Here is a 57,671-nt window from a genome sequence, read left to right on the forward strand (position 1 = left end):
GCAGAGTTACACCGTCAGCGCCCTGCTGTCCGCCGTCTCGGGCACCGAGCGTGCGGTGCTGCAGGCCGCGCTCGGCGACCCGTCCTGCCCGCCCGAAACCATCGCCGCCATCCGGGAGATCGGTGAGAACCGTGGTGTGGCGGCCGGCATGCGGGCGGACATGCGCCGCTACGCGGAGCAGGCTTCCACGGTGGCCGCCGGCTGGCGCTCGCGGTGGCGCGCGGAGGCGGTCACCTTTTTCGAGCACGTGCCGCTGTGGAGCGTCGAGCGAGCCGCCTGATCAGCTCTCAGGTCGAGCCGGTGCGGGAACTTCCGGCACTTGACCTCAAGTCGACTTGAACTTCTACCTTGAGGCCATGAACTTCACCGACGCCGAACTGGCCTATTTCCAGACGCAGCGCCTGGGCCGCCTCGCGACCCTCGCGGGCGACGGAACCTTGCAGAACAACGCGGTTTGCTACCGTGCGAACACCGACCTCGGAACGATCGACATCGACGGCTGGAACCTGGGTGCCAGCCGCAAGTTCCGCAACGTCGCCAAGACCGGCGAGGTCGCCTTCATCATCGACGACATCGCCTCGGTCGACCCCTGGCAGGTGCGCGGCGTCGAGATCCGCGGCCGGGCCGAGGCCCTGACCGGCCAGGAGCGCGGCAGCGAACACGTCAGCGCCGAACTGATCCGCATCCGTCCCCGCACGATCTTCAGCTGGGGCATCGACCCCGACGCCGCCGGATTGACGCGTCGATCCGCCTGATGCGGGGCCGAGGGCCGGAACTGCGTGCTGTGAGCCGCAGAGTCGTAGTCACCCAGACAGGAGAGTGATCAGAATGCGGACGGTGCAGGCGGTGCGTTTCGGGGGCCCGGAGGTGCTGGTTCCGGGCGAGGGAGCAGAGCCGGTCGTCGGACCGGGACAGGTGATGGTCGAGGTGTCCGTCGTGGGCATCACGTTCGTCGAGACGCAGATTCGCCGTGGCGTCGACCAGTGGCACGTCAAACCCGACCTGCCGTACGTGCCGGGCGGCATGGTGGCCGGCCGGGTGAGCGGGACCGGGGAAGGGATCGATCCGAGCTGGACCGGCCGGCTCGTGCTGGCCGACGCCGGGGCGACAGGTGCCTTCGCCGAGCGGGTGGCGGCCGAGGCGGAGAGCCTGATCCCGATACCCGAGGGGCTGGGCCTGCGCGAGGCCGCGGCCTTGCACACGGACGGCAGCACCGCGACAGGCCTGGTCGAGGGAGCCCGGATCGTTCCAGGGGAGTGGGTGCTGGTCGAGGCGGCGGCCGGCGGTGTCGGCAGCCTGCTGGTCCAGTTGGCGCGGGCAGCCGGGGCCCGGGTCATCGGGATCGCCCGCGGGGAGCGCAAGCTCGACCTGATCCGCAGCCTGGGGGCCGAGGCCGCGGTTGACTACTCCGCGCCGGACTGGACCGAGCAGGTCCTCCAGGCGACCGGCGGCGCGGGAGTCGATGTCGTGTTCGACGGTGTGGGCGGCGAGATCGGCCGGGCCGCGTTCGGGGTGACGGCCCGTCACAGCCGGTTCTCCGTGCACGGCGCGTCCAGCGGTCAGCTGACAGCGATCGACTCCGTGGAGGCGCAACGGCGCGGAGTCGAGGTGATCGGCATCGAGCAGCTGTACGGGTTTCGGCCGCGGATGCACCAGTGGGCCGCACAGGTGATGGCAGAGGCGGTCGCGGGCCGAGTCCGGCCGATCATCGGTCAGACCTTCCCACTGGAGCACGCGGCGGACGCGCATGCTGCGATCGAAAGCCGAAGCGCGCTGGGCAAGACCCTGCTCCTGGTCTGACCACCCCCGCAGCCGGCGCGAGCCTGCCGGCTGCGGCGATGCCGCCGAAGGTGCGTGGAGGCCTCGGCGCCGCGGGTCAGCGCATGCCGCCGGAGGCGAGGATGACATCCCCGGTGATCCAGCGCGCGTCGTCGGAGGCCAGGAAGGCCACCAGCGGGCCGTAGTCGTCCGGGGTGCCCGTGCGGCCCAGCGGGGTGCCGGCGATCGCCTGTGCCTCCTGAGCCGAGCCGGGGAATCCCATGGCCCTGGTGCCCTCGGTGTCCGACGGCCCGGGCATGATCGCGTTGACCCGGATGCCGCGCGGGCCCAGTTCCTTGGCCGTCACGATGGTGAACGCGTTGACGGCGCTCTTGGACGCGACATAGAGCGAGGCGTACGGCGGGTGGGTGAGCGTGCCGGCCGTCGAGACGTTGATGATCGACGCGGCGCCGATGTCCTCCTGCGCGGCCAGGGCCTGCGTGGTGAGGATCGTCCCCAGCAGGTTCGTGGTCATCTCGCGCTGGAACTCCTCTTCGGTGATGCCCGACAGCGGCGCGAAGGCGACGACGGCCGCGTTGTTCACGAGCACGTCGACCGGTCCGTACTCCTCGCGTGCGCGATCGAACAGCCGGCGCACATCCTCGCCGCGGGCCACGTCCGCCCGGACCGCGATCGCCCGGCCGCCGGCGGCGGTGATGTCCGCGACGACCCGCTCGGCGCCCTTCGCGTCCTCCCGGTAGTTCACCACGACGGCCGCGCCGGTCCCGGCCAGCGCCTTGGCGATCCCCGCACCGAGGCCCTTCGACGCGCCCGTGACGATCGCCGTACGGGCGTTGTTGCTACTGCTCTTGCTGATGCTGCTCACGGTGACTCCTCGAACGTTGGTGCTTACGGAAGTCACCGTAGGAGAGCCCATTACTAGTGGGAAGTACCTACTTTTTTGTAAGCTCATGACGTGATGGAAACTCGGCACGTCGCGACGGCCGCCCGGCTCCTGGCCCATGACACCTTCGACAACAAGTGCGCGCTCAGGCCGATCATGGATCAGACGACGAGCCGCTGGGCGACGCTGATCATCTCGGCCCTCATCGCCGGCCCGCACCGCTTCGCGCAGCTGCACCAACGAGTCGGTGGCATCAGCCAGAAGATGCTGTCGCAGAATCTCAAGGCACTGGCCCGGGCCGGGCTCGTCGACCGCCATGTCGCGCCGACCAACCCGCCCCAGGTCACCTACAGCCTGACGGAACTCGGTGTCAGCCTGGCCGGACCGCTGACCGAACTCATCCAGTGGTTCGGCCGGCACGGAGACGAACTCCTCGCCGCCCAGGAGCACTACGACAGCCAGGAGGCGTCACCGCGCGCGTGACGGGCCGGCGGCGGACAAATCCCGCTCGCCATGCGTATTGTTGTCATCACTCTCCGACATCGCGCGGCTCACGTCCTGGAGTGTGATGAACGTTCTGGAACGCGGCACGCTGGCGGTGCCGGGCGCCACGCTGTACTTCGAGGTCCGCGGGTCGGGCCGGCCCTTGCTCCTGATCCCGGGCAGCGCCTCCGACGCGGTCGTCTTCGAGTCCCTGGCCGCGGTCCTCGCCGCGGATCACCGCGTCATCTGCTACGACCCGCGCGGCATTTCACGCAGCCCGCTGGACGGACCGCCGACGGACCAGCAGGTCGAGGTGCACACCGACGACGCCTACCGCCTGCTGGAGCGACTCACCGAGCCGGACGAGCCGGTGACGGTGTTCGGCAGCTGCGGAGGCGGGCTGACCGCGCTGGAGTTGGCACTGCGTCACCCGGAGCTGATCCGTACGGTGGTGGCGCACGAGCCGCCGGCCATGGAGGTGCTGCCGGATGCCGAGCGGCACCGGGCACTCATGGAGCACGTCCACGAGGTGTTCCGGCGCGAGGGTGTCGCGCCGGCGCTGCAGGCGCTGCAACCGCTCTTCGGTGGCCAACCCGCGCCGCCAGTACCCGAGTTCCAGGACAACTACGCGTTCTTCCTGGCCCACGTGCTGCTCCCGTTCACCCGCTTCGTCCCCGACCGTGCTGCACTCGTCACCATGGCGGACCGCATCGTGATGGCGGGCGGGCGCGATTCGCGCGGGTATCCGGTACGGCAGCCGGCGGCGGTCCTCGCGCAGTGGTTCGGCCGCCGGCCGGTGGAGTTCCCCGGCGGCCACATCGGCTACGCGAAGGACCCGACCGCCTTCGCGGAGCGCCTGGTCGAGGTGCTCGCCGCCGTTCCCGAGCCGACGACGCTGCGGAGTTGACGCCGTGCGCATCCTGATGGGCGCTCAGAACTGCGGCTTCGGCCCGGCCGCCGAGCTGGTGGCGGTCTCCCGGCTGCTCCCGGGGCACCAAAGGGTCTTCGTCGGCGACGGGGTGGCCGCGATCTTCGCGCGCCGCCACCCGGACGCCTTCGACGAGATCCACGAGAAACCCGGGGAACGCAAGGGACTCGGGGAACCCGAGGCGATCGACCGTCTGCTGGCGGAGTGCGACCACGTGGTCTCGGTGATGGACGCCGAGCTGGTGCTGCGGGCCGCGGTGGCGGGACGACCGGTGACCATGGTGGACAGCCTGTTCGGCTTCTGGCAGCTCGCCCGCCCGTTGGCCCGGATCCGCGACTTGTGCGCCACCCTGCCCCGCACCTCCCTCGCCGCCGCCACCAAGCACCTGAGCGGGCTCACGCCGCACGAGCACGTCCTTGCGGCCCATCTGCTCGCCACACACAGCCTGGTGCAGAACTTTCCCGGCGTGACCGAGCGGATGGCCGAGTTCGCCGCGCTCGGCGACGCCGGCCCGCAGCTGCACCTCACCGGCTCGCTCGTCGACCTCGAAGGCCTGCGGGACGCGCCGCGCGACGCCGAGCCGGACTACGAACTGCTGATCAACGTCGGCGGGTTCCAGAACTTCCTGCTCGGTTTCGAGACCAACAACGCCTACCTGCACCTGCTCCGCCGCTGGCTGCCCGATCTGCTGCGCGACTGGCCGCGCTTCCCACGCGTCCTGCTCTGTGGCGGCCCCTTCGCCGGGCACCGCGAGCACACCGTCACCGCCGCCGGACGGCAGGCCGTCTGCCGCTTCCTGCCCCAGCGCGAACTGCTGCGACGGGTGGCGACCACCCCGCACTACCTGCTCACCCCAGGGCTGACCGCGCTCCACGAGTCGCTGGCCCTCGGACGGCTGCCACTCGCCCTGCACGAGCAGCACTACGCCCACCTGTTCACCGTTCGCCGGCTGGGCGGCACGCTCTTCGGCCGCACCGCCGGCCGCTTCGCCGACGTCCTGCCGGACCACACGGTGCCCGAGGACGACTTCGCCGGAACCGCGGCCCTGGTGGAGATCGCCGGGCGGATCCGCGAGGACGACGCGCTGTACGCGAGGTTCCGCCGGACCGTCAACGAGCGGATCGAGCAGTACGTCTCACTCACTCCGATGCAACACCGCTGCGGTGTCGATGAGTTGCGGACCGTGCTGGACGGCGAGCCGCTCCCCGAGGTGCTGGCCAGAACCATCCCGCACCTCCCTGGGGGACGCCTTCCGTGAGTACTCCCTACTTCACTCCCTACTTCGCGCTCCGCGAGCGGCTGCTCGGGCCGTTGCGTGACCGACTGCTCACCGCCGACGAGCTGTGCGAGGCCGGCCGGGTCATCTGCGGCCGCCCCGAGAGCCTCTCGCTCTACGGCATCCCCGCCACCGAGCTGACCGCCCGGGGGCTACGGGTGCTGGGACGGACCGCGCTGGAGTGCACCAAGGACCCCCACCCCGCCGCCATCGCCGAGCTGCTCGCCGAGCTCCAACGCCCCTTGGACCAGCGCCCCTTGGGTCAACACCCCTTGGACCAACACCCCATGGTGGTAGACCTGTTCTGCGGCTCGGGGAACATCGGCCACCACCTCGGCCAGCACCTCGGCCACCCCGTGCACGCCGCCGAGCTCGACCCGCTGGTGTACGCCACCACCCGCCACAACCTCGACCACCTCGAGTCCTCCGTCACCCTCCACCAGGCCGACTACCGCCGGCTGCTCGCCGGGCTCCCCGCCCGCAGCGAGTGCGACACCTACGTCATCGACCCGCCGTGGGGCGCGGTGGCCTTGACCCCGAACGGCCTGGACCTGACCCGAACCACGCCACCGCTCCCGGAGATCCTCGACGACGTCCGCCGATCCCGCGACGGCCTGCCCTGCCTGGTCGTGATCAAGACCAATGACCGGATCGTCAACGGTTCTCTGGACAACTCGTTGGCGGGCGCCGTCCATCTGCGTTCCTTCACCCCGGAGCCACTGCTGCCGCCAGGCCTCAACGTGGAGTTCCACATCCACCGCCTCGGTGAGCGGCCGCCGAGTCCGCCCGGCCCGGCGGCGGCTCAGTCGATCGTGACGACGCGCGCCCAGGACGGCGGGGCGTCCGGGCGGTAGGCGGGGTCGTCCTCGTTCACGGCGCGGGCGGGGCGGGGGAAGAGGCCGACGACGGTGCGGCAGGGTGGTGCGGCGGAGGGCCACGGGGTCTGACCGTCGGTCAGGGCGACGATGACGTCGGGGCGGGGCCGGGAACGCAGGGCCCGGGCGAAGCCGGAGCGCAGGTCCGTTCCGCCGCCGCCGACGAGTTCGATGCTCTCGGCGCGGCAGATCGGGACGGCGATCCCGGCCGCCGCGTCGCAGGAGATCACCGACACCAGGTCGCGCCGCCCGCCGACGGCCCGGGAGATCGCCGCCACCTCCAGCAGCGCGCTGCCGAGCTCCGCATCGCTCACCGAGCCGGAGGTGTCGATCACGACGCAGACCCGGGGCGGCATGCGGCGCAGGCTCGGCAGCAGTACCCCGGGGACGCCGGCCGAGCGCCGGGACGGCCGCCGGTAGCTGTGGTCCTCGCCGAGCCCCGGTGCGCCCGCCGCCGAGCGGACCGCGGCGCCCAGCAACTGCCGCCACGGCTGCGGCGGATGGAACGCCTCGTCGGCCCACCGGCGCCATCCTTGCGGCGCGTCGCCCGGTCGGCCCTTGATCCCCTCGGCGACTCGGAAGCGGACTGCGTCCCGTTGCTGCCTGGTCAGCCCTCCTGCTCCGCCGGGCCCCAGCTCCCACGGCCGTTCCTGCCCGTCGGCACCGCTGCCGCAGTCCAGCCAGGCCAGGTCCGCGGTGAGCCCGGACATCGGCGCCCGGCGCAGGTACTCCTCCATCAGCAGGTCGTCGGGCAGCGCCAGCAGTGACGGCAGGACCGCCCCGGCCGGCACGGGCAGACTGTCGCCGTAGATGTCGTCGTTGATCTCGAAGTCGGCGGCGATGTTCCGCCGCAGCCTCTCGCCCGGTCCTTCTTCTTCGTGCTCCCGCGCATACCGCTCGCCCCGCCCGTGGTGGTCCCGCAGCAGGTGGGAGACCTCGTGCACCCAGACGCCGGCCAGGTCCTCCAGCGAGGTGCGCGCCACGAAGGCGGGGGAGACGTAGCAGCGCCAGTGGGTGTCCACCGCCATCGTCGGCACCGAGCGGTCCTCGACCACGTGCAGCGCGAAGAGTGCGGCGGCCAGGTAGGGGCGGACCTTCACCGCGTGGAGCCGGGCGGCGAACAGCTTCTCCGTGTCCAGCGGGGTGCCGGGGCGGGCGGCCGGCGTGCCGGAGCCGACCGGCCGCCCGGGCACCGCCGCCCGCACCGGACGCGGCGGCGCAGGCCGGGACATCGGGCGCGGCAGCGGCAGCGGCAGCGGTTCGCGGCGCGGTTCGCGAGGCTCGGGGCCTCGCGCGGGGTGCCGCTCGGGGTGCTTCGAGGTCCCCGTCATCGCGGGGTCCCCGTCGCGGTCGCGGCGCCGCCCGCCGCCGCGACCCGCGCCACCGACCGGTCCGCCCGCCGGGCGAGACCGACCACCCCGACCAGCCGCTCCACTGCGCCGGGCACCTCCCAGTCGTCGCGCCGCAACGCGGCCAACGCCGTTGCCGGGGCGACCAGCAGGTCGGGCGCGCCGGTCTCCAGCGCCCGTACCAGTACCGCCCAGCCCGCCTCCCACCGCGCTCGCTCCGGCCGTGCCCCGACCGCGGCGACCACCGCCTCCAACGTCGCCTGGCGCAGATCACCCCGTTCCGGCAACTCGGCGCCGGCCGGGTCGGCCAGCAGCGTCTCCGGGTCGGGCAGGTCCATCCGGTCCAGATGGGCGAGGAGTTCGAACCCAGGACCGTCCCCGACCGCGCCGCGCACCAGCAGTGCCAGCACCTCGCGGGAGACGCAGGCCGCCGTGCCGAAGGCGAGCAGGGTGAGCGCGGCCTCCCAACTCCGGGGCGAGGGCCAGGCGCCGCCGCGCCGGGTCTCCGTGGTCGGCAGCCGGTGGATCAGGGTCGGCCGGGCCTTCAGGAACCCGCAGACCACGCGCCGGGCGAAGGCCACCGCCTCCGGCAACCGGCCGGGCACCAGCCGGGGCAGCTCGGCCCGGGGCCAGACTCCGCCGAGGCCGCGCACCACCACCTCACGGTCGTGCACCCAGTACAGGTGCACGAAGCGGTTGGCCAGTGGCGGGCTCAGCTCCCAGCCGTCCGCTGCCGAGGCGCGGGGGTTGGCGGCGGCCACGATCCGTACCCCGGGCGGCAGTTGCAGTGCGCCGACCCGCCGCTCCAGGACGACCCGGAGCAGCGCGGCCTGGACGGCCGGGGTGGCGGTGGAGAGTTCGTCCAGGAAGAGCAGTCCCCGTCCGGCCCGGACGAGCTCCACGGCCCACTGTGGTGGTGCCATCGGCACCCCCTGCACGGCCGGGTCGTCGCCCACGATGGGCAGCCCGGAGAAGTCGGACGGCTCGTGGACGCTGGCGATCACGGTCGTCAGCGGCAGATCGAGGGAGGCGGCGAGCTGGGTCAGCGCCGCGGTCTTGCCGATGCCCGGCTCGCCCCAGATCAGGACCGGCAGGTCGGCGGCGACGGCCAGGGTGAGTGCCTCGAGCTGCTCATCGGGGCGCGGTTCGGTCGTGGTCGTCCGCAGCAGGGTCAAGAGGTCGTCGGCGACGGCGAGTTGGGCGTCGGTGGCCTCGGACGGGATGGCCAACGGAAGGAGGGTGGTGGAGGTCATGGGTATCACCTGGGGTGGGATAGGGGAACGGGCCGGCAGCCCGTCCCGGAGGTCGTGGGTGCGGCGGGTGGTGGGTGCGGCGCTGGAAGGTCGTCGGTAGGGGGCCGGTCAGGAGGCCAGGCCGGTGCGGGGCCGGGGACGGCTGCTCCGCTTGCGGTGCAGGACGAGCGGCGTGCGACGGTCGAGACGGGGGCGATGGCCGCGCTCGGCGTGCCGCTCGTCCGGGTCGTTCCCGCTACCGGTCGCGCCGGCGGCGGCGGGGTGCACGGCGATCAGCCCCGCGCGGAAGACCCCGTGGTCGATGCGGCCGGCCGCGGCCGAGGCCAGTTCGTCCCGGAGCGGTCCGTCACGCAGGACCGCCTTGGGGCCGAGCAGCCCCTCGACCACGGTGAGCGCTCCGGCGAAGTCCCCGTGGGTGAGCCGCTCCCGCACCGCGGGCAGTGCCTCCGGGCTGCGGTGCACCGCGTCGATCGCCCGCAGGCAGGGCAGGGCCGGGCCGCCGAGTGCCACCAGCAGCTCCTCCCGGCGCAGTTGGGCCAGGTCGTGATCGATCGCCGTCAGCACGCCGTCGCGCAGCGCGATCCGGTGGACCTCGCCACGGCACTCCACCCGGTGCGGATCACCGAGCCGGTGCGGGCGTGCGGCCGGCGCGGTCGAGCCGGCGCCACCCAGTGCCGCGGCGACGAGCGGGTGCAACCGCTCGACCGTGACCAGGCCGGCCCGCAGCAGCTCCAGATCCGGCGGGATCCGGATCGCCGCCTCCGGGAGCGCGGGAAGCGCCGCGACGTCCTGCGGCCCCAGCGTCTCTCGCAGCGGTCGGACCGTCGGGACATGGCTGTCATCGGGGGCGACGAGCTCGAACACGGCGTGGTCGCGCCTGCCGAGCCGCACTGTGAACCCGCCGCGCGAGCGTCCCTCCGCCCGCAACAGCACCTCCGCCTCGGCGGCCCACCGCGCGCTCCACCAGGACTCGTGGGCGGCGCGCGGGTGGCCGGGCGGCGCCGCGACCGGTGGCCCGTCCGCCGGCCCGTCGGCCGGCCCGTCCGCACCGCAGCGGTCGGCCAGTTCACCGCTCCGGCCGGCATCCCAGAGGTGCCGGTGCAGGTCGAGCCGGAACCGCCGGTCGGGATGCGGATGCGGGTGGTGCCCGGGAACGTCGCTCCCCGGCCCCTCCCACAGGGCGAGCGAGACGCGCTGTCCGGCATCCGCCCAGGCCGGCGGCGTCCGCACCACGAGGTGCAACGGCACTGCGCTGCCGCCGGACCCGTAGCGGGCCAGCGAGACGGTGAGGCCGGGCCGGAGCCGGCCGTCAGGGGCGATCCGGGGCAGGTGCCAGCGGAGCAGGTCCGGTGCGAGCAGGCGCAGGTCCGCCCGGAGGCGGGCGGCGAGATCGCTGCCGTGGCGGTGCCGCACGGCGCGCAGATCGAGATCCACGTCGACCCGGGCGGCGGCGCACGCCCCCGCCCAGTCGCCCCGGGCACGCCGTGCCGTCGCGGTCTCGATCATGGACGGTGGCACGGCGTACTCGCGCACGCGCTGCCACATCAACAGGTGGGCCGGAAACTCGTTCACGAGGTGAGGTGCCATCAGCACTCACCTTGCGTGGACGATTCCCCCATTCGATACGAGGAGAAGTTCTTCATCGCCCGCATCGTAGCCACAGCGCGGACGATCTGTCAGCCCGCTTTCGCCGCCGGCCCGATCCGCCGCCCGGCCGCTGCATGGCCGGAGTCCGATCATCGCTCGCTAGCGGATCACGCCCTGGGCGACCTGCCAGGTGTCCTCGAACATGTAGTAACGGCTGATGCGGCCTTCGGGGTTGACGACGATGTCGATGGCGAAGGGCGTGTCGATCACCTTGCCCGTCGATCGGACGACGATCCGCGCCCGTCCGATGAGGACCGCGTTCGGGCCGTCGACGACAACGCGCTCGACGTCGAACAGTTCGCGGTCGGTGTGCGCAGTGATCGTCTCGAAGAACTCCGGGATGTTCTCGACCGTGCGGCGCCCCACCCAGGGGACGATGGCCGGGTCACCGGGGATCTCCCAGACGGCGTCGCGCGCGAACAGCTCCACGACCCCATCGATGTCGCCCGCCCCGATGCGCTTGAGGAGCTCGTCCACCACGCTGCGCGTGTTCGCGCTCATGCTCTGCCCAACTTTCTTCGCCGAACGGTCTTTTCAGGATGAGGTAACCGCAATTGTTACAGCCAGCGCCGGCGGAAGGCCGAAGGCGCCGCCCAGGGCGAGCGGGGCGATGCTGACCGGGGTGGACGGGACGCGGTGGCTGGGCCGCGGCTACGGGGACGATTCGGTACTGCCGGTGGCTCTGCGGAGCCGTGCCAGGTAGCGGTTCGGGTCACTGCCGCAGGCCTGGTCCTGGGCTCCGGAGCGGATGTGGGCCAGGTCTCCGTGGGGGGTGATGCGCAGCATGGTGGTGGCGGCGTGCGGGGTGTCGGTGTGGCGCAGGGTGTCGGCGTCGGTGACCGGGATGTCGGGGCCGAACATGGCGGTTGCCTGGGGGGCGGTGGCGGCCGGTGGCTCTCCGGTGCGGTTGGCGCTGCTGACGTACAGGCGGGGGAAGCGGTTGAGCAGTGGGGTGAGGGGTTGCCAGCGGGCGCCGAAGAGCAGGAGCTGGCCGTCGCGCAGTGCGGGGGTGGTCCAGGCCGGTGGCGGGGTGTCGGTGCGCGCGGGCACGAGGAGGGTGACCATGTGCTCGCGCAGCAAGGTGTGCGCGGTGCGCAGGGCCGCCGGTGACAGGTTCAGGTGGGTGGTGAGGCCGCTCCAGGTGGTGTCCTCGTGGACCCACAGGGCGACTTCCTGGTCGGTGGGGCGGCCTTTGGCCTTGTTGACGGCCTGGGGTGTGGTGGCGCTGACGACGTAGGTCAGGGGGCTGGGGTTGGGCAGGACGGCGGCCCGTCCGGCGGTCAGTGCGTGGGCGGCGGCGCTGGTGTCGAGCGAGGCGGTGGCCGGCATGGGGGCGGGTCCGTTCAGCATCGGGGCGTGGTGGCGGTCAGGCCGTCGAGGTAGGCGGCGAAGTCGGCGTCGGCGATGACGGCCTGGTTCAGGCGGTAGGCGCGGTCCTTGACCCAGGCCAGGGCGGTGCGGGTCTGGGCCGGGACCAGTCGGTGGCCGAGTCGCTCGGCGACCGCGCACAGCACGCGCATGCTGGCGAGGTGGGTGAGGACCACGGTCGGTGCCAGCCCGAGGTGCTGGTGGGGGTCGTAGGGCTGGAAGGTCCGGGGGTGGGTGAAGGGGGTTCCGGTGGAGATGGTGGCGACGCCGGTGCCGACGATCGGGGTGGTGACGGTGAGCGGTACCCCGGTCTCGGCGGACACCATCCGCGCGATGGCCGGAAGCCGGGTCAGGTCCGGTGCGGTCCACCACGGTTCGCAGCCGGGGCCGAGGATCTGCTCGGCCTTGGCCCGGTCGTGCGCGAGCAGGAAGAGCAACTGCTCGGTGGCGGCCATGCCGCTGCGCTCGGCCATGCCCAGCCACGAGCATGCCGCCACCCGCACTCCGCTCTCCAGGGCGGCCAGGGTGTTGGCCAGGCCCAGGCCCAGGTCGTTGTGCAGGTGCGAGACCAGGACGGTCTCGGGCCCCGCGTCGGCCGTGACCCGCTGGAACAGGTCCCGGGTCCGGCCGGGCAGCAGGTCGCCGACCGTGTCGGCCAGCACGATCGTCCCCGCGCCCTGGGCCGTCATCGCTGCGGCGTGCTCGGCCACCAGGGCGTGGTCCGCGCGGGGAGCGTCGACCAGGCACACGTCCACCGCGATCCCGTCCGCCAGACCGACTGCTTCCTTCACCACGTCCAGACCCTGGCGCAGGGCCTCGCGCGCGCCGCTGTGCACCAGGGCACGGGCGGTGGCCTCGGAGGCGGCCACGATCACCATGACCCGCGCGTGCGCCGCACCCCGCACCGCGCCGAGCGCCAGCCGCACGTCGGCCACCGTGCCCCGGCAGATCGCGGACGGACTGACCGACTCCTGGGCCTCCAGCGCGACTTGGCGTGTCGCCTCGAACTCCTGCCCGCACACGGAGGGGAAGCCGGCTGCGAACACCACGTGGCGAGGACCGTCCGCCCCGAACACCGCTCCCTGCTCCTGCGCCAGCCGGACCCGGAAGTCCGCGCTCATCAGGGTCTTGGCCTGAGCCCCGTCCCGTGCCGACTCCTCGAAGAACACGACTCGCCCGGCCCCGGCCGACTCCCGTACCACGTCCACTGGCGGCAACTCCCAACCCCTGTCCTGGCACGGCACTCGCGCACCGCGATACGTGGAGATCCACTCGGGTGGATCGTCGAGCACACACAGCGCGCGGCTCCCGCCGCTGCGGTTCACCGGCAGGCAGGGGCCGGTGTCAGCGCGTGTCCGGCGCCGGTCGCTCCAGGGCGGACAGGCTGCCGTGGCGGTCCGCGACGTGGACGTCAAGGTCCTGGTGGCGGGTAAGCAGTTCGTCCAGGTCGGTGTGGAACTTCGGCGAGCGGGTCATGTGCTCGGGCACGACCAGGTATCCGCCCTGCTCGGGCGGGATGATCCCGGCGACCAGGGCGCGGCGTACGACGCGGTCGTGGCGGGTGGCGGCGCCGGTGCCGTAAAGGGGGTCGTGGGCGAGGGCGACGACGCCGCCGCGGGCGGAGAGCTGGTCGAGGTCCGGGACCAGGCGCCAGATCTGCTGGGCCTGGTGGCTCTGGACGGAGCCGGCGAGGTTGGCCTCCAGGCCTCGGGCGTGGCACAGGTCGACGAAGAAGCGGATCTCCGCCAGGGACAGGATGCCGGTGCGGGGCAGGCCGTGGGCGTCGGTGTCGTGGGCGTCCAGATCGACGAGTTCGTCGCTGCCCGCGGTGGAGATCAGGCCGATGCGGGCGACCTTCAGCAGGATGCTGGTGTCGATCATGATGGCGTCCGCCCCGGCGGCGGCGCTGGCCTCGACCATGGCGCGGATCGCCTCGGTGTCGGTGCGGCGGCGGCTGGTCAGGCCGTAATCGGCGTGCGGGAAGGGCTCGTTGACGGTGACGTGGGTGCCGCGGGCCGCGGGCGGCAGGGCGCCGCAGGCCTTCAGCTCGGCCTCGTCGGGACGCCGGTCGGGGAAGAGCTGGCGTCCGTCGTCGCCGAGCAGGGCGTCCGCGTGCTCCGCCAGGTCGAAGGCACCCGGTGCGTCGCGCGCGGCCGGGTCGTACTCGCGCAGGCCGACCAGGGCGCGGCGCACCTGGGGCAGGGTCTTGCGGGCGTCCCACAGGTCCAGGTCCTGGGCGAACAGCACGGACATGACGCGGGTGCGCCCGAGCCCGTTGGCGCGCCGCAGCGTGGCGGTGATCTCGCCCAGCACGTCGGTGAGTCGGCCGACATCCATGCCGTCGAGGCCGACCTTCACGATCGGGCACGGGTGGACGGCGGTGCCCATCGACACCGCCACGCCCAGCGCCGCCTGGGCGGCCTTGCCGACCATCTCGTACGGGGACTTGCCGATCGCCAGCCCGCCCGCGGCGCGCCGGTAGAGGAGCTGGTCCTCGCCGATGTTGGTGCTCAACTGCACGGGCAGGTCCCGGCGGGTGGCCAGGACGGCGTCGGCGATGTCCATGATGCGCCGGGGCTTGATCGTGCCGAGCGCACTGCGCGGGTCCTCGCTGTCGATGATCCGCGCCCCGCCGAGTACCGCTTCACGGGCCTCCTGCGGCCCGAACACGCTGACCAGCAGCCGCCGGTCCGCATCGATTCTGCTGCGCACGCGCCTTCCCCACCCTCCGGTACAAGATTCTGACGACGGAGCAGACGGTAGCCACTGGGCCATGCTCACGTCACCACTTTCGCGGGTGAGGCCTTTTCGAACACCGGATGTGATGAACTGAAGGGTTGTGGTCGCTGACCGGCTGCTGCTGGTGCGGGTCCGGGTTCTACTGGTTGGTGTCCCAGTGGTCGAGGGCGCGCCGGCGGATGTGGGGCGCCGGAAGCCGACGGCACGGCGCGGTACCGACGCAGAAGACCCGACTCCCGAGGCCGCCGCGATGCGCTCGACCTCGGTTAGGCTCCCTTGGCGTCAAGTCCCGCAAGCCTGTTGTCGGCTGCGATCGTTGATGGGAGTCCCTGGCGTGGCACCCGGTTCAACCAATCCCGATACCGTCTCAGCACGCACCGAACTCGACCGTCTGCTGGCGGCGGGGCCCTTTCCCGCCGCGCTCCGGGTCGCGATCCAGGCCAGTGGTCTGGGCCTGGAGCGGATCTGCTACAGGCTTCGCTCGCGCGGCACCCCGGTGAGTCTGGGCAGCTTGAGCAGTTGGCAGTCGGGGCGCCACCAGCCCGAGAGCGCCGCCTCCCTGGAGGCGATAGCCGTCCTGGAGGAGATCCTCGGGGTGGAGAGCGGAGCGCTGGCCGCGTTGCTGGGGCCACCGAGGCGGCGTGGTCGCCGGGCCGTGGTGGGCCCGTTGCTGGAGCGTGCCGCGTTCCTCGGGGATGCCACGTCAGTTCTCGAAGCGTTGCGCACGTTCGACATGCACAGCGATGAACTGCTGCTGCGACTGTCGATGCACAACCGGCTGCGCATCGGCCGTAACCGTCGAATCCGCAGTCTGTGGAGCCGCACCGTGCTGCGTGCCAATGCGGACGGACCCCGCGGACTTGTTGTGGTCTACACCGCCGAGCCCGCCGGTGCCATCGCCGTTCGCCCGCTGCGCGGCTGCACGATCGGCCGCACGGTCGTCGACCGCCGTGCCGGGTTCATCGTCGCGGAACTCCTCTTCGGGCATGCTCTGCGGCTCGGCGACACCGTGGTGCTCGAGCATGCGGTCGACTTCCCGGCCCCCTTCCCGCAGGAGCAGCACTGGGAGGTGTGGCTGCGGAACCCGGTCCGGGAGTACGTGCTCGAAGTCGACTTCACCCGCCCGGTTCTGCCCGCGCGCTGTGTGCAGTTCACCTCGCCCGGCACGGACCCGGCCGTGGAGCGAGTGGTCGCCCTGGACGAGTACAGCCGCGCCTGTGGTGTCTGGCAGGATCTCGACCCCAGCCGCCTCGGCATCCGTTGGGAGTGGCGGGGGAGTCCTCCGGTCCCTGGGCGGTGATCGGCCAGCTGCTGGAAGGCGACGCGCGTGCGCCCCGGCCCCTGGGATTCGCCAGTGCGGGGTCGGGGTGCACGCCGATCACGGTGGTGCGATGCGTCGGGGCCGGTGGGTCAGCCGACGGTCGGGTGGGTCAGCGCGCAGGCGTTGGTGTCGTTGGACCAACTGCCCTGCTCGGTGTAGGTGCCGTTGCCCATCTTCACGTTGCCGGCGCCACCGGTCACGCCCTTGAGCCAGGCGCACTCGTCGGCGTTCTCCGAGCCGGTGGTGTGGTTGGTCCAACCGCCCGCCGGGTTCTGGTCGGTGATGGTCTCGGAGTACTCGTGGCCGAGGGTCATCGTCCAGCCGTCGAGGGTGCCCGCGCTGCCGGAGTTGAGGAAGTTGACGCCGCAGCCGGCCCCGGAGTCCATGTTGTACGGCTGGTTGCTGAAGGCGACGTCGCCGTAGGGGGAGGTGACGGCGCCACCGGTCAGGGTGGAGTCGCCGTTGTAGTCGTGCCAGGCGCAGTACGCACCCTGGTAGTTGTCCGGGTTCGTGCCGTGGGGGGAGACGATCACGTAGTACGCGTACCGGTTGGCGGCCGCAGTGGTGTTGCCGAAGTGCGCGGCGGCGTTGACGGCCTCGACGCCGAGCTGGTGGCCGGTGGCGGCCGCCGGCGAGGCTGCGGCGTTGTCGTACCAGACGCCGGCCAGCACCCCGCCGGTCGGGTAGGGCACGTGGGCGGCCACCGACGGGCAGGCGGTGGCATTGGTGGCAACCAGCGGGCCGTCGCAGTACTGGGTCATGGTGCCCGACCACTGCTCGCTGCCGGTGCCGATGCCCTTGAACATGTTCTGGGCGACCGGCGCGCCGTTGGACGGGTCGTTGCTGAAGGTCAGGTTGCCGTTGGCGTCGGTGCCCTGGGAGCCCCACTGGTTACCGTAGAAGACCACGTACACCTTCGGGTGGCCGCTCATCACGCCTATGCCGTCGATGCCGCCGCCGTAGGCCAGCGTGTTGCTGCCGTGGTGCGCCTGGCCGGCGGCATGGGCGTTGGCGACGGTCGGCAGGACGCCGTGCCGGTGCGCGGCCGCGCTCGGTGCGCCGGTGGCGGCCGAGGAGATCGTCGGGCTGATGGCGAGCAAGGCGACGCCGAGGGCGGCGGCCACCGAGGTCCGTACGGCGCTGCGGCGGACGGTGGAGGTCGTCCCGTGGTTCATGCGAAGTCCTCTCGAGTTCGACAGGCCCGGCGGCATGGGGGTGGTGGCCGCCGGTATCTACGCGGAACTGCCCGCAGCACGGCACCAGTTGATTCTGTCGACCGGTCTGCATGCCACGGACAAGGTGGGAAGCTAGCAGTGGCCTCCGTCCGGCGACAACGACCTTGACCGCGCACCGATCGAGTGCCGCTGCCATCGCCGATGTCACCGCTCGTGTTCGCGTGCGCCGCTGCTTGCCAGGAGGCTGCCGCAGCGGTATGCCGACGGCCGCACGGACGAGTCGGCCGAGGTCGCGCGGGCCCGGTGCGGGTCCGGGAGGGGCCCGGGAACTGCCTGCGGACAGTGAGCGGGAGCAGAGTTTTCAGGGGACGGCCGGGAAATCCCTGATTAGCGGGACCAGGTCGCGGTCCGGACAACCGGGTTCAGCGAGCGCATCGAGCAGCGGTGCGCGGCTACCGGTGCGGTCCGCGCTTTTCCGGGGGACGCCCGCTGGGCGTCGCCGTGCCGGCCGCGTCCAGGCCGGCGTCCCGGGCCAGCAGGGCGGCCTGGACGCGGTTGTCGCAGTCCAGCTTGGCGAGGATCCGGCTGACGTAGGTCTTCACCGTGGCTTCGCTCATGCTCAGGCGGGCGCCCAGTCCGGCGTTGGAGAGTCCTTCGCCGAGCAGCCGCAGGACCTCCAGCTCGCGTTCGCCCAGCCCCTCCAGCTTGCGGCAGGCCGCCAGCTGCCGGGCGGGGGCGCGGTCGGCGGCGAGGGTGTCCAGGACGTGGCGGGCGGCGCTGGGGGAGAGGAACGCCTGACCGGCCGCGGTGGCCCGGACGGCCTGGATCAGCTCGTTCGGAGCGGTGTCCTTCAGCAGGAAGCCGGCACCGCCCGCGGTCACGGCCTGCAGTACGTTCTCCCGCTGACCGAAGGTGGTCAGTACCAGGGCGCGCGTGGTGGGTGCGGCCTGCCGGAGTTCGCCGAGTGCGGTGAGGCCGTCGGCGTGCGGCATCTGGATGTCCAGCAGCGCCACGTCCGGCCGGTGACGCCGGGCCAGTTCGACCGCTTGTCGGCCGTCCGCCGCCTCGGCGACCACCTCGATGTCGTCCGCCGAGGTGAGGATGGTGCGGATGCCGACCCGGATGAGCGGCTCGTCGTCGGCGATGAGGACGCGGATCACCAAGGGGCTCCTTCGGCGGGTGGTGCGGGTCGGCGGCACCCGATCACTCTGGCATGCGCCCCGCCCGGAGCCGCACCGGGCTCAGGCCGCCAGGAGCAGAGCCGCCATCAGGAGCGCGACGACGGTGACCGCGACCGTCAGGGGCAGCAGCCATGGGAAGGCCGTCAGCCGCCGCGACGGCGCGCCCGCCGGAGCGTCCCCGGGCAACGGTGGTCCGGCAAGGGCCGGGTTGTCGTCCGCCCCCGCGCCGGCCTTCCGGCCGCAGCTCACCTCGTAGGGGAGCACGCCCGCCACCCGGAAGCCGCCGTCCGGGAGCGGACCGGCGTGCACCATCCCGTCCGCCAGCCGGGCCCGCTCCCGCAGTCCGGCCAGCCCCTGCCCGCCGCTGACCGGCGCGGCACAAGGCCCGCCGTCCGGTGCGGTGTTGACCACCTCGACGACCAGCGCGTCCGGGTCGTAGTGCAGCGTCACCTCGACGGCCGCACCGGGAGCGTGCTTGTGCGTGTTGGTCAGCGCCTCCTGCACGATGCGGTACGCGGCATGTCCGCTCACCGCGGCCAGGTCGCGCACCGCACCGGTGCGCCGGAGCACCACCTCGCCCCCTGCCTGCCGGCTGGCGCCCACCAGACCCTCGATCTCGGCGACGCCGCCGGTGGCCGCGGCCTCACCCTCCTCGCGCAGCACCCCGACCACCTGCCGCAGCTCCTCCAGAGCGGCCACGGCCGTGCGGCGCACGGAGTCGACGGCCTCCCGGTGCTCGCCGCCGAGCGTGCGGTCCGTCTCCAGGGCCCCGGCCTGCACCGCGAGCAGGGTCAGCCGATGGCCGAGGCTGTCGTGCATGTCCTGCGCGATCCGGTGCCGCTCGCGCAGCCGGGCCTGTCCGGCCACCATGGTGCGCTCGCGCTGCAACTGATCGTGCCGTTCCTCGAAGACGTCCCGCAGCGAGCGGCGTTGCGCCCGGTGGCGCGCGAACAGGGCCGGCAGTGCCACCAGCCCGAAGTACTGCGTCACGGCGAACAGCACGATGTCGCTCGCCGGCCCCGTCTCCCCCAGCCACCACCACCGGACGACCAGCATGGCGACGAACGCCCCGGCGAACGCGGCCACCGACCCCCGGCCCCGCCGCAGCAGACGCCCCGCCGACCATGCGGCACACACCGGGACCAGGGCGAATCCCCCGGCCACGGTGACGCAGGCCGACGACATCACCAGCACCATGCCGGGCAGACCGCGGCGCAGCAGGTACAGCCCCGCTGCGGCGAGGGCGGCGACCAGGGCCTGCGCCAGCCACGCCCCACCGACGATCAGCGCCAGGAGGGTCGCCACACCGAGCGCCAGCGCACCGAGCACCTCGGTCCACCACATCCGGTTCGTCCAGGGTCCGGGCAGCGCACGGCGCACGATCAGGGCCCCCACTGATTTCACGTTCATCGCCCGCAAGCGTAGGGCGGTCCCCACGGACGCGGCGTCCCCGATGGTCGTCCGCCGGCAACGACTTTCGACGGTCGTCCTGCTCAGCCGGTCGTCCTGCCCGAGCGGCTGTCCTGCCCAGCCGGTCGTACCGTGGGCGTTCCGCGTCCTTCCGTGGTTCAGAAGCTGCTCATTCGCTGCTCAGCCGGGTCCATGACGCCCGTTCCGGGGTCACGGCGGTGTTGACTGCACGGGTGTCCAGCGAGAGGGACGGATCCCACCATGGCTGACCAGCCTTCTGTGAGTGTCGGCGGCGTGACCTACCGGGTCACCCCGGAGTACCTGGCCAACGCCTCGAACAACACCGCGTCCACGGCGGCCGAGATCTCCGGGGAGTTGAGCGAGCTGAAGGCGTACGTCACCAGCCTGGAGGCGAGCTGGCAGGGCATCGCCCACAACCAGTTCCAGACGCTGATGGCCGAGTACGACATCTACGCGCGGATGCTGAACGACGCCCTGGAGGGCATCTCCAAGGGGTTGCAGGGCAACTACGTCAACTACAAGGACTCCGAGCAGCAGAACGTCAACAACCTGGCCGCGCTCGGCGATGACGTGCCCAAGCTCCCGACGGGCACCGACTTCTCCTGACAGCAGCCTCTTTCTCTGCTTTCTCCGCCCATCGCGGCGCACTCACCAGGAGCGATTCATGGCCGATGTCGACAGCACGCCGATCTACGTGGGCGAAGGGCTCGCCGCGGCGGGCGGCTGGCTGAACGCCAGGGCCGGCAAGATCTCCGGCGACCTCCAGGCCCTCAGGTCCCAGCTGGCCCCGCTGGCGGATGCCTGGCGCGAGAGCCAGGCCGCCACCTACTACCAGGACATGCAGAACGAGTGGGACCTGGCGGCCGACGGCCTGTTCGGGCCCGACGGGGTGCTCGGCCGCATCGCCCAGGCCATGCACGTGAACTGGAACAACTACAGCGACGCCGAGTGGTCGAACATCTCCACCTGGCGGCACTGACCGTCACCGACTGACCTACACCACCGAAGGATTCGTTCGTGCCCGATGAACGCTGCCGGGTCACCGTGGTCGGTGAACGCAGGCGCGTCGACCTCGCGCTTCCGGCGCAGGTACCGATTGCCGAGTACGCCCCTCGACTCGCCGCCCTGTGCGGCCAGCCCGAGTCCGAGGCGATGCCTCCCGTCTGGTCGCTGGCCGAGTCCGGGGGCGCCCCCCTGGCACTCGGCGACTCGCTGGCCGGCGCGGGCATCGTGGACGGTGCCACGCTCTACCTGCGCGACCACCGGGACGGCGAGTGGGGCGGGTTGACCGTCACCGACCTGGACGAACAGGTCACCGCGGCGCGTGCCGACAGTGCCCTGTGGAGCGCCCGCCGCCGCGCGCAGATGGTGCTGGTGGCCGGCCTGCTGGTGACCGTCGCCGCCGCGGGATGGCTCGGGGTGCACCGGACGGCCGGGCCGGCCGTGCCGCTCTTCGCGTTCGCCGCGCTGGCCTCGGCGCTGCTCGCCCGGTACGCGACCCGCAAGAACTGGCCGCTGCCGGGCGGTGTCCGCCAGATCCTGGCGCTGACGGCCTGTCCGCTGCTGGCCTGCGCGGGACTGGGCGCACCGCTGCACGGGCCGGTGGCCACCCCGGTGCTGGTCGCGGTCACTGCCGCGCTCGGTTCGCTCGCCGGGACGGTGGCGCTGCCGGCGCCCTCCACCGTCGTCCTCCAACTGGTCACCGCGGTATCGGCGTTGTGCGTGGTGCCGCTGACCGTGCTGCACGCGGGCCGCACCGGCTCGGCCGCCGTGCTGGCCGTGGTGCTGTATCTGGCGGGCGGCCTGCTGCCCCGGGTGGCCGGCCAGATCGCGGTGCTCGTCCCCACCGGACCGGACACCGGCGCGCCGGCCCTGGACAGTGCGGACGTGGGCGCCGTGGTGCGCCGCAGCAACGCGCTGCTCATCCTGCTCAGCGTGCTGACCGCGACGGTGCTCACCGGTGCGCTGCTGGTCCTGAGCGCCTCCCGTGGAGCGTTCGCGCTCGCTCTGGTCGCCGTGGTGGGCGTCGGGCTGCTGCTCCAGGCGGGCTCGGTGCGGGTGACGGCCGCCGTGCTGCCGCAACTGGCCGCCGGCGTGGCCGGTTTGCTGGCGCTGGCGATCCGGCTGCCCGAGTACCTCTGCCACTCCCACGCCGCCGGTCCGCTCGCGGCCTTCGCAGCCGGGCTGGTCTTGGTCGCCTGCGGTCTGTTCCTCGCCTTCGGCGCCGCGCTGAGCCCCGTCGAGCAGGAGCGCCCCAGCTGGCCGTCGGCGGTGGCCACCTTCCTCGCGGTCGTCGCTCTGCCGCTGGCCGCCGGGGTCTTCGGCCTCTTCGGCTGGCTGGCCAACCTGGGGAGCAGTCTGTGACCGGGCGCCGCGGGCCGGCCCGGGCCACGGCCGGGGGCTCACGGTGAAGGCGGCCGCGCAGCGGGTGGCGCCCGGCAGTTGGGGGGCGCACCGCACTATCGGCGCGGCGGTGCGGGGAGCCCGGCCGGGCGCCGTGATCACCGTCCAGGCCGGCACCTACACCGAGAGCGTCGTGCTCGACAAGGACGTCAGCCTGGTCGCCAAGGGCGAGGTGCGGCTGGTCGCCGCGCGGGGCCCGGCCCTGACCGTGCACGCCGGCCGCGCCGAACTGCGCGGCTTCGTCCTGTCCGCCACCGAGCCCCGCGGGGTGGCCGTGCTGCTGCGCGGCGGCGAACCGGTGCTGCGGGACTGCGAGATCACCGGCGGCCGCGTCGAGGTCGCCGGAGCGGCGGCACCGCTGCTGACCGGCTGCTCAGTGCGGCAGGCGGAGGGCGCGGCCCTGTGGCTCACGGGCACCAGCCGCACGACGCTGGAGGGCCTGACCGTCGGCGGCTGTGCCGGGGACGGACTGGCGGTCGGCGACGAGGCGCGGGCCGAGGTGACCGACGCGCTGCTGGACGGAGTGACCGGGCGCGGCGTCTTCCTGACCGCCGGTGCCCACGCGACCCTGACCCGCTGCGAGATCCGCGGCAGCGGTGCTGCCGCGGTCGTCGCGGAGGGCCACGCGGGTGCGGTGCTGCGCGAGTGCCGGCTGCACGAGACCGGCGGCCAGGGCGTCTGGCTGCGTGGCACGGCCGGCCGCCGCGCGGGCTCGGACGGCGACCCGGCGCGGGAGAGTGGGCGGGCGCGGGAGACGGACCGGGTGGGGGAGAGTGTTTGCACCCAGGGCGTGCGGCTGCGCGGTTGCGAGATCTTCCGCACCGCCGGGGCCGGAGTGCTGGCGGACGGCGGCAGCTCCGTCCTGCTGGACGACTGCCACGTGCACCACACCTCCGGCGCCGCGGTGCTGGTCACCGATCGGGCCGCCGCGGAGCTGACGACGGTGCGGGCGGTCGACTGCGAGGACACCGCGCTGGTGGTCAGCGGCTCGGGCACGGTCGTCGCGCACGACTCCACCTTCGCCCGCGCCGCCGCCAACGGACTGTACGCGGTCGGTGAGGCCGAGGTGTCGCTGGTCGGCTGCACCGTGCGCGACACCGCCTACAGCGCCCTGCACCTGGGCGGCGGAGCCCGCGCGCGGGTGCGCGGCTGCACCGTCGCCGACAGCTCCGAGTACGGCATGCGGGTGACCGAGCGGGCCGAACTGCTCGCGGACGACTGCGAGGTGACCGGCGCCGAGCTGGCCGGGGTGTGCGTGGAGGGCGGTGACGCGGCGGTGCGCGGCTGCCGGATCAGCGGCACCCGGGAGGGCGTACGGCTGCGCACCTCGCACCGTCCGCTGCTGGCCGACTGCGAGATCACCGGCACCGCGGAGACCGGGGTGCGGATCGGCCGGGACACCGGCGCCCGGCTGGAGAACGTGACGGTCACCGGCAGCGGCACCGCCGGCCTCCTGCTGGAGGAGGGCAGTACGGCGGTGGTGGACGGCGGCGCGATCCGCGAACCGGCCGGCAGCGGCGTCGTCGTCCGCGCCGGAGCCCGGCCCCGGATGCGCGGCACCACGGTCGCGTCGGCCGCCAAGAACGGGCTGTTCGTCGAGGAGGGCGGCGAAGGCCGTTACGAGGACTGCCGGTTCACCGGGAGCCGTTTCCCCGCGATCTACGCGGGAGCCCGCTCCCGCGTCCTGCTGCGCCGCTGCACCGTGGACGGGACCGAGCAGGACCTGCTGCGGGACGAGGAGGCGGAGGTGACGGCCGAGGACTGCCGCGTGGAGGGCGTGTCCGAGCCGGTGCTGCCCACGTTGGCGCCCGCTGCTGGACGGGCGGGGCGGACCGCCGTGCCCGCCGTCGCGCGCGCCGCGGGTCCGGCCAGCGGGGCGGACGGCGGCGGTGCGCGCGATCGGAACGGGTCCACCGATGCCGACCGCGCCGACGCCGACCGAGCCGATGCCGAACTTGCCGATCTGCATGCCGAGTTGGAGCGTCTCGTCGGTCTCGACGGGGTCAAGCGCGACGTGCTGACCCTCACGAAGCTGATGCAGATGGTCAAGGTCCGGCAGAACGCGGGGCTCTCACCGCCGCCGCTCAGCCGCCATCTGGTCTTCGCCGGCAACCCCGGCACCGGCAAGACCACGGTCGCCCGGCTCTACGGCGGCTTCCTGGCCGCCCTCGGCCTGCTCGGCCGCGGTCACCTGGTGGAGGCGGACCGGGGCGACCTGGTCGGCGAGTACGTCGGGCACACCGCACCGAAGACCACCGCCGTCTTCCGCCGCGCACTGGGCGGGGTGCTCTTCATCGACGAGGCGTACGCGCTGGTGCCGCAGGGACAGCCGACGGACTTCGGCGCGGAGGCCGTCTCGACGCTGGTGAAACTGATGGAGGACCACCGTGACGAAGTGGTCGTCATCGTGGCGGGCTACCCGGGTGAGATGAGCCGGCTGCTGGAGTCCAACGCGGGCCTGGCCTCCCGCTTCACCCGCACCCTCCACTTCGAGGACTACTCCTCGGCGGAACTGGTGCGCATCGTGCGGCACCAGGCCGACAGCCATGAGTACACCCTCGCGCCCGAGACCGCCGAGGCACTGCACGGCCACTTCGAGACCCTGCCGCGCGGCGAGCAGTTCGGCAACGGGCGCAGCGCCCGGCAGGTGTTCCAGCTGATGACGGAACGGCACGCCCAGCGGGTGGCCGAGCTGGGCCTGAGCGCCGCGGAGTTGGCCGCGGCGGATCCGGTCCTGCTCACCACGCTGCTGCCCGCGGACCTCCCGCTGGGGGAGGCGCGGTGACCGCCGGCGGCGCGGAACAAGGCGACCGTGCCGACCGCGCGGCGGGATCGGACTCGGGATTTGGACTTCGGACCCGGTGAAAGGCAGGTGACCCGCGGATGGCGGATCAACCGACCACGGAGCAGTGGCTCGCCGACCTCGCGGCCCTGAACGACGCGATCGGCGCGGTCAAACGCGATGCCGCGTCGATCTCCGCGACCATGGCCTCGATCGATGCCAGGATGAACGAGGTCGGCACCCACTGGGCCAGCCCGTCCTACGCCACGTTCGACGAGATCAGGGCCTGGTTCCGGACGGCGCAGCACGACCTGGAGCACCTGCTCCAGGACATCGTCTCGCGGATGACCACCAGCTACCGGAACTACCACAACGCCGAGACCGCCAACGTCGGCAATCTCAGCGATGGGCAGCGGCATGCCTGAGGCGGGAACCGCGGCGGACGGTTCAGCGCGCGGCGGGCGGGTCCGGGAAGCGGGACATCCGGTCGGTGTGCGCGTAGACCTGGCCGGAGTGGTTGATCAGTGCGATGTACTCGCCCAGCTTTTCCAGCGCCATGCCCACCTGGAGCAGCGCCCGCTCCATCGCCGGGTTCATGTCGGCGGCGAACTGCGCCCCGGCCGGTGCGAACGGGTTGTCCTTGCCGGCAACCCAGACGTAGCCGTCGTGGTTCTGCTGGTTCGAGTAGTGGCCCTGCGACTTCGCGCCCTGGCCGAAGACGGTGTCCTTCTTCGCCATGACCTCGGCGCGGACCCCCTCGTAGGCGGCCACGGCGGCGCGGCTCTCGGCGAGCATCGACCTCTCCGTGGTGCGCATGGCGCTCAGGTCGATCCGCAGGTCCCCGGACGGGTCGGCGGCGCTGCTCTGGCCGCCGCCGCCGGACTGGATGTCCTTCGGGTCGTCGTTGAAGGACGGCGGCTCGCCCCAGGCGACCCGGTCGGTCGGCACCAGGGCGCCGAGGTCCTTGCCGCGGTCCGGCCCGGGCTTGTCATCGCCCCCCCGGTCATTGCCCCCCTGGTCGGCGGGCAGCGGCGTCGTGTCGTACTGCGACGTGATCGGGTCGGTCACGGTGTCTCCCTCGGAATGCTCGCGCCGGCCCGGTGGTCCGCCGGCCGGGCGGGGCGGTGGGCGGGGCGATGGGCGGGGGGCGGCCGCCCCACGGAACCCCTGCCAGGTTTATCACTTATGTGAGGAATTGTCAGTCCGCCCGCGGAGCCTCGTGGTCCGCGACAACACCCCGCGTCCTCGCGGGACTTCCGAGAAAGGTGCGTCATGGCTGACAGCGGCCAGGCCGACTACGACGTCTCCGTCATCGACGTCTCCCCGAGCGGGATGCACACCACCGCCACCCAGCTGACCAGCCTTGCGCAGGAGCTCTCCGCGAGCCTCGAACGCATCGGCACCACGCTCGGCGGGCTGCGGGTCTCCTGGCAGGGCCAGGCCGCCTCGGCGGCGGACGAGGTGGCCCAGGACTGGCTGCGGGTGACCACCGAACTGTTCGGCACCCAGGCGGACCCGGGCAAGGGCGTCCTGCCCACGCTCGCCGACGGCGTCGGCATGGCCTCCGGCAACTTCACCACGGCCGAGGACGGCGTCGCCAAGCTGTTCTCGGACTTCCGCAACGCCCTTTCCTCGGGCGGCGGCGAGGGCGATCCGCCCAAGGACACCCCGCCCGAGGAGGTCACCGACACCGACAAGACGGCGGTCACCATGACCTTCCCCCACTGACCGCCACCCGCGCCGTCCGCCCGCGCTGTCCGTCTGCGCCGCCCGCCCCGTCCGCCCGTCAGCCCCGTCAGTAGGCAGCCCCCGTGAGTCGCATACCGTTCCACCGCCCCGTCCGCATGACGCCCCCGCCGGTGCCGGAGGGCAGGACGACCTTGGCCAACCCGCCGCAACGTCCACAACAGCAAGGAGTGGCAGGCCTGTTGACGCTCCTGCTGCCGCTGTTGTCCAGCGTCGGCATGGCCGCCTACATGGTCGCCTACGGCAAGGCGTGGATGACCCTGTTCGGCATCGCCTTCGCCGTGGTGTCGTTCGGCATCACCATCGGCGTGCGCATGCAGCTGCGCGGCAGCCGGCGGCGCAACCAGTACCGGCAGCGCGAGCGCTACTCGGAGTACCTGGCAGGCGTCCGCAAGCAGACGCTGCGCGACGGCGCCGCCCAGCGCGCGGCGGACGCCTGGCGCCACCCGCACCCCGACCGGCTGCTGGCCATCGCCACCCGTCGCCGCCGGGTGTGGGAACGGCGTCCCGGTGACCCGGACTTCCTGCACCTGCGCCTGGGCACCGGTGCGGTGCCGTCCGCGCACGGGCTGCGGCTGCCGGTCCGGAACGACCCGACCGCCGAGGTGGACACCCGCTCGCAGCACGCCGCGGCCGAACTCGTCCGCACCCACGGCACCGTCGAGGGCCAGGCCGCGTGGCTGGACCTGTGCGGCGCCGGGGTCGTCAGCCTGCTGGGCCCGCGCCGGCGCACCCGCGAGGCGGCCCAATCGCTGCTGCTCCAGCTGTCGGTGCTGCACGCACCGGACGACGTGCGCGTCGCCGTGGTCACCGGCGGCGACTGCGCCTGGGACTGGGTGAAGTGGCTGCCGCACGCCCAGCAGCCGGAGCAGGAGGTGCAGCGGCGCGAGCAGGAGCTCGTCCCGCTGCTGGCCGACGACCTGGCCGGGCTCCAGGACCACCTGCGGAGCACGCTGGACCAAGCCCTCGCCGCGCGTGCCGAGCACGGCATCCGCATGGTCACCCAGCGCGGCGGCGGCTCGCGTCGTCACCTGGTCGTCTTCCTCGACCACTACGACCCCCAGGCGCCCTGGACCCGTTCGGCGCTGCTGGCCGAGCTGCTCACCGAGGCCGGGCCGGACCTCGGACTGCACGTGGTGTGCCTGGTCGAGGAGGAGGGCTCCGAACCGGGCCGGGTGGACGTGCGCGCCCGCGTTGACGCGCGCGGCGGCCTCGTCCTGGAAGGCCGCACGCCCGAACTGCACGCGCCGGTCGACAAGGCCGTCGCCGACGAGACGGAGCCCGCCGTCCGGGAGGCCGCCGCCCGCGCGCTGGCCCCGCTGCGCCTGTCCGGGGAGCGTGACCAGGTGCTCTCCGAGCACGTCTCCCTCGCCGGCATGCTCGGTTTCCCCGACATCGCGGCCTTCGACCCGGCCTCCTCCCGGCGCGCCCCGGACCAGAAGGACCTGCTGAGCGTCCCGATCGGGGTGACCGGCACCGGCGAACCGCTCTGCCTGGACCTCAAGGAGTCGGCGCAGGGCGGCATCGGCCCGCACGGCCTGGTCGTCGGTGCGACCGGCTCCGGCAAGAGCGAACTGCTGCGCACCCTGGTCACCGGCCTGGCCATGGTGCACGCGCCCGAGCACCTGGCCTTCGTCCTGGTCGACTTCAAGGGCGGCGCCACCTTCGCGGGCGTCACCGAACTGCCGCACGTCTCCGGCCTGATCACCAACCTCGCGGACGACCTCGCACTGGTCGACCGGGTGCGGCAGGCCCTCCAGGGCGAACAGCAGCGCCGCCAGCGGATGCTGCGCGAGGCCGGCAACGTCGACTCGGTGCGCGAGTACCAGCTGCGCCAGAGCGCCGGGGGCACCGATGTGCACGGCAAGGCGCTGGAGCCGCTGCCCTACCTGTTGATCGTCGTCGACGAGTTCGGCGAACTCCTCTCCCAGCGACCCGACTTCATCGACCTGTTCGTGCAGATCGGCCGGGTCGGCCGCTCCCTGGGCATGCACCTGCTGCTGGCCACCCAGCGGCTGGAGGAGGGCCGGCTGCGCGGCCTGGAGTCGCACCTGTCCTACCGGATCTGCCTGCGCACCTTCAGCGCCGCCGAGTCGCGCGCGGTCATCGGCACCCCCGACGCCTACACGCTGCCCGCCATCCCCGGGTCCGCCTACCTCAAGGTGGACGAGTCGGTCTACGAGCGCTTCCGCGTCGCCCACGTCTCGGCGCCCTACCGCGGGCATGACGCCGCGGGGCCGGGTGCCGCCGTGGAACCGGTGCCCTACGCCGTGTACGGCGACCTCGCCCCACTCGGCCCCGAGGAGGGCGAGCCGGCCGGCTGGGAGTGGGACCCGGACGCGGGCGCCACCGAGCTCCGGATCGCCGTCGAGTGCCTGCTGAACAAGGACGCCCCGGGACACCAGGTGTGGCTGCCGCCGCTGCCGCCGCACTTCCCGCTCGACGCGCTGGTCGGCGAGCCCGAGACCGACCCGGACCTGGGCCTGCGCTGCGCCCAGTGGCCCTTCGCGGGCGAGCTGAAGTTCCCCGTCGGTGTCCTGGACGTGCCCACCCGCCAGGAGCAGCGCCCCCTGGTGCTGGACCTGGCCGGACGGCAGGGGCACCTGGCCCTGGTCGGGGCGCCGCAGAGCGGCAAGTCCACCCTCCTGCGCACCGCGATGCTCAGCGCCATGCTCACCCACACCCCCGACGAGGTGCAGTTCTACGCCGTCGACATGGGCGGTGGCTCGCTGGACGGGCTGGCCGACGCACCGCACGTGGCCGGCGTCGCCGGGCGCCGCGACGAGGAACGGGTGGGCCGGGTGCTGGCCGAGGTCGGCCGCCTGGTCACCACGCGCGAGGAGATGTTCCGGGACCTGCGGATCGGGTCCGCCGCGGACCTGCGCACCCGGCGCGCCCGGGGCGAGCTGCCCGAAGGCGTGCGCGCGGCGGACATCGTGCTCGCCGTCGACAACCTGGCGGCCCTGCACGCCGCGCACGACACCGCGGTGGAGACCCTCACCGAGATCGCCACTCGCGGCCTCGGCGTCGGCGTCCACCTGTGGCTGACCGCCAACCGCTGGGCGGAGATCCGCGTCAACCTGCGCGACAACATCCCCGGCCGCCTCGAACTGCGCCTCAACGACCCGTCGGAGTCCGAGATCAACCGCCCGGCCGCCCGCGGACTGGGGCAGAGCCTGCCCGGGCGCGGACTCGCCTCGCCCGGGCTCACCTACCAGGTCGCGCTGCCCCGGCTCGACGGCGCGGACGGCGCGGACGGCGCGGACCGTGCGGATGGCGCGGACGGCCTGGACGGCATGGAAGGGCTCGCGGACGCCGAGCAGGCCCTGGTGCGCCGGATCGCCGAGAGCTGGCGGAAGGCGGCGGCCCCGGCGCTGCGCGTGCTGCCGGAGCGGATCACCGTCCGCGAACTGGCGGCCGCCGCCGAGCCGTCCCCGACCGCCCGCTGGGAGGGCCACGGACCGGGCATCGGCGAGCGCGAGGTCCCCATCGGGCTGCGCGAGTCCGACCTGCGCACCGTCGGCCTCGATCTCACGTCCGGCGCCCCGCACTTCACCGTCTTCGGTGACTCCGGCTCCGGCAAGACGGCCTTCCTGCGCAGCTGGATGCGCGGCCTGGCCGCCCGGCACTCCGCGCGCGAGGTGCGGTTCATGGTCGTCGACTACCGGCACAGCCTGCTGGACGTGGTGCCCGAGGAGTACCTGGGCGCCCGCGGTGGCAACGCCGGCCTGGTGGCCGGACAGGCGCAGGCCCTCGCCGAGACCCTGCGCTCACGGTTCCCCCCGGCCGACCTCACCGCCGCCCAGCTCGCCGAGCGCGGCTGGTGGCAGGGCCCGGAGCTCTACGTCGTGGCCGACGACTACGACCTCGCCTCCGGCGGCATGGCGCACGGCCCGCTCGCCGCCCTGGCCGAGTTCATCCCGCAGGCCGACGAGCTGGGCTTCCACCTGGTGCTGGCCCGCCGTGTCGGTGGCGCCGGCCGCGCCCTGATGAGCGACCCGCTGCTCAGCAAGCTCAAGGAGATCGGCACCGACGGCCTGTTGCTCTCCGGCGACCACCGCGAAGGCGCCCTGATCGGCGAGCAGCGAGCCCGCCGGCGCAAGCCCGGCCGGGGTCTGCTGGTACGGCGCAGCGCCGAACCGACGCTCGTGCAGGTCGCGTTGGACGAGCGCGACGCGCCCCCGGACGCCCTCGTACCCGTCCACACCGCCGACACCCGAGCCTAAGCAGCACAGCGCCAGGGAGGGCGGCCCACATCATGGCAACCGCGGAATCCGTACTCGACACCATCAACCTCGACGACATCATCGAGCTGGGCAACGCCTGGATCCGGCTCGGCGACGAGCTGCACGCCCGCAGGGTCGCCGTCGGCGGCCACCTGGGCGGCCTCGGCATGACCGGAGCCGCGGGCGTCCAGGCGCACCGGGCATGGGACGAGGCGCTCGGCGGGACCATCGACGACGCCGCCCAGACCGCCTGGACGATCGGCCAGACCATCCAGCGCTACGCGGAGGAGCTGCACAAGGCCGCCGACGAGTACGCGAAGAAGATCAACGCCTCGATGTGGGCGGACATCCTCGGCGCCATCATCGGCCTGGCGTTCCTGTTCGTCGGGCCGCTGCTCGGCAGCCTGTTGTCGATGATCAGCTCACTGCTGAGCCGGCTGATCCCGGTGCTCGCCCAGATGGCCGCCCGCCTCGGCACCGTCGGCACCACGATCGCCGCCGGCCTCGGCGGCGCCGTGACCGGTGCCGCGCTGAACCTCGGCATCGACATCGCCGTCGGGGAGGCGGGCGCCGCCATCGCGGGCACCGACTACAACGTCGACTGGGGCGCCGAGGCCTGGAGCATGGGCCTGGGCGCGATCCTGGGCGGCGGCTTCGGTGCCTTCTCCGGTTTCCGCGGCAAGCCGGGTTCGGCCAACCCGACCCCCGTCCCCGAGGGGGCCGCCGCCACGCCCGTTCCGCACGGGGAGCCGGCCATCGGCCACGGCGCCACCCCCACGGCGAGCGGCGGCGGCGCCCGCGTCACCCCGCCGCCGCAGCTGCCCGGCGGCGAGCACGCGGCGCCCACCCCCGGCGCGCTGGGCAAGGGGGACGGTGCTCTCGTGCCCGGTCCGCTCACCCCCAGGGGCGGCAGCGCGTCCGCAGGCGAGGCGCACCCCACCAGCAGCGGACCGGGCGCGGGCCGCGCCGGTGACGTCGGCATGCCCAACCCCGGCGCGAGGAGCGAGGGTTCCGCCGCCGGCACATCCGCGCCGGGCACCCCGGCGACCGCCCCGGCCAGGACGCCGGCCGCCAAGCCGAGTGCCGGCCCCGCCGCCGGCGAGACCGGCGGCGCCTCGGCGCCCAGCACCGCCGAGCCGGGCGCGAGTGCCGCGCAGCGTCCCGCCGGATCTCCGGCGGGTGCGGGTGGGTCGGATGCGTTCGCGGGTTCGGGTCGGCGGTTGGGTGGTGTGCCGGGGAATCCGCATGGGATGCCGGAGCCGGCGTCGGTGGCTGCGGAGGGCGGACCGAAGTCGGGTGGTGCGGGTGGGTCGGATCCGTTCGGGGGTGCGGGTCGGCGGTTGGGTGGTGTGCCGGGGAACCCGCATGGGACCCCGGAGCCGGCGTCGGCGGCCGCGGAGGAGAGTCCGAAGTCGGGTGCTCCGGGTGGGTCGGATCCGTTCGCGGGTTCCGGCCAGCGGTTGGGCGGTGTGCCAGCGAATCCGCATGGGACGCCGGAGCCGACGTCGGGTGGTGGCGGGCAGCGCCTGGCTGGGGGCGAGCCGGGTGGGTCGGATGCGTTCGCGGGTTCCGGTCGGCGGTTGGGTGGTGCGCCGGCGAATCCGCATGGGACGCCGGAGCCGACGTCGGCGGCTGCGGAGGGGGGCCCGAAGTCGGGTGCTCCGAGTGGGTCGGATCCGTTCGCGGGGCCGGGGCGCCGGTTGGGTGGACCGCAGGAGAACCCGCACGGCACCCCCGAGCCGGTGAACACGCCGGGTGAGAGCGGCGGCAGCCCGGCCTCCAACTCACCGACGTCCAGCTCCGCGACGGCCTCGGACCCGTTCGCGGCCCCCGGGCGGCAGCTCGGCGGACCGCAGAACGACCCGCACGGCACCGCGCAGCCCGGCTCGGGCCGCGGGAACGGTCCTGGGGAAGGGACCGCCGGCGTCGGCGGCCCCGGGATCCCGACGCGTTCGGGAGCCGGGTACGACCGTCCCGCCACCCTCGGCGACATCGCCGGCGGCCCGGTCGGCGGTGGCCGCGGGCCTGGGGAGGGTGGTGGGAGCCTCCGCTCCAACCAGGGCAGCGGCAGCGCCACCTACGTCGAGACGCCCGCCCCCGCCTCCCGTCCCGGTGCCGGGGCGGGCACCCGAGGCAGTGGGGACGACGGCCACCCGTCCACGTCCGACACCTCGCGTCCAGCCGCGGCCGCCGAGCCGAAGTCCGGCCGGAGCACGTCCGGTTCGGAACCGGCCCGTCCCACGTCCTCCGGCCCGGACCGTCCCACGCCCTCCGGTGCGGACCGTCCCACGTCCGCCGGCCCGGCCGGGCCCGAGGGCGCGCCTGGGGAAGACGGCGCGGCGCGTCCGGCCCCGGCGCAGCCCATCCGGCCGGAGCCGTCGGCACCGGGTGACGGCCCGCGCGGTGGAGCTGCGGCAGCTGCCCCCGTCCCGCAGAGCGGCCTCCCGGCCGCGGAGGGACACCCGGCCGAGCAGCCGGGCACCGCCCCGGACCTCGCCTCGGGCCTCCCGGGCACCGCCCCGGGCCGCCCGGTCTCCGGGACGCGGCCCGGGGCAGGGACCACCTCGTCGGTGCCCAGGTCCGGTGGCGCGCCGGCGGTAGACCGCACCGCCTCCACAGGCGCACCCGCTGCGCAGCATCCGGGGGCGGCACGGTTCGACGTCGACACGGCGCGGGCGCGGCTCGGCGACCCGGCGGTGCCGCAGGAGCGGCGCGACGCGGCCGTGCAGTGGGCCTCGGGCGCGGTGCTGGGCCGGATCGGTCAGGTGGCGCCCGGTCAGAACCCACTGGGCGTGGTGCCACGGGCGGAGGAGGTCGTCGACCTGGTCGCGGCCGAGTACCTGCGCGGCGGACACCTGCCCGCCACGGCCCTGCTGGGCTCCCTCGTCCAGGGCCCGCGGCCGATCGTCCCGCCCCCCGCCGAGCAGGCACCGGCGCCGGTTCCGCGGACCACCCACCTGGCGCCGCCGCCGGGCACGGATGCGCCCACCGACCCGCTCGCCGGTCGCTCGCCGTCCCGGGGCGAGGGGAGCGGGTCGGATTCCGACGACGGCCTGTTCGCGGTGCCACTGGGGACTCGGCGGGACGCTCCGTCGAGTCCGTCCGGGAAATCGGACGCCGGATCGGACGTCGAATCGGATGACGGCCTGTTCGCGGTCGGTCTGCGGCCGAGGCCGGAGGCGGGTTCGAGTCCGGCGAGCGATTCGGATGCCGACTCTGACGACGGCCTGTTCGCGATCGGCTTGAGGCAGGGAGGGCGCGCGGCACCGGGGCCGGCCCGTGCGGCGTCCACGGCACCGGTGGACGCGTCGGTGACGGGGCCCTCGGCGTCGGGTGGGGTGACGCTGCCGGACGAGGTGACCTTCGAAGGCACCGTGCCGCCTCCCGGTGCGCGGTCGCTGCGGCTGTCCTCGGTGATGCCCGAGGACGACTGGTGGCGACTCTTCATCGATCCGCGGGACCACGCGCGGGCCCTTGAGTTCCATTCCCAGGATCCCGGCGGCATCTACGAGTTCGAGCAGTCGCCGGGATTCCGGCAGGGAATGGTCGATGCCTACCGGGAGGCGATGGACTCCTCCGGCGGGGTGGGGCACCGGATGAACTCGGGGCTGTATCTGAGGCTGCACAGTCTGGTGATCCGGTACCTGGACAAGAAGCCGGGCTGGTCGGGCGGACAACCGACGAGTTTCCCGCTGCGCAACACGGATCTCAGCGCAGACGTCCTGGAGGAGACGATCGGCGGGCGGCGGCTCGTGCTGGACCTGTCGACGCATGACTGGGCGGGGACGACGGACGTCCGCCCGATCACGGCGCTGGACCGGTTCTCGAAGCCCGGACAGGCGCTGCTGCAGACCAACTACCGGGCCGGTGAGGCAGCGGTCCTGGTGGATCAGGCGTTCGACCGGTACTACGACGAAGTCGCACGCTCGACGGACGAACGCGGGCGGCTCTCCGCGATCGCCAGAACCGTCCGCGCCCTTCAGATCATTCACCCGTTCCAGGACGCCAACCGGCGGGTCAACGTCCATCTGCTGCTGCACAAGCTGCTGTTGGAGCAGGGGTTCGCGCCCGTGGTCACCACCGACCTGGCGAGGCTCTTCCAGGGCTCTTTCTCCGTACCGCAGATGGCCGAAGTACTTGCTCGGCACACCCGGTCCCTGACCACGGTGCTGCCCCCGCCGGTCGCGGGCGGACACAGTGCCGCCGAGCCGGCCCCGGCCCCCGACGGGCCGGTCCCGTCCTCGGCGCGGATCCGGGCCACGCCTGCTCCCGGCCGCGCCCCGCGCCCGGCCGGCGTCGAGGATCCGCGGTCACGCCTGCCGCAGCTGTCGGCGGACGACCGGGCGGCGGAGCTGGCGTCGCTGTCGGCCGGCGAACTCGAGTCGCTGGCGGCGGATCCCGCGCTGGTGGGTGCGCTGCGGGCGGCGCTGTCCCCGTCGGACTTCGCGGCGACGGTCGCGCAGCTGATGACGCGGATGTCGCCAGGGGTGGATCAGCCGGTGTCGGCCCGGCACGAGGTACAGCGGCAGCTGGCGCGCATGCTGCGCGACCCCGAGGTCGCGGCGCGGCTGCTGGACCGCGGCGCACGCGTGGTCGTCGTTCCCAAGAACGAGGCGATGACCTCGCTGGACGCCTTCCGCGACCTGGCGGGCCGCCGGGTCGGCGGGTCCGACGCCCGGACGTGGGACGGCGTGCGCGGAGCGGGCGGCCTGATCGCGGCCGTGACGGAGGAGAACCTCCTCGGGGAGCTCACCCGGCTGCCCGGCGGCTTCTACCCGGACGGCTACTCCACGACGACGCACGAGCTCGCGCACACGATCCACACCGAGGCGTTGTCCGCCGCGGACCGGCAGGTCATCACCGACGCGTTCCGGCAGAAGCTGTCCCTGGGGGACGCCGCGTCATGGCCGGACGGACCGCTGTACGACACGGCCGGCCGGCCGACGCGCAACTACTCGTCCACCAACGAGTTCGAGTACTTCGCCCAGGCGTCCAACGCCTACCTCGGTACGAACGCCGGGACGGACGCCTACACGGGCCGGCCGCGGAACAACGGCCCGGACTGGGTGCGGCATCACGAGCCCGCCCTGCTGCCGATCCTGGAGCGGCTGTACGGCACCGATCCGCAGGACGCCGCTGTCGTCGCGGCGAATCCGGTGCGGCGCACCCAGGCGGAGAACGAGCTGTACGACGGCTACCGGGCCTTCTGGGACCACGTCGAGAACGCCCACCGGCCGCAGCCGCACGTCCTGGCGCCGGTGGCCCTCCCGGTGCACTCCGATCTCCCGGTGCACTCCGCTCTCCCAGTGCACTCCGCTATCGCGGGGGCGGTGCGGAGCGACCCGGTTCCCCTGCCGCCGCCGCCCGGGCCCGGCGGTGGCGGCAGCCAGGTGCAGACCATCGCCCCCGCCACCCCGGAGCCGCCCGCCACCCCCGAGCAGCCCGCCGACCTCGATCGGCTTCGCGACCGGCACGCGAGCGAGGCGACCGGGGCGCAGGCCTGGCTCACCGAGCGCGGACTGGCTCCGCTCCACGTCCCCGCCCTCGGAGACGCGCTGGTGCACGCGCTGACCGCCGTCGCGCCGGGGGAGAGCGGGCGGCTGGCCGGTCTCGGCCGGCCGGCCGCCCCGGGGGAACTGCGCGCCCGCCTCGCCGACGCGCTCGCGGCCGACCTCGGCAGGGCGCCCGCCGAGCGCAGGTTGCTGTCCCCGGGGACGGCGGCGGACGGGCCGGACGGCGCACCGCTGCTGCCCGGGACGGCCGCCGGGGGCAGCACGGACGAGATCGTCCGGGCTCTGCGGACCGGTGCCGGCCCCGCCTCGTCGGACTGGCTGACCCTCGCGGTCGCGGCGCCCCTGCTGGGGCTGCGGATCACCGTGCTGTCCCCGGACGGCGTCCCCTGGACGGTCGGACCCGCCGACGGACGCCCTGTCGTCCTGCTCCGGCAGGAGCGGCCCGAGCAGCACACCGCCCACTGGGCGGCGACCGAACCCGTAACCGCAGCCGAACCCCTAGCCGTAGCCGAGCAGGCCCGGCGCGCCGGCAAGGAGCGCGCGGACGAGACCGCCGAGCCCGCCGGGCCCACCGAGGGCAGCCCGTCCTCCGCCGCGACATCGGCTCCGGGAAGGGCCGGTGGCGACCCCGGGTCGCCCGTGGCCACGCCCCCCGCCCGGCCGGCCGCAGCCTCCGGCCCGGCCCGGCCCGTGGTCTTCTTCGACCCCGACCCCCGGCCGGCGAAGCCCAGTGCGGCCACCTCCGTGACCGAGAACCCGCCTCCCGCACCGGAGACCTCGCCGCCCGCCGCAGTCCCGGCACCCCTGCCCGCCCCCCACGATCCCGGCGAAGGCAGCTCCCGAGGCGCCGCAGCAGCAGGCGGCAGCGGTGACGGCTCCGGCAGCGGTGATGGCTCCGGCTCCGGGTCCGGGTCCGGAGAAGCCGCCGTGTCCGACGAGAGCCCCGCCACCCCGCCCCGGGCCCTGTCCCCCTACGTCCGCGACTACGGCTCCCGGCACGACGGCCTGGTCGGGCTCGTGTCCCACGAGCCGGTTCCCGAGGACACGCTCGGCGCGCTGCACCAGCAGGTGCTGACCGCCCTCGGCGTGACGCCGGGCCCTGCCGAGGCGGCGGCGCGCCGACAGCTCGCCGAGCAGCTCGGCTCCCAGGAGATCGCGCTGCACCTGCCGTACGTGCGCAGCGCGAACGGGCATCGCGTCACGCTCACCGTGGACGGTACGGAGCGCACCGTGGACGTCCGGCTGCGCCTGACCGATCCGCGCCCGGCCGCGCACCAGGGAACCCTGGGCGAGGTGGCGCGCGCCACGAAACTGGAGCGGCAGAGCGAGGGCAGCCAGTCGTCCTCCGCGGCCGAGAGTTCCGGCACCATGCGGACCATCCCGATCCCGTGGACCGCGGTCTACAACGGTCCCGCCGGGCCGCTGCGCTGGTTCGACGGCGCGCTCACACTGACCCTGACGCACAATCAGCTCACGCAGTCCGCGACGGTCAGCGAGGGCGTCACGGTCACGTCCATGCAGCGCGCCAACGATCCCGCGCACCTCGTCGAGTTCAGCGGCCGGTGGCAGGTGCGGGTGGACACCGACCGGAACGCGCCGGTGGACCGCTGGAGCGCGGAGCAGGACCACGGGCCGCTGACCGTCTGGTTCTCCGAGTACCGGGCCTTCGACCACGGCGGCGCGCTCGGCCCGTTCCCGGAGCCGGCCGGGCTGGACGACCTCCCCCTGTGGGGCGTGGACGCCATGGCCGAACCGGGCAGGCTGCTGGACGAGTTGCTCGCCGACGCCGGCTTCGCCGCGCTGCGGAGCCTGAGCGAGGGCTCCCGGAGCGAACTGGAGGACTTCCTCTCCGACGGGATGCTGCGCAACACCTTCCCGATGCAGCGGGACCGCGGCGTGTACTCGCCGCTGCTGACGGACGGCAGCGGCAACACGATCGGCATGCTCCGGCTCGTCGCCACCGTGCGCCCGGGGAGCCCGAACGCGCAGACCCCGCACGGCCAGTTCAGGCTGGAGACCTGGTTCACCCACACCTCCGGCGTGGACCGCTCGGTGCGGCTCACCAGCGGCGTCGGGCTCGACGGTAGCGGCGGGCCGACGTTCACCCCCGATCACGCCATCGGCCACCCGTCCGCCGCCCGCCGGATCAACGGCGCCGTCTTCGGCAAGGCGGGCGTGTCCTGGCAGTCCAGCGACGCGCTGAACGTCGGCAACAAGGCGTCGATGATGCACTCCCTCTACACGGACAGCAGCCACCTGCACGTCCCGTCGGACGTCTCCTACCGGGTCACGCTCGTGCGAGCGGGCGGCGGCGAGATCACCAGCTCCTTCGGTCCGTGGCCGGAGGGCCTCCAGCTGCGGCTGCTGCCGCGCGGCATCGGCCACGCACCCACGCCGGAGGAGCTGCGCGGGCTGCCCGGACACCTGGAACACCTCGAAGGCATCGGCTTCTCCGCCGTGCCCCTCGCCGTCCTGGGTGCGGACCGCATGTTCGAGCGGGCGGAGGAGTGGCTGCGCCGGGAGGGGATCCTGCCGCCGCACGAGCACAGCCGGTTCGAGTGGAACGAGGCCCGGGCGCAGGCCCAGTTGGCGAACCTGCGGCGGTTCGAGCAACTGCGTTCCGGGGTGGGGCTGGCCGCCGCGCTGCCGGACGCCGTCGAGGGCGGGCGGGCCGTCTGGTTCGAGCGGCCCGGCACGGTGAGCGGCAGCCGCCGCGTCCAACTGCGCTTCACCGCCGCCCGGGACCGGGTCCCGCGCCCGGGTGAGGTCGGCGCGCCGGCCTCCGTGCACACCCGGCGGCTGCCGGACGTGCAGACCCAGGGAAACACGTCCCACGAGGCGAAGGGCACCCGGCAGCGCGGCAACCAGGCGGGCGGGACGCTGGGCGGCGGGGGCGGCCCGCGGTGGCCGCTCGCGCAGGGCCGATGGGGCCTGGACACCACCGGCGAGTACGTCTGGGGCGCGCAGCACTCCAGCGCCGCGTCCGCCGGGTCCGCGCAGGCGGCGGACCAGCTCACGATCACCTCCAGCGGCGGCACCGAACTCTTCGCCGTACCGGCCCGGTTCGCGCTGGACCTCTACGAGGGCAGCGCGCCGGAGCCGCTGGTGCGGTTCGCCGACCCGGCGTCCGACCCGGCGTCCGACCCCGGGGCCGGAGCGGCCGGACACGCGCTGCTCGCCCCGGCCGACCCGCTGGGCCGGCCGGTCGCCCGGGCGGCGCCGACGACCGTCGCCGGACACGTCACGCTGGCCGTGCCGCACCAGCGCACGGTCCCGGTACAGGGCCGGATCCTGCCCGCCCCGGCCCGCGACGTCATCCGCGCTCCCCGCACCGGCGGGGGACCGGAGGACGACGCCGTGCGGCTCGGCCTCACGGACCCCGCCGGAGCGCCGCTGCCGGGGCTGCTCCGGCTGCCGGACGACGCGGTGGTGGACGTCTTCCGCGCCGGCGCCGCGCTGCGGGAGGCGTTCCGGCAGCTCGTCACCGGCACCCACCCCGGCCGCGCGGCTTCCGGCGTGCCAGGGCCTCTGGGCCGAGGGCTGCAGACGTTCGGCAACCGGGTGCCCGAGCTGGTGACCGCACCGGGGGCCTGGGTGGGCGAGTACCTGGCCGGCCCCGCCGCCGAGGACCAGGGCGCTTTCGCCGCCGAGGTGCTGAACCAGCACCTGCGGGTCGCCAACCTGCTCGCCCGCGCGCAGCAGATCTTCAGCGGCGTCCACGTCATCGAAGGTCTGGTGCTGCCCGGCCTCGGAGCCGACGGGGAACTCTCCCTGGAGATCACCGGCTACCTGCACGACCCCGCGCTCAGCGGCTCCTTCCGCAGCCACAGCCAGCGCGACGTGAACGCGACCGACGTGGCCGGCCGGCAGCGCGCCGTCGCCAGGGTCCACCAGTTCGGCGCAGCGGTCAGCGCCCTCCAGGCGGCTCCGGCTCCCAAGGGGGCCGCCGGCCGCCCGCCGAAGCGGGTGTCGCAGGCCAACCCGGGCCTGCGGGTCTCGCGCAGCAGCCGTACCGACACCGCGATCGAGCACTCCGCCGTCACCTCGGTCGTGCGGACGCCGGTGGACGCCGCCGACCAGTACCTGATCACCGCCGACGCCACCCTGCTGGTGACGCTGCGCCGGGGCACCCGGAACTTCCTCGGCAACCTCGTCGGCCTGGGCAGCCGGGCCGGCGTCACCGTCGCCCTCGACCTGCCCGGCGCCGTTCAGTTCACCATGGCCGCCGGCCAACTCGCCCGCTATTCAGGCTGGTTCACCGGTGTGCCCGGCCTGCCCCGGCCGGTGCGGGAGCCCGCCACGCTGCCGCCGCCGGACCACTTCGTGCGCACCGGTGAGATCGGCACCGGCAGCGTCCTGTCCGTCACCCAGGTCGACGACCAGGTGCGGCGGGGCGAGGTCCGCGGCCGGCTGCACCGCGAGCTGCTGGAACAGGTGGAGCGGGTGGCGCCCGGCGTGACGCGTCCGGGGCACGCCGCGTACCTGCCGGGGGTGGCCACCCGCCTCGCCGACCTGACCGCACCGCCCGCGCTGCGCGCGCTGCCCGGTCGCGGCACGGTCCGGCTGTGGTTCCGGTACGCCGCCACGGGCGGTGCCCGCCTGGTGGAGGTCACCCTGGCGGCTCGGCCGGTCGCGGACGCCCCGGCCCGGCGTGCGCTCCTCGGGCGCCCCGCGGGCGAGAAGAACGCCGTGGAGACGGTGCTCGTCCACGCGCCGCAGGGCCGCTCCGCGTCCCAGGGGGTCACCCGGACGTGGCAGGTGACGGCGGCCCCGGTCTCCCGCTACGCGCGCCCGGGCGACGGCCCGGGGCACACGGACCGGACCGGCCCGGTGCTGTCCGCCTCCACCGTCCGGGGCAGCAGCTCGCGCAGCGACTTCGTCGCCGACGACCGGCACTGGACGAAGTCCGGCAACGCCGCCGACTTCGACGACATCGTCTACGAGCTCACCGGCGACGTCCGCTCCGAACTGGTCTGGGACTGGCCGCCGGACCTGCTCGGCGGCGTGCTGGACAACGGATGGGTGTCCCTCACCGAGCGGGGCGGCGGCGGGTTCGCCGAGCGGCTCGCCCGGATGATGCGCGGTTCCCAGGGGCGCAGGATCTCGGTCCCGGCGGTGGTGAGCGTCCGGTTCCTCGGCTCGGAAGCCGTCGAACCGCGCCTGCCCGACGCGCCGGTGTGGCCGCGCGTCACGCAGGCCGATCCCCGGCCGGCCACGCCGCCCGAGCGGCGGGAACCGCTCCCGGACGGCGGGCGGCCATTCAGCGCCGGGCTCCCGCTGGTCCCCACCGGTCCGACACCGGTGATCGGGTTCAACGGCTTCCCGCAGCTCGCGCAGGCGCTGCTGACCGTGGCGCCGGACACCGCGGGGGCCTGGGGCCTGTCGGCCGACGCGACGCCGGAGGCCGCGGCGGCCCGCCTCGGGGAACTCCTCCAGGCCGGGCGGATCACCGTCGGCCGGTCCGGCACGGCCGCGGGGCTGACCACCACGATGCCCGGGGCCTGGCCCGGGGCGAGCGATCCCGAGGAACCGCCCAGCCTCCAGGTGACCCTGCACAACCCGCGGCCGGTCACCGACGCCGACGACGTCGCCGTGGACCGGGCACGCAAGCCCGTGCGCTCCACCAGCAGCTCCTCGGTGGTGAGCTCGACGGCGGGCCTGGGCTACCAGTCCACCCTGAGCGGTAACCGGCCGAACCTGCACCTGGTCGGCTTCACCGCCCCGCTGCTGACCCGGCAGCCGGTCTCCCGCACCGGCGGCGCCGCGGTCTCGGCCGGACACCGGGACCGGATCAAGATCGGCAACGGCACCCGTTCCGCGACCGGTGCCAACACCCGCAGCCACGAGGTGCTCGTGGACGCGGTGATCACGGTCACCGGACCGGAAGGCACCCGGTACGTCACCGGCAGCGCCGGGGTCCGGCTCTTCGAGCGGGAACTGCTCGGCCACGGCGTGATCGGGCCGCGCGTCGCCCCGCAGGTCTACGACCTTCCGTCGATGCTCGCCGGGCAGCCGAGCGAGCGGCTGCGGGACTGGAGGACGCACCCGGTCACCGAACTGTCCGGGGTGCTGACCGGGGGATTGGACGGCCAGGAGCGGGGAGCCCAGCTCTGGCTCGACCTCGGCCCGGACCCGGACGGCAGCCGGCTGGCCCGCGCCCTGTACGTGGGCTCGCGGACCGCCGTGGCGGCAGGGCGGCCGGTGGAACTGGTGCTGCGTGGCGGAACGGGGCTGAGGTTCTGGCCGTTCACCGCCGACGGACGGCTCGTCGACCTCACCCCGGCCACCACCCCCAGCTGGGAGCTGCTGCGCACGGCGGTCGTCACCGCCACCGACGCGGCCTACGCCGAAGCGGACGCGGTCGGCCGGGAGGCCGGTCTGAGCCTGCGGGAAGCCCGCACCGCCGAGGAACTGGCCGCGGCAGGAGCCGAGTTGAACGCCGCGGTCAGTGCGCACGACGCGGCGACCGCGGCGCTCACCACCGCGCGCAGCGACCGGCAGTCCCTCGCCGTCCGGCTGGGCGACGCCGAGCGGGTCCGGGCGGAGGCCGAGAGCGCGGCCACCGGTCGGGAGCAGGCCGCCACGACGGCCGAGGAGCGGCTCGCGCAGGCGGAACAGGCGCTGAGTCAGCTGCGGGAGGAGGCCGCGCGGGCCGCGGAGGCCGCGGAGGCCGCGGAGGCTGCGGAGGCAGCCGGGGCCCGGCCGGCGTCCGGCGCGGCCGGGCCTGCGGCGCTGCGGACCGGCCCTGGCCCGCAGGCCGTCTCCGCCGCGGAGTCCGCGCGGGACGCGGCCCGGTCGGAACGGGACGCCGCCCGCGGTGCGGCGGATGTGCTGCGGGAGGTCGCCGAGCGCGCGGCCGGCGCGGTCGCGGAGCTGGAGGAGCAACTGGCCGCCGCCGGTGAGCTGGTGAGCACCGCCCTCGACGAGGAGCGGGCCGCAGCGGACGCGGCCACCAGGGCCCGGGCATCCCGCGACGAGCGGTTCCAGGAGCACGTGCGGCTCCGGCAGGAGCTGGAGAGCGTGCGTCAGGAGCAGGTCGACCAGCGGCAGTCGTGGGACGACGCGTGGGCACGGATGCCCGCGCTGGCCGCGATGCTGGCCGCCGACCGGTGCCGGGAGGGGATCGGCGGGGCCCGGTTCCCGATCGACTCGCTCTCCTCGGCGCCCGGCGGTTCGGGCCGCTGAGACGTGCGACGGCCCCGGTGGACCCGAATGGTCCGCCGGGGCCGTCGCGCCTCGTCCGGTGTCCGCCGTCCGGCCGAGCCGGTCAGCTGTTCATCCGTTCATGCGTTCATCCGCCAGAGGCTGTCGAAGTTCGCATTGCAGTTGTCGATCACCAGTCGTGCGCCCGCTGCCGTCGGATCGGTGCTCTGGATCATGAGGCACAGCTGGTCGTTCAGGTGGTTGTGGATCTGGATGGTGCCGCTGGCCGTCGAGTTGATCCACCAGGACTCGTCGTCCACCAGGTCGGGGAGGCAGGGTGCCTCCTGGACCGCGGTGCCCGCCGGGTTCGACGCGCCCCCCGGCAGGGCCATGCACAGACCGTCCTTGGCGTTGACGAAGAGGACGAGCGCGGCACCCCCGGGGCCCGAGCCGCCGCCGCGGGCCTGCATGCCCCACAGCTGGTCGTCCGCCGCGGAACCGCCGCAGTCGTACTGGCCGACCGGCGTGCCGTAGGAGCCGGGACCGTGGCTCGGGAGGCCGGCGCACAGGTTGGTGAGCACGTTCTTCAGCGGCACCCCGGAACGTGGGGTGGCCGGCGGGGTGCCGGGGGCCGCCTGCTGCTGCGCGGGAGCGGCAGCGGGAGCGGCTGCGGGGGCGGTCGAGGGGGCGGCCGGAGCTGGAGGCGGGGAGGTGGCACGGAGAGTGGGCGGCGTGGGCTGTGCCGGCGGTGTCGGTTGTACCGGTTGTACTGGTCGTGCCGGCTGCGCCGCCGGTGCCGCCGGTATCGGCTCCGCCGGTTGTGCGGGTTGCATCGGCTCCGCCGGTGGTGCCGGCGGTGTCGACTGCGCCGATTGTGTCGGCTCCGGACCGGCCGACCGGGACTGGGACGGGGACGGCGATGGGGTGGCCATCTTGAATGCCGCCGCCTGTTCGGCGCTCGGCTTCTGCTTCTTGGCGTCCTCGTCCGCCTGGTAGCTGCGCCAGGCACCCAGCCCGAGGGTGCTGCCCGCCGCCAGCGCCAGCACCGCCGTGGCACCCGCGACCCTGATGCCCAGCCGGGGGTGCTCGCCCGGCTGCTGGGCGGTGATCGTCAGCGCGTCGACGAACCGCGCCCGCTGCCGCCGCTTCGCGTCGTCCTGCTCGGTGTCACTCAATTGCCCGTCCCCAACTCGCAACAAATGGTTCGAAATACTCGGACGGCTTCACCGCGGCACCGACCCGTACAGCTCGCGTTCCTGCAGCAGCTCCGCGGCTTTCGTCAGCGCGGTGGAGAGCCGGCGCCGGTAGGTACTGAAGGACAGCGCGGCCCTGCTGGCCGCAGCCTGTTGGCTGCGCGGCCCGCCCAGGTAGGTGATTTCCAGGACGTCGCCCAGCTGCCGCTGCCCGGGACGCGCGCGCAACTGCGTCACCGTCTCGGTCAGCACCTCGCGCAGCGCCGACGCGTCCGCGCCCGGTGCCACCAGCCGGGTGCCGAGCAGCGCGCTCTCCGCGAGCTGCCGGGGATCCCGCACACTGCGGTAGGCGTGCTTGACGGCGTCGGCGAACTCCGGCCACGGCATGACGGCTGCCACCACCGCCGGGGTCGGCGCCACCGCGCCCGCAGGCTCGTCGCTCAGCAACCGGAAACGGAGATCCACCGCCCAGCGGTCGAACGGCGTACTGCGCCAGTCCTGCACGAAGGGGAGCACCTGCTCGCCGTCCGGCCCGTCGGCGGGCGCGGTCCGCTGCTGCCCGTACAGGTCGAGCAGCGACGAGAGCGCCGACTGCCCGCCGGCCGTACAGGTCCAGCTCACGGCCAGGCCGGGCGTGGTCGCCCACAGCGTGGTCAGCGCGGAACAGGCGACCGCCGCGCTGCCGGTGCTCCACCTGGCCAGCAGCAGCCGCTCGGTGCGCCGCAGCGGTGCCCAGCCGGCCGCGTGCTCCAGTGCGGTGTGCGCCACCGGATCGTCCGGCAGTCCGGTGGCGTCCGGCAGTCCGGTGGCGCCCGGCTCCAGGCAGGGCGCGACGAGCACGCCGACGAGCCGGCGGCCGTCCTCGGCGACGGTGAAGGCGGCCGGCTGGTACTCCCACCACCTCCGGGCCAGGGCACCGGCCGCGACACCGTGCTCCTGCACGATCGCGGTCACCGCCTCGTCCAGGTCCTCCGGGCGGGCGGCGCGCAGCCGGATCCGGTCGGCGCCTCGCCAGTCCACGGCCTCCCGCGCCACCCGGTTCGTCCGGCCCAGATAGGCCAGCCCCGCACCGGACGCCCAGCGGTCCCCGGAGCGTTGTTCGAGCCGCTCGGTCAACTGGCCGTGCAGCCGGCCGAAGAGGGACTCGTAGTTCTCCGAACCGCGCCACCGCAGATCGGCCAGCAGCGCCTCCCGCACCAACTCGTGCGGCACCAGGCCCTCGGCGGTGCTGCGCACGAACGACAGTCCGCGCAGCCAGCCGCACAGCGCGCGCGCCTCGGCCGGCGGCACCTCCAGCGCGTGCCGTACCGACTCCTCGGTGGTGACCCGGGCCAGCGCCAGCAGGTGCAGGGCATCGACCTGGGCGAGCGACGGGCTCTCGCGCAGCATCAGACGCAGCAATTCGCGTACCAGGTCGGGGTAGTCGCGCAGCTCCGTGAAACGGCGCTGCTCCACGAGGTCCGCGGTGAGGTCCGTGGTGCGCTCCCGCGCGTCGGCGAACAGCGCCAGCGCGAGCGGCAGTCCGTGCGCGGCACGCACGATGCCCGGGACATCGGCCTGCGCCACGTCCCGGTTGCGCAGCAGCAGCGCGGCCTCCGCGTCGTCCATCCCGGTCAGTTCCACGCTGCGCAGCGCGTGCCACCACTGCGCATCGGTGCGCCACTCGGCGGACGGGGGCTGACGGCTGCCGACGACGAGCAGCGGACGCGAGGGCATGCCCGGCAGGAACACGTCGCGCAGCCACTGCTCCAGGGAGCCCAGCGAGTCCGCGGAGTCGATCAGCAGTACCTGCGCGTCCTCCGGCGCGCCCTGCGCCTCCAATGCGGCCAGGAACGCCGAAGGCGTCGGGTCCGTGTGCCGCAGATCGACGGTACGGGTGACCCGGCCGTGCGCCTCGGCCTCCTTCGCGAACCGGCGCAGCAGCGTGCTCTTGCCGACGCCCGCCATGCCGTGCAGCCACACCACGAAGCAGCCGCGCCCGTCGCTGAGCAACAGGTCTCCCAGCAGACGCAGTTCGGCCACCCGGCCGGTGAAGACCTTTCTCCAGGGCACCGCCAGCACGTCCCCGTGCGGTTCCACCGGCGAAGGTGCGGGAGTCGTTTGCATCGTCGTACCTGTGGTCCTCTTCTGTGTGACGACAGCGCTGCGCCCAGCGGTCGTCCAAGCCGGTCCGGCGATGCCGGTGGCGGCCACACGATCGGGGCTTCCACGGACTCCGCCTCCGTCGGCCGCAAGCGTAGGGCGGCCGGCCCGACCGCGACGTCCCCCGAAAGTCGTTCGCCGGCAGCGACTTTCGAAGGTCGAATCGCCCGGCCCGCCGGCCCGCGATCAGTTACTGGTACAGGCGCTCCAGGTACTGCGGGCCGTAGTACGCCTCCAGCTCCTCCACGCTCTCCGGACGGTGATCGTGGGCTTTCGCGAGCACCGCGCGGGACGGCGCCGCGTCCGGCTGCCAGGTCTGCGGCTGCCAGGCTCCGCCGCGCAGCAGGGCCCTCGGGCAGTGGTAGAAGACCTGGTCGATCTCGACCAGCAGGGCCAGTTGTGGACGGTTCCCCTTGACCGTCATGGCGTCGAAGAACGGCGCGTCGCGCAGGAGGCGCGCGCGGCCGTTGATGCGCAGCGTGTCGGGGCGGCCGGGAATCAGGTAGAGCAGACCCACCTGGGGATTGGCCAGGATGTTGCGGAATCCGTCGGCCCGGCGGTTCCCGGGACGTTCGGGGATCGCGATCGTCGTGTCGTCCAGCACGAGCGTGAACCCGGCCGGATCGCCCTTCGGCGACGCGTCGCAGCTGCCGTCGGCGCCCGAGGTCGCCACCACGCACAGCGGCGACGCGGCCAGCCACTGGCGGTCGTGCTCGTGCAGGCTTGGCCGGACCTTGACCAGCGCGCCCGGTGTCGGCTCGCCGAGCAGTTTCCCCAGCTCCTCCGGTGACGTCACCTCGACCAGGTCTGTGAGCAGCACGGACCTCACCCCCCTTCCAGTTGGTACGTGAACGGGTCGAGCGTAGCCGTTACCGGTATTACCGGAGTCCGATCAGGCCCCAGCCGCGTGCCTCGGCCTGCGTGACCACCTCACCCCACTCGCGCATGAGCGCGACGGCGCCCTCGAAGCTGTCGGGCCGGCCCGCCCAGCCGGCAACCTCGGTGTCGAAGGGCTCGCGGAGTTCCGCCAACCGCGGTGCGGCCACTTCCCAGGCACGGACGAGCGCCGGCACCTCCTCCGGCGCACGCAGCAGGAGCACGCGAGGGCGCCACGGTGCGGGGTCGTCGGGGAAGCCACCCGCCGACGGGGGGTCATCGTCCGAGTCCGTCCCCGCCTCGTCGTGCGGGCCGTCCCACACCAGGCCACCCAGGAAACAGTCGAGGGCCTCCCGCAGCTCGGGCGCGGCCGACGCCCTCATGTCCTCCCAGGCATTGGCCAGACGGAAGTGCCAGCCGTAGGAACCGGTGGTCCCGAAGAACACGTACTCGGCGCACCACGACGACTGCCGCGGCCAGACCCATCCGCCCGGCACCGCGAAGCGAGCGTCCTCACACTGCGCGCAGCAGAAGTCCGGGTACACGGCGTCATCCAGCGCTTCGAGGCGCTCGCCCGCCGGTATCCGGGCCAGGTGTTCCCAGTCGGCCATGACCACGGTGATGTCCAGTCCCATGCGCGCAGGCTACCGACCTCGGCGCTTCGGGGTGATGGTGGTGGGAGGTCGCTTCCGGTGGTTCGCCCGGCAGTTCGTCCGGTCCTGCTCCAACTCCCCGCCGAACGTACCCGCAGGTAGTCAGAGCAGGACCTTACCGGAGGGCACTGTTACCGGAGAGACCAGAGGGTGCCCGGGGACGTACCCCGATCCGCCGCCTACCGGACCACGTTGACGAAGCTCATCATGCCGTTGTCCTCGTGGGCGGCGATGTGGCAATGGAACTTCATCGCCCGCTCCGGTGAGGAGATCGTATAAGCCCGATCTGACTGGATGGAAGGGGTGGAGCTCAGGGAAGTGCGCGGCTACGACGGTGACCACCTGGCCGCGCCAGCGATGTCGCCGGTGCCTCTCAAGCCTCGGGTAAAGGCGCGCTGACCTGGCGCTTTGTCTGCTTGGGTGGGCGTTTCCGCGCCCTTTGTCGGTGGTGGCAACCTCAATCGTGGCTGGCCGCAGCGGCGATGCTGGGCAGGCTCTGTCGGTGTCTGGGGCGACTCGTAGGCACCGCCGGTGAGTCGCGCGTTTAGCCGTCTTTCGCAGCCTCTAGTCGTACTGATGCTGACCTTTTGCTGACCCTTGAGAGGGTTGAGGTCTAGACCATTCGCTCTAGGCCTCAACCTACCCGGGCTGCAGCGGCTTCCGGGACAAGTGGGATGCTGCTGGCCCCGCAGCACGAGGAAGGCATGGAGGCCGCCGCGCTGCCTGCTGATTGCCAGACGATCCTCGACGTCGTCGCAGGAGCGGAGGGGATGCTGTCAAAGCGGGGGCGTGTCGTTGATGCTCGACAACGGAGTGCCGCTGGCGTTACGTACCTTCTTCCTGGTCGGCCCGCACTTTAGTTGGGAGCCCTCCAGGGCTGATGGCGACGCCGGCGGCGCCAAGCGGCGGCCGCGCTACGACCGGTTGCGAGCCTCCAAGGCTGATGACGACACTGATCCCCCCGGTCTTCCATGCCGCCTGCACGAAGTTGTGAACCCTTCAGGGCTGATGACAACCGCCGACCCCGGCGCCGACCATCCACGTCAGCCCGTGTTGCGAGCCCTCCAAGCCTGATGACAACAGGACCGGCTGGTCGCGGCCGAGCACTAGCTACGGCGTTGTGAGCCCTCCAGGGCTGATGACGACGCGCTGAGGAGTCGCCACTGAACCGCCGCCCGGCTCGTTGCGAGCCCTCCAGGACTGATTACGACGACTTCCGGTGTCTTCATCCACTGTCACAATGCCCAGTTGCGAGCCCTCCAGGGCTGGTGACGACCGTACACCTGGGTGTGCACCCCGACCCGAGGAGTCCGTTACGAGCCCTCCAGGGCTGATGACGACCCGCGTGCCCGGCTACACCAGCGTGAGCACTGGCTAGTTACGAGCCCTCCAGGGCTGATGACGACGACGGTGATGACCTCCTCGGTGCTCGCCGTCCCCGCGTTACGAGCCCCCCAGGGCTGATGACGACCGATCAGCGGGGTCTGGGTCGGGTCGGTCGTGATGCGTTGCGAGCCCTCCAGGGCTGATGACGACCTATTCACCAACAACGTAGACCTGATCGACACATCGTTGCGAGCCCTCCAGGGCTGATGACGACGCACTGCGCGCCCTAAACACCTGGCGGCCGCTGCTGTTGCAAGCCCTCCAGGGCTGATGACGACTGAGGTGCGGGTTCGCCGACTCCAGCGCGGCCAGGCGTTGCGAGCCCTCCGGGACTGATGACGACCGTGCTGGACGCGCTCGGCGAGGTGCTGGAGATGGCGTTGCGAGCCCTCCGGGGCTGATGACGACCGCCTACACCGCGGCGCCCGGGGATTTCGTGCCCGTGTTGCGAGCCCTCCGGGGCTGATGACGACACGTCGAGCGCCTGGCCGCCGCCGGCCTTTCGGTGTTGCGAGCCCTCCAGGGCTGATGAGGACCCGAGGATAAAGCAGCAGGTCGCACGGGGGCGAATCTTGTCTAGGGGCGCGATACGCAGCGACCGTTCGGTAGTGCACCTCCGCAGGTCAGGGCGTTTTGGGTGGAGGCGGGGGCGAGGTGGAGACTCGTTTGCGTCGGCAGTCCCGAGGCTCCGGCGGTTCTGGCTGTCAGGGCGTGTCGCTAGCGTGCATGCGAGGACGGCGCCGGCATTCAAGCGGAACTATATGGACTTGTAGCACATACTATCGAGTATCGGTGCGAATCATGGAATTTGGCAATCCTAGGCCCTGCGCACAACTAGGTTGTCGTGAAGGCACGTTGACCGGGCCTTGTGGTGGTGGTCCTGGCTTGGGAGGGCGCGGTGCGGTTGCGTGTTGATGTCACGCCGGATTCACCGAGCATGCGGTGGGAGGACGTTCACGGTGCGGCACGCGGGGTGGTGTACGGGCTGCTCGGTAGCCAGGACGAGGCACTGGCGCAGGCGTTGCACGATGAGGGCTGGTGGGGTCAGCCGCTGAAGCCGGTTGGGGTGGCGGGGCCGCTGTTCATCGGGGCGCGGCCGCGCGAGGGCGTGTACACCACCTCTAGGCAGGGATCCGTGTGGTTCGGTTCGCCGGTGCCGGAGATCGCTGCCGTGCTGGTGACCGCGCTGGCCGCGTGCCGGGAACTGGAGTGGGGCGCGACGCGTCTGCGGGTGCAAGGCGTGGCGGTGGACATGGATGATGCGGTCCGCCAAACGGGCGACGGGCTGGTGGAGTTGGAGACGATGGCGCCGGTCGTCGTCAAGCACGAGGGCCGGAATCTGCTGCCAGGTGATGAGTACTTCGTGGAGCGGCTCACCCACAATTTGGCGCACAAGGCGGATCTGCTGGGATTGCCGGCCCCGCGCGGCTTACGGGTGCTGGAGTCCGGGCCGCGGCGGCGGTTCAGTGTGCGCGGGGCACCGCGGATCGGGGCGCGGGTGCGGGTGGAGATGGAGGCCGATGCGCGGTTCGTCGCGGCGGTACGGTCGTGGGGCTTGGGCCTGGACACGATTCAGGGGTTCGGGTGGGTGCGGTGACCGCGCCGCCTGTGCTGTCCGCGCTGGTGGCCACCGGCCACCCGGTCCAGCGGGCCGGTGCGTGGGCGGTGGCAGTGCTCGCTGGCCGCGCGACACCCGACCAGGTCGGCGACGGTGATCTGGACGTGGTGGCCGCCACCCTGGTGGCGGATGTGGTGTCCGCGGCGACAGCGCCGAAGGGGAGCAGGCGTTACGACTGGTGGAAGGTCCTGTTCGCGCTCTACCCCAACTCCAAGGCCACGCACAGTAAGCGGACCTCTGACGCGGCCCTGCTGCGGCCCGAGGTCGAGCGGCTGTTCACTCCCGATGCCGACGGCGCGGGCCCGCTGCGACCCTGCACGTTCTGCGGCGCCGGCACGGCGGTCGTGTGGGCGAAGTCGAACCTGCCGCTGTTCGATACGAGCAAGGCGCTGAACACGCTGCCACCCGGTGTCCCGGGCTGGCCGGTCTGCCGTGGTTGCCGGATCGCGATCTGGGCGCTGCCCTACGGTGCGTGGGTCACCGCGGGCTCTGTCACGGTCCTGTCGTGTGAGAATGCGGCGGCGGAGCGGGAGTTCGCGCGGCGTAACGTGCGGCGTGCCCGGCGGGTGATGCAGGTCGGCTTCGAAGGCTTGCCGGCCAGCGCCAGGCCGGAGCTGGTGGCGCTGACCGCGCTGCGGGACGCCCCCGGCGGCCTGAGCGCGAGCACGCTGTGGAGTTTCAAGAACGACAACCAGGAACCGTGGCTGCGCGTCACCCACGCCCGGCGCGCCGTGCCGGTGTTCGTGGCCACCGTGGATGGCAACGCGCCGCTGCGCCGCGGCTGGTGGCTGCTGCGCCGGGCCCTGACCCGCTACGACGCCAAGGGCAAGATCACGGCGAGTGGCGCGGGCGAGGCGGCACGGCTGCTGTTCGAGGCCGAGGACGGACGCAACCGTTCGCTGCTGGGACAGCTGGACCGGATGCTCGCGGACACGGACGGCGCGTGGCAGCTCGCGGATCGCGAAGCGTTGGTCCAACTCGCCTTCACCTACGCCAAGGAGGTCTTCGGTATGGAAACGGATCTGAAGCCGGTGGCGACTCTGGTCGCCGACTGGATTGCCCAGGGGAGTAGTCCGCGCGGGCGGCTGGCGGAGTACCGCAAGGCGGCGCTGAGCGACTACGCGCTCGGCTCGCTGCTGGTGAGCGCCTATACCCGTCTTCAACTGGACGGCAACAAGACACAGTTGGTGGGCCCCGAGCATTGGGCCCCACTGATCCAGCGCCGTCCGCGGGCCTGGGAGCAGCGGATGCTGCTGTTCGCGCAGGTGTCCGTCCTGCTGCAGGAGCGCGGCGTCGCGGTCAGCGCCAGGGCCGAGGACGCGAACGCGGAGCGCTGGATCCAGGAGGACGTTGAGCGGTCTGCGGTCACCGGCGGCGCTGACGAGTACGACGATCACGAGATGCGGGAAGAGGCGTAAATGGCTTTCTTGGCAGGCATGGTGGTGCTCGCGGTGCAGGCGGGTGCCCCGAACAACGGGCGGGGCGAGGAGACGATGTCCCGCGTCAAGCTCGCGCGGATCCGCGGCCGGCGGCACCCGTACGTGTCCGCGCAGGCGGCACGGCGGTGGATCCGGGAGACCATGGTCGAGCGCGGTTCTGTGCCGTCCCCGGTCACCCGGGTCGGCAAGGCGCAGGGCAAGGCGCAGAAGGCCAACACGCAGGCCGACCCGGTGCAGTATGCCGATGACGACCTGTTCGGCTACATGCGGACCGGAGCGAAGAAGGACGACGCGGCGACGACTCTGCGGGACAGTCCGTTCATGCTCGGCACGCTGATGTCTGTCGAGCCGGTCAACCTGACCGAGGACTTCGGCGTGATGTCCCGCGGGGTGACCGAGCCGGTGTTGCACGGTCATGAGTTCTACTCTGCCGACCTGGCCGCCCCGTTCCTGCTGGACCTGCCCAGGATCGGCACGTTCACGCTCCCGGGTACCGACGGGGTGGGCCGGCCGAACTACCTCACTGCGGAGCAGGCGCTCCAAGTCGCGGAGGCCGCCAAGCTCGGAGCGACCACCTGCGTGTTCCGCGACCAGCCTGCGGTGCGGCTGCCGCTGGAGGAGCGCCGCCGGCGCGCGGCCCTGCTGCTGGAGGCGATCGCCCATCTGAGCGGCGGCGCGAAGCAGGCGCTGCACTACGGCGACCGGGTGCCGTCGCTGATCGTCCTGACGCCGTTCATGGGCGGCATCAACCCGCTGGCCAACATCGTGGACGCCGACCCGGACACCGGCGTTCGCCTGCGCGGTGACGTGCTGCAGAAGGAACTCGCGGCGTGGAGCGGCGAGTGGGAGGCGCCGGTGCGGATCGGCTGGCGCCCCGGTTTCCGGGACCAGGCCCGCGAGGACTTCGAGAAGCAGTGCGTGCGTGAGCTGGACGAGGGCACGATCGTCCTCGACCACCCGCGCACGGTGCTCCTGCAGCTGGCGGCCGACCTGCGCGAGGGCCGGTTGGACGGCTGGTTCGACGACCCCGCTCCGCGGTGAGCCACGTGCCAGGCCTCACTGGCCCGGTGAGCGCCGGATCGGTGGCGGCCCTGCGTGCGACGTTCTACGCCCCGGTGGCCTCCTTCCGCGACCCGCTCTTTCCCGGCGTCAGCCGTGCCCTGCCGGTGCCGCCGCCCTCGACGGTCCGCGGGATGCTCGCCGCGGCCACCGGTGCCGCGGCCGAACCACTGGTCCTGGGCATGGCGGCCTGGTCCGAGGGGCATGGCGTGGATACCGAGACCTTCCACCCGATCGCCGCCGACGGCACCAATCCCGCTGGCGGGGGACGGGTTCGGGCCGGCAAGGGCGGCATGACGGTGCGGGAGCGGCCCTTCCTGGCGGGAGTCCACCTCACGGTATGGGTGCCTGAGCCGGACGGGGAGCGGATCCGCTGCGCGCTGCGCCGGCCGCGTTGGCCGCTGCGCCTGGGGCGCTCCCAGGATCTCGTGCAGCTCACCGGGCTCGCCCAGGTCGTCCTCGAACCCGCCCAGACTGCCGTCGTCGGGCACGCTCTCGCTCCGCTGGACGGCCACGACGTGCCCTTCGCGCTCGAGCACCGCCTCGCCGGCACCGTCTCGATCGACCGCCTCACCACCACCTGGGCCTCCTACCTGTGGTGCGACGAGCCCGCCGGCCTGGTCCCGGTGCGCGGCGCCTACCGCGAACTGCGCAGTGACGACACCAGCGCAGAATCACATGAAAGGGACACCCAGGCCGTATGGCTCCTGACCCCGTGAACTCCCCGCAGCGGCGCTCCCTCACCGACCTGCGGGCCAAGTCCCTGCCGCGCGAGGACCCGGAGCGGCTGACCACCCACCTGCGCACCGTGCACGCCGCCGTCGCCGAGATCGAAGCGCGGGTCGCCACGGTCGGGATCCTCGCCACCGAACCGGCGTTCTGGGCCCGGGTCCTGGCCGCGGCTCTGCTGCACGACGCGGGGAAGATCCTGGAGAGCTTCCAGCGTCAGCTCGAACCCGGCGGCAAGCCGTGGGGGGAGCGTCACGAGGTGTTCTCGCTGGCCTACGTCGATTTGCTGGCGGCGGCCGCCGGCTGGAGCCGCGAGGACCGCCTGCTGATCGCCACACTCGTCGTGACCCACCACCGGGCGCTGTACGGCGCGTCCACGTTCGGCGGCAAGCCCAGTCTGTCCCACCAGTACAACGAGCGGACCGACTGGCAAGCGGCCTTCGGCCAGGCGCCCCGGGGTAGCCGGGCGCAGGTGCCCAGCGGGCTGCACCGGGAGTTCGTCGCCTGGCTGGCCGGGTTCCTGGGCACCGAGCCGGCGCCTGCGCGCCCTGGCGACCCGCGGTTGACCGAGCGGGCCCGCCGGCTGCTGGAGGAGGTGCTCGCCGCCTGGCGCGAGCCCGTCAAGCCGCACCGCGGCCTGCTCGCCGTCCTCGCCCAGGGTGCGCTCACGCTGGCCGATCACGCCGGCTCCGCCCACGTGCGCTTCGACACCCACATGCCGCTGCCGACCGACTACCTCGCCCGCCTCCCCTTCACCCCGCACCCGCACCAGCGGGCCGCAGGGGAGACCCTCGGGCACCTGGTGCTGGTCGCCCCCACGGGAAGCGGCAAGACCGAGAGCGGACTCGCCTGGGCTGCCGCACAGTTGGCCTCGATGCCCGGCCTGCCACGGGTGGTGTGGACACTGCCCTACCGGGCTTCGCTCCACGCGGCCAGGGCCCGCTTCGAAGAGACCTTGCAGCCGGCCCCCGGCGACACCAAACCCGACATCGGACTGCTGCACGGCGCCGTTGCCCGCAAGCTCCTCACCGAGGCGACCGAAGACGACTGCGCCAACCCGCCGGGCAAGGACCACGCCCGCAAGGCCCGCGCCCGCGCCAACACCATGCGCCTGTTCGCCCAGCGCCTGCGCGTGGCCACGGTCCACCAACTCACCAACGCCGCCATCGCCGGCCCCAGCCACTCCTGCGTCCTGCTCGAACAGGCCAACTCGCTGTTCGTCCTGGACGAGCTCCACGCCTACGACCCCGAGACCTTCGGCCGCCTGTGCGCCGCGATGCGCCTGTGGGAGCAACTCGGCAGCAGGACCGCGGTTCTGTCGGCGACCCTGGCGCCACCGCTGCTGACCCTGATCGACGAGAGCCTCCATCACCCGGTCACCCTCCACCGCGCACCGCCCGGCACCGCACCCGTGCGACACACGCTCGTCCTCGACCCCGATCCGCTGACCGCCCCCGCCAGCATCGACCGCCTGCTCGCCTGGCTGCGCGAGGGACACAGCGTGCTGGCCGTCACCAACACCGTGGCCACCGCGCAGACACTCTTCAGCGCACTTGCCGAGCACGCGCGCGAACTGTGGCCCGACGATCCGGACGCGGCGCTCCTGCTCCACTCCCGCTTCAAGAACCGCGACCGTGACGCCATCGAACGGCGGCTGCTCGACCGCCATCCCGAACGCCGGCCCGGCGAGCCACGCCGCCCGGGCGGGCTCGTGGTCAGCACCCAGGCGGTCGAGGTCTCCCTGCAACTCGACTTCGACCGGGGCGCGGTGGACAACGCCCCCATCGAAGCCGTCGCCCAGCGCGCCGGTCGCGTCAACCGCCGCGGCCTGCACCCCGACGGCGCCGTCGAGTTCCGCGTCCACCGCACCACCGGCCACCTGCCCTACGACAAGGACGCCATCGACGCCGCCTGGTCGGCACTGAGCACCCTCGTCACCGAAGGCGTCGACACACTGAGCGAGGAGGACATCGACCGCCTCCTCCAACTCGCCTACGACACCGACTGGGGACGCGCCTGGGAGGACAGGGCACGGCAAGCACGCGACGCCTTCGCCACCGAGTTCCTCACCTTCACCGACCCCTTCGACGACCGCAGCGAGTTCGGCGGAAAACTCGCCGAACGCTTCGACACCGTCGAAGTCCTGCACCGCGACGACATCGACGAATACCGCCCGCTCGCCGTCGGCAAGAACGCCGACCCGCTCCTGGCCTCCGGCCTGCTCATCCCCCTGCGCCACCACCAACTCAAGACCTACAACGCCGAATTCGACCGTTCGCTCGGAGTCCACGTCATCGACGGCGAGTACGACAGCCTGCTGGGCCTGCGCCCGCCCGCCGAACCGGAGACCATCCTGTGAACCCCATCCCCACGGACCCCTTCCAGGACGCCGAGGCACTGGGCGGGGTCCACATCAAGTACCTGCGGCACTGCCCGCGCCAACTCTGGCTCTACATGCGCGGCTACCGCCCCGAAGCCGGCAGCGACCTGGTCGCCTTCGGCGAAGCCGTCAACGACACCACCTTCACCCGCCGCCGCGACATCGACCTCGGCGAAGCCGTCATCGACTGGGTCACCGCCGGCGCCATCGTCCACGAGACCAAATCCTCCCGCGCCCCCTCCCCGGCCCACGACGCCCAAGTCCGCCACTACTGCCTCCTCCTGGAACGCCGAGGCATCAACGTCCGCGGCGGAACCGTCCACTACCCCCTGATCCGCCGCACCACCGACATCCCCTGGAACGACCAGGCCCGCACCGACGCCGAAACCGCCGAAGCCGAGGCCCGCACCGTCATCGCCACCACCACGCCCCCCGAACGCCTCAACCGCAGCGCCTGCCGCGGCTGCTCCTACCTCGACTACTGCTGGGGAAACTGATGCCCGCCGCAGGCCGCACCTACTGGCTCACCGAACCCTGCCGCATCCGCCGCGAGGACAACAGCCTCCGCATCGAACGCCCCGACGGAACCCCGGTACACCTCCCCATCACCGACATCCGCGACCTCATCGCCTTCGACCACGTCGACCTCAACACCTCCGCCCTCTCCCTCCTCAACCGCCACGGCATCACCCTCC

40 protein-coding genes (2 of these 40 cut by a window edge) are annotated in these 57,671 nt (G+C 73.2%); 23 read left to right on the forward strand and 17 right to left on the reverse strand.

Annotated features, from left to right (window positions below; translation table 11 throughout):
• From AC060L_RS21590 to AC060L_RS21600, 3 genes are all read left to right on the forward strand, one after another.
• Positions 1-280, forward strand: partial view of a polyprenyl synthetase family protein gene (locus AC060L_RS21590; protein ID WP_483800480.1) — the end only. Its footprint begins 791 nt before the window's first position; 280 of the gene's 1,071 nt are visible here — the last part of the coding sequence; its start codon lies beyond the left edge, outside the window; it ends in the stop codon at positions 278-280.
• A 76-nt stretch (positions 281-356) separates the two neighbouring features.
• Positions 357-755, forward strand: coding sequence for a PPOX class F420-dependent oxidoreductase (locus AC060L_RS21595; RefSeq protein WP_483800481.1), 399 nt, complete (start codon positions 357-359; stop codon positions 753-755).
• A gap of 73 nt (positions 756-828) precedes the next feature.
• A complete protein-coding gene (locus AC060L_RS21600) occupies positions 829-1,800 on the forward strand; it encodes a zinc-binding dehydrogenase (RefSeq protein WP_483800482.1) in 972 nt (323 codons plus the stop codon).
• A gap of 76 nt (positions 1,801-1,876) precedes the next feature.
• Here the strand turns inward: AC060L_RS21600 and AC060L_RS21605 are convergent, their stop codons facing one another.
• Positions 1,877-2,644, reverse strand: a complete 768-nt coding sequence (locus AC060L_RS21605) for an SDR family NAD(P)-dependent oxidoreductase (RefSeq protein ID WP_483800483.1) — start codon at positions 2,642-2,644, stop codon at positions 1,877-1,879.
• A gap of 93 nt (positions 2,645-2,737) precedes the next feature.
• On the opposite strand from AC060L_RS21605, the gene AC060L_RS21610 reads away from it, so the two are divergent.
• The 4 genes from AC060L_RS21610 (at position 2,738) to AC060L_RS21625 (ending at position 6,203) form a co-directional block, all read left to right on the forward strand.
• Positions 2,738-3,145: a winged helix-turn-helix transcriptional regulator gene (locus AC060L_RS21610; protein ID WP_483800518.1), complete on the forward strand. Its 408-nt coding sequence runs from the start codon at positions 2,738-2,740 to the stop codon at positions 3,143-3,145.
• A gap of 85 nt (positions 3,146-3,230) precedes the next feature.
• Positions 3,231-4,052 carry an alpha/beta fold hydrolase gene (locus AC060L_RS21615; protein ID WP_483800484.1) on the forward strand — a complete coding sequence of 274 codons (822 nt, stop codon included), beginning with the start codon at positions 3,231-3,233 and terminating at the stop codon, positions 4,050-4,052.
• A gap of 4 nt (positions 4,053-4,056) precedes the next feature.
• Positions 4,057-5,331 (forward strand): hypothetical protein, encoded by a 1,275-nt coding sequence (locus AC060L_RS21620; protein ID WP_483800485.1) that lies wholly within the window; start codon positions 4,057-4,059, stop codon positions 5,329-5,331.
• Entirely contained in the window at positions 5,328-6,203 is an 876-nt protein-coding gene (locus AC060L_RS21625) for a hypothetical protein (RefSeq protein ID WP_483800486.1), read from the forward strand. The genes AC060L_RS21620 and AC060L_RS21625 overlap by 4 nt, the downstream gene beginning before the upstream one ends.
• On the opposite strand, the gene AC060L_RS21630 is transcribed toward AC060L_RS21625, so the two are convergent.
• The 7 genes from AC060L_RS21630 to AC060L_RS21660 form a co-directional block, all read right to left on the reverse strand.
• Positions 6,152-7,456: a vWA domain-containing protein gene (locus tag AC060L_RS21630; protein WP_483800519.1), complete on the reverse strand. Its 1,305-nt coding sequence runs from the start codon at positions 7,454-7,456 to the stop codon at positions 6,152-6,154. The genes AC060L_RS21625 and AC060L_RS21630 overlap by 52 nt on opposite strands.
• 95 nt (positions 7,457-7,551) lie before the next feature.
• Positions 7,552-8,826 carry an AAA family ATPase gene (locus AC060L_RS21635; RefSeq protein WP_483800487.1) on the reverse strand — a complete coding sequence of 425 codons (1,275 nt, stop codon included), beginning with the start codon at positions 8,824-8,826 and terminating at the stop codon, positions 7,552-7,554.
• 108 nt (positions 8,827-8,934) lie between these two features.
• A complete protein-coding gene (locus AC060L_RS21640) occupies positions 8,935-10,413 on the reverse strand; it encodes a hypothetical protein (protein ID WP_483800488.1) in 1,479 nt (492 codons plus the stop codon).
• A gap of 159 nt (positions 10,414-10,572) precedes the next feature.
• On the reverse strand, positions 10,573-10,974 hold the full coding sequence (locus AC060L_RS21645; protein ID WP_483800489.1) for a nuclear transport factor 2 family protein: 402 nt from the start codon (positions 10,972-10,974) through the stop codon (positions 10,573-10,575).
• 150 nt (positions 10,975-11,124) lie between these two features.
• The gene (locus tag AC060L_RS21650; RefSeq protein ID WP_483800490.1) at positions 11,125-11,823 is read right to left on the reverse strand and encodes a hypothetical protein; all 699 of its coding nucleotides are present in this window, start codon (positions 11,821-11,823) and stop codon (positions 11,125-11,127) included.
• The gene (locus tag AC060L_RS21655) at positions 11,817-13,049 is read right to left on the reverse strand and encodes a 2-isopropylmalate synthase (protein WP_483800491.1); all 1,233 of its coding nucleotides are present in this window, start codon (positions 13,047-13,049) and stop codon (positions 11,817-11,819) included. Before AC060L_RS21655 ends, AC060L_RS21650 begins: the two co-directional genes overlap by 7 nt.
• A gap of 136 nt (positions 13,050-13,185) precedes the next feature.
• On the reverse strand, positions 13,186-14,553 hold the full coding sequence (locus AC060L_RS21660; protein WP_483800492.1) for a (5-formylfuran-3-yl)methyl phosphate synthase: 1,368 nt from the start codon (positions 14,551-14,553) through the stop codon (positions 13,186-13,188).
• Between the two features lie 127 nt (positions 14,554-14,680).
• Between AC060L_RS21660 and AC060L_RS21665 the strand changes: the two genes are divergently transcribed.
• The gene (locus tag AC060L_RS21665) at positions 14,681-15,880 is read left to right on the forward strand and encodes a hypothetical protein (RefSeq protein ID WP_483800493.1); all 1,200 of its coding nucleotides are present in this window, start codon (positions 14,681-14,683) and stop codon (positions 15,878-15,880) included.
• A gap of 110 nt (positions 15,881-15,990) precedes the next feature.
• On the opposite strand, the gene AC060L_RS21670 is transcribed toward AC060L_RS21665, so the two are convergent.
• From AC060L_RS21670 to AC060L_RS21680, 3 genes are all read right to left on the reverse strand, one after another.
• Positions 15,991-17,076: a hypothetical protein gene (locus AC060L_RS21670; RefSeq protein WP_483800494.1), complete on the reverse strand. Its 1,086-nt coding sequence runs from the start codon at positions 17,074-17,076 to the stop codon at positions 15,991-15,993.
• 452 nt (positions 17,077-17,528) lie between these two features.
• The gene (locus AC060L_RS21675) at positions 17,529-18,236 is read right to left on the reverse strand and encodes a response regulator (RefSeq protein ID WP_483800495.1); all 708 of its coding nucleotides are present in this window, start codon (positions 18,234-18,236) and stop codon (positions 17,529-17,531) included.
• An 81-nt stretch (positions 18,237-18,317) separates the two neighbouring features.
• Positions 18,318-19,667 (reverse strand): sensor histidine kinase, encoded by a 1,350-nt coding sequence (locus tag AC060L_RS21680; protein ID WP_483800496.1) that lies wholly within the window; start codon positions 19,665-19,667, stop codon positions 18,318-18,320.
• 261 nt (positions 19,668-19,928) lie between these two features.
• Between AC060L_RS21680 and AC060L_RS21685 the strand changes: the two genes are divergently transcribed.
• The 5 genes from AC060L_RS21685 (at position 19,929) to AC060L_RS21705 (ending at position 25,298) form a co-directional block, all read left to right on the forward strand.
• On the forward strand, positions 19,929-20,294 hold the full coding sequence (locus tag AC060L_RS21685) for a WXG100 family type VII secretion target (RefSeq protein ID WP_483800497.1): 366 nt from the start codon (positions 19,929-19,931) through the stop codon (positions 20,292-20,294).
• 58 nt (positions 20,295-20,352) lie between these two features.
• A complete protein-coding gene (locus AC060L_RS21690; protein WP_483800498.1) occupies positions 20,353-20,667 on the forward strand; it encodes a WXG100 family type VII secretion target in 315 nt (104 codons plus the stop codon).
• 38 nt (positions 20,668-20,705) lie between these two features.
• Entirely contained in the window at positions 20,706-22,052 is a 1,347-nt protein-coding gene (locus tag AC060L_RS21695; protein WP_483800499.1) for an EsaB/YukD family protein, read from the forward strand.
• Between the two features lie 133 nt (positions 22,053-22,185).
• Complete coding sequence (locus AC060L_RS21700; protein WP_483800500.1) at positions 22,186-24,876, forward strand: right-handed parallel beta-helix repeat-containing protein; 2,691 nt, start codon at positions 22,186-22,188, stop codon at positions 24,874-24,876.
• Positions 24,877-24,974: 98 nt separating this feature from the next.
• Entirely contained in the window at positions 24,975-25,298 is a 324-nt protein-coding gene (locus AC060L_RS21705) for a WXG100 family type VII secretion target (protein WP_483800501.1), read from the forward strand.
• Between the two features lie 22 nt (positions 25,299-25,320).
• On the opposite strand, the gene AC060L_RS21710 is transcribed toward AC060L_RS21705, so the two are convergent.
• A complete protein-coding gene (locus tag AC060L_RS21710) occupies positions 25,321-25,941 on the reverse strand; it encodes a hypothetical protein (protein ID WP_483800502.1) in 621 nt (206 codons plus the stop codon).
• Positions 25,942-26,145: 204 nt separating this feature from the next.
• Between AC060L_RS21710 and AC060L_RS21715 the strand changes: the two genes are divergently transcribed.
• From AC060L_RS21715 to AC060L_RS21725, 3 genes are all read left to right on the forward strand, one after another.
• Positions 26,146-26,601, forward strand: coding sequence for a WXG100 family type VII secretion target (locus AC060L_RS21715; RefSeq protein WP_483800503.1), 456 nt, complete (start codon positions 26,146-26,148; stop codon positions 26,599-26,601).
• 116 nt (positions 26,602-26,717) lie between these two features.
• Positions 26,718-30,845 (forward strand): type VII secretion protein EccCa, encoded by a 4,128-nt coding sequence (eccCa, locus tag AC060L_RS21720; protein ID WP_483800520.1) that lies wholly within the window; start codon positions 26,718-26,720, stop codon positions 30,843-30,845.
• 32 nt (positions 30,846-30,877) lie between these two features.
• Entirely contained in the window at positions 30,878-43,543 is a 12,666-nt protein-coding gene (locus AC060L_RS21725; RefSeq protein WP_483800504.1) for a hypothetical protein, read from the forward strand.
• A gap of 98 nt (positions 43,544-43,641) precedes the next feature.
• Here AC060L_RS21725 and AC060L_RS21730 read toward each other — a convergent pair whose 3' ends face one another.
• The 5 genes from AC060L_RS21730 to AC060L_RS21750 all read right to left on the reverse strand — a co-directional run bounded on the left by AC060L_RS21730 (position 43,642) and on the right by AC060L_RS21750 (position 48,616).
• Positions 43,642-44,676: an RICIN domain-containing protein gene (locus tag AC060L_RS21730; protein ID WP_483800505.1), complete on the reverse strand. Its 1,035-nt coding sequence runs from the start codon at positions 44,674-44,676 to the stop codon at positions 43,642-43,644.
• A gap of 48 nt (positions 44,677-44,724) precedes the next feature.
• Complete coding sequence (locus AC060L_RS21735) at positions 44,725-46,746, reverse strand: P-loop NTPase family protein (RefSeq protein ID WP_483800506.1); 2,022 nt, start codon at positions 46,744-46,746, stop codon at positions 44,725-44,727.
• Between the two features lie 280 nt (positions 46,747-47,026).
• The gene (locus AC060L_RS21740; protein ID WP_483800507.1) at positions 47,027-47,656 is read right to left on the reverse strand and encodes a pyridoxamine 5'-phosphate oxidase family protein; all 630 of its coding nucleotides are present in this window, start codon (positions 47,654-47,656) and stop codon (positions 47,027-47,029) included.
• Between the two features lie 58 nt (positions 47,657-47,714).
• On the reverse strand, positions 47,715-48,347 hold the full coding sequence (locus AC060L_RS21745; protein ID WP_483800508.1) for a hypothetical protein: 633 nt from the start codon (positions 48,345-48,347) through the stop codon (positions 47,715-47,717).
• A 197-nt stretch (positions 48,348-48,544) separates the two neighbouring features.
• Positions 48,545-48,616, reverse strand: a complete 72-nt coding sequence (locus AC060L_RS21750; protein ID WP_483800521.1) for a multicopper oxidase domain-containing protein — start codon at positions 48,614-48,616, stop codon at positions 48,545-48,547.
• Between the two features lie 2,003 nt (positions 48,617-50,619).
• On the opposite strand from AC060L_RS21750, the gene cas6 reads away from it, so the two are divergent.
• The 7 genes in view from cas6 to cas1b are tightly spaced (at most 26 nt apart) and all read left to right on the forward strand, a layout consistent with a single transcriptional unit that may run on beyond the window.
• Positions 50,620-51,348, forward strand: coding sequence for a CRISPR-associated endoribonuclease Cas6 (gene cas6, locus AC060L_RS21755; protein ID WP_483800509.1), 729 nt, complete (start codon positions 50,620-50,622; stop codon positions 51,346-51,348).
• Positions 51,345-52,787: a hypothetical protein gene (locus AC060L_RS21760; protein ID WP_483800510.1), complete on the forward strand. Its 1,443-nt coding sequence runs from the start codon at positions 51,345-51,347 to the stop codon at positions 52,785-52,787. Before cas6 ends, AC060L_RS21760 begins: the two co-directional genes overlap by 4 nt.
• Positions 52,788-53,849: a type I-B CRISPR-associated protein Cas7/Cst2/DevR gene (gene cas7i / locus AC060L_RS21765; protein ID WP_483800511.1), complete on the forward strand. Its 1,062-nt coding sequence runs from the start codon at positions 52,788-52,790 to the stop codon at positions 53,847-53,849.
• Positions 53,850-53,875: 26 nt separating this feature from the next.
• Positions 53,876-54,586 carry a CRISPR-associated protein Cas5 gene (cas5, locus tag AC060L_RS21770; RefSeq protein WP_483800512.1) on the forward strand — a complete coding sequence of 237 codons (711 nt, stop codon included), beginning with the start codon at positions 53,876-53,878 and terminating at the stop codon, positions 54,584-54,586.
• Complete coding sequence (gene cas3 / locus AC060L_RS21775; protein ID WP_483800513.1) at positions 54,568-56,955, forward strand: CRISPR-associated helicase Cas3'; 2,388 nt, start codon at positions 54,568-54,570, stop codon at positions 56,953-56,955. Before cas5 ends, cas3 begins: the two co-directional genes overlap by 19 nt.
• Entirely contained in the window at positions 56,952-57,473 is a 522-nt protein-coding gene (locus AC060L_RS21780) for a CRISPR-associated protein Cas4 (protein ID WP_483800514.1), read from the forward strand. The genes cas3 and AC060L_RS21780 overlap by 4 nt, the downstream gene beginning before the upstream one ends.
• Positions 57,473-57,671: the 5' end (the start) of a type I-B CRISPR-associated endonuclease Cas1b gene (gene cas1b / locus AC060L_RS21785; protein ID WP_483800515.1), read on the forward strand. Its footprint extends 782 nt past the window's final position; 199 of the gene's 981 nt are visible here — the first part of the coding sequence; its start codon is at positions 57,473-57,475; the stop codon falls past the right edge of the window. Before AC060L_RS21780 ends, cas1b begins: the two co-directional genes overlap by 1 nt.

It is taken from the genome of Kitasatospora sp. NEAU-69, from assembly GCF_057158765.1.

Bases quoted from the DNA above. Each gene is read 5' to 3' on its own strand.
- AC060L_RS21715 (WP_483800503.1), top strand. From the start codon at position 26,146: ATGGCTGACAGCGGCCAGGCCGACTACGACGTCTCCGTCATCGACGTC.
- AC060L_RS21640 (WP_483800488.1), bottom strand. From the start codon at position 10,413: ATGGCACCTCACCTCGTGAACGAGTTTCCGGCCCACCTGTTGATGTGG.
- AC060L_RS21630 (WP_483800519.1), bottom strand. From the start codon at position 7,456: ATGTCCCGGCCTGCGCCGCCGCGTCCGGTGCGGGCGGCGGTGCCCGGG.
- AC060L_RS21615 (WP_483800484.1), top strand. From the start codon at position 3,231: ATGAACGTTCTGGAACGCGGCACGCTGGCGGTGCCGGGCGCCACGCTG.
- AC060L_RS21595 (WP_483800481.1), top strand. From the start codon at position 357: ATGAACTTCACCGACGCCGAACTGGCCTATTTCCAGACGCAGCGCCTG.
- AC060L_RS21705 (WP_483800501.1), top strand. From the start codon at position 24,975: ATGGCGGATCAACCGACCACGGAGCAGTGGCTCGCCGACCTCGCGGCC.
- AC060L_RS21725 (WP_483800504.1), top strand. From the start codon at position 30,878: ATGGCAACCGCGGAATCCGTACTCGACACCATCAACCTCGACGACATC.
- cas3 (WP_483800513.1), top strand. From the start codon at position 54,568: ATGGCTCCTGACCCCGTGAACTCCCCGCAGCGGCGCTCCCTCACCGAC.
- AC060L_RS21690 (WP_483800498.1), top strand. From the start codon at position 20,353: ATGGCCGATGTCGACAGCACGCCGATCTACGTGGGCGAAGGGCTCGCC.
- AC060L_RS21600 (WP_483800482.1), top strand. From the start codon at position 829: ATGCGGACGGTGCAGGCGGTGCGTTTCGGGGGCCCGGAGGTGCTGGTT.
- eccCa (WP_483800520.1), top strand. From the start codon at position 26,718: ATGACGCCCCCGCCGGTGCCGGAGGGCAGGACGACCTTGGCCAACCCG.
- AC060L_RS21610 (WP_483800518.1), top strand. From the start codon at position 2,738: ATGGAAACTCGGCACGTCGCGACGGCCGCCCGGCTCCTGGCCCATGAC.
- cas7i (WP_483800511.1), top strand. From the start codon at position 52,788: ATGGCTTTCTTGGCAGGCATGGTGGTGCTCGCGGTGCAGGCGGGTGCC.
- AC060L_RS21745 (WP_483800508.1), bottom strand. From the start codon at position 48,347: ATGGGACTGGACATCACCGTGGTCATGGCCGACTGGGAACACCTGGCC.
- AC060L_RS21685 (WP_483800497.1), top strand. From the start codon at position 19,929: ATGGCTGACCAGCCTTCTGTGAGTGTCGGCGGCGTGACCTACCGGGTC.
- AC060L_RS21650 (WP_483800490.1), bottom strand. From the start codon at position 11,823: ATGCTGAACGGACCCGCCCCCATGCCGGCCACCGCCTCGCTCGACACC.
- AC060L_RS21645 (WP_483800489.1), bottom strand. From the start codon at position 10,974: ATGAGCGCGAACACGCGCAGCGTGGTGGACGAGCTCCTCAAGCGCATC.
- AC060L_RS21635 (WP_483800487.1), bottom strand. From the start codon at position 8,826: ATGACCTCCACCACCCTCCTTCCGTTGGCCATCCCGTCCGAGGCCACC.
- AC060L_RS21670 (WP_483800494.1), bottom strand. From the start codon at position 17,076: ATGAACCACGGGACGACCTCCACCGTCCGCCGCAGCGCCGTACGGACC.
- AC060L_RS21680 (WP_483800496.1), bottom strand. From the start codon at position 19,667: ATGAACGTGAAATCAGTGGGGGCCCTGATCGTGCGCCGTGCGCTGCCC.